The sequence below is a fragment of the Amycolatopsis sp. La24 genome (assembly GCF_029087445.1).
Taxonomy (GTDB): domain Bacteria; phylum Actinomycetota; class Actinomycetes; order Mycobacteriales; family Pseudonocardiaceae; genus Amycolatopsis; species Amycolatopsis nivea.
The window spans coordinates 230,687-288,357 of record NZ_JARACH010000003.1 but is presented as its reverse complement, the minus strand read 5'-3'; the positions used below and the strand labels follow the sequence as shown (position 1 = coordinate 288,357).

Below are 57,671 nucleotides of genomic sequence, written 5' to 3'. Positions count from 1 at the left end.
CGGCGGTCTGCCTCGGACTGCCGAGCCCCGTTCAGCGGGCCAGTTCGGCCAGCGACAGCAGCAAATGCGCCGACTCCGGGTACCAGATGTCCGAATGCGCCCCGGCTGGATTCCACCACCGCCCGCGCCGGAACCGCCACCCCGACTCGACGTTGACGATCCGCCGGTCCATTTCGGACCGTGAATACTCCGCCGATACCTTGTGCAGCACCGTGTTCGCGACCTCGTCGGCCGGAGCTTTCACCCCGACGTTCCCGATCCCACGCACGCCCTCCGCCAACCGGTGCCACAACCCGGTCGCCCGGTCAAACCGGGACCTGGTCAGCACGACCGGCCCGTTGATCGGCGCGGCACGCAGCACCGGAGCGAACCGGTTCGTGAAGATGTCCGGCCGCGCCGCCATCTGGAACACCAGCAGAGTGTCCACAGTGTACGGATAACGCGGGTCAGCCCGATCCCACCCGAGAACCGGCGGACCGTCGCCCGCCGCGGCCTGCACCGCTTCCACGACGAACCGGCCGCCGAAGGAATGGCCGACGCAATGCAGATACTGCCCGGTGACGGTCCGCAAACTCGGCGCGCTGCCCGGAAATTGACGTTCCGCGTTCAGATATCCGAGCAATTGGCCGAGCGCCTCCGCGGCCCGCCCGTCGGTGGTCATCGCATGCGCCCGGTCGCGGATCCGCCGGTACCCGGTCAGGAACGGGTTGCTCATCGACGGCCACCGCACCATGACGTAAAACCCTTGCCACGCACCGAGTCCTTCGTAAGACCCAGCCGCGTGCCGTTCCTCCAGCAGCCCGAAGAACTGCCGCGCCCGCCGGTCCGCCGTCTCCCGGTTGTTCTGCCAGCCGTGCACGAACACGACGATGTCGGTCGCCGTCGCCGGAACCTCCAGCCACCGGGCCAGAAAACGCGGCACCGCCTCGGCGGGCACCGGTTCGCCGGTTTCCGGATCCACGAAATCGCCGTGCTCGTCGAGGTCAAGGATCACCGGTTCGGTCACGGTCGCCCTTCCTGCCACAGATGCACGTCGATCCCGCGGTACAGCGAAAACATCAGCCCGAGCGGATTGTGGTGTTCGTCGGCGAACGCGCGCGCCAGCGAGCGCACGATGTCCCCCAGTTTCGCGCCCGTATCGATGAATTCGGTGAACAACCGCCGCGAATACTCGCACGCGAACGCGGGCGGCAGGTCGATCTGCGGGCCGATCAGGCAGCGTCCGCCGTTGCCCAGCAACGCTTTGCCGAAGGCCGAGTAGAACGCCGACGTCACCTGTCCGCCCTGGCACGCCCCGACGTACACGAACGGCTTCGTCGGCAGCGGCGCTTCCTCCAGCCACGCGGTCAGATCGGTGCCGTAGATCCGTTCGCCGTCGCCGAGTTTCAGATACGGTTGTTCGATCAGCCCGCCGGACCCGCTTACCTTGCCGTGGCAGCCGAAATACGTGACGTGGTCGGCGAAATCGCGGCTGCGGAAATGCGCGGCGAGCGTTTTCTTGTCCGGTCGCAGCACGACTTCGGCGCGGCCGTGGAAGAAGTCGACCACCGGCGCGATGTAGGGCGTCTCCGGGAATTGCCGGTCCACGCCGTGGTCGACGTTGAGCCCCACGACCGGTTTGCCGCCGTCCACGGTGATCCGCGCGTCGAAGTCGTCGACCCGGGAGAAGGTGTGCTCCACGACGTGCCGGTAGCCCCAGAACCCGGCGAGCGACCAGTTCTCGTCGTCCGGGTACTCGTCCGGCCGCCGCGGCGAGGTGTACAGCATGCCCCACGGCACGATCAGGCTGTCCGATTCGATGCTGATCACGTTCTCGCCCTCCGCGAGCGCCAGTTCGAGCAGCGCCCGGATCCGCTGCAGCCCGCGATCCGGACCGGCGAACAGCAGCCGGTACATCAGATAGCCGGCGTCCGCGAGGGCGAAACCGGCGCGGCGCAACAGTTCCGGTCGCTGCGACAGGTCCCAGTCGTCGGCGAACGGGTGGCGGCGCGGCCCGCGCTCGGTCCGTTCGGCGACGTCCACGACGTGCCGCTGCCAGGTTTCGCGGAGGATGTCGATCCGGGAGTTCAGCTCGCCGAGGCTGTGCGCGATCCGGCCCTGGTACCCGCCGCCGCCGTCCTCCGGGAACGCGCTGCCCCACGCTTGCACGAGAAGCCCCGGCACCCCGGGGAACTCGAGGAACCGCAGGTTGACCGTCCGCGCCCGGTTGTACGGCGGCACCGCGACGCGGCTCAGCCCGGCGGTGTTGTCGACGGTCACCTCGGCGCTCAGCTGGCGGGTCATGACGGCACCTCCACCGGCAGCGCGGCCGCGATTTCCAGGAGCAGCTGGGCGTCGTGCTCACGGTAGATCCGGAACACCAGCCGCAGCGGCCCCGGCGCGACCGGGACGACGTCGAACTCCGCCGGCTCGCGCAGCCGGTCGCCGGTGATCCAGCCGACCCGCGACATCGGCTGGGCCGCCCCGGGCGCGGCGTCGAGCAGCACCCGGACGCGCACGACGCCGGCCGGCGCGCTCGCGGGTTCCTTGCGCCGCACCGAAACCGCGACCCGCACCGCCCGCCCGACGACCACCGGATCGTCAGACCGGCATTCGACGGTCGCCTCCAGCAGGCCCGGTCCCGGCGGCGGGCCGTCGTCCGGCGGTGTCGCGTCCGGCGGCCGTCTGCCCGCCCAGAGCACCCGCCGGGAGGAGAACGGCGGCAGCCCCGAAACCTCGCCCGGCACCGGATACCCGGTCCGGCCGGTGCGCCAGGTAGCGGGCCGCGAATCCGCCCGGCGGGAATCCACGCGCCGGGAATCCACCCGACGCGAGTCGACGCGCCGGGAATCGACCCGGCGCGAATCAATCCGGCGCGAGTCGACCCGCGCGCTGAGCACCGTGCCGTAAACCTGTGCTTGCGGCCCTTCGAGCTGGATGTCCTCAACGGGCTTCGCGGCATCAGCAGTGACCGGCGGCGGCAACGTCACCGAAATCCGCTCCGAAAGAAACTCTTCCCCAGCCAGCGGTCCGTGCAGGATGACCAGCCCGCTCTCCGCGTCGACGACGTCCACCAGCAACCGCAACCGGCCCAGCACCGCCTCGTTGCCCTGCGCGGTCGCCAACGCCACCGCCGAACCCAGCGCGTCCAGCGTGGCACTCAGGTTTCCGTTGCGGTACGCGGAAAGCGCGGCATCCACGGCAGCCCCCAGGCCCAGGTGCGGACCGACCGGTGCCTGGGCCAGATGCGCCGGATCATCGGTCAGCCGCACGGAAACGGTCTCCGCCTCCGACTGCACCGAGCCCTGCTGCGCCCACATCGCGACCAGCTGATGGTCCCGCTCGATCGCCAACCCCGACGGCACGAGCAAGCTCAGCGCGTACTCCCTGGTTTCCCCTGGCGTCCACTGCCCGAGATCGAGGCCTTCCTCGCTGATTCGCCGCTGCGGCAGGGGTTTATGCAACTCTCGCGGAGCCAGCTGGCTGACCCGGTACACCACGCACCCCGGCGATTCCCGCACGAACAGCCGCATCGGACCGCCGCCGGAGCCAGCCGTGACCGTCACCTTCACGGTCGTGCTGGAGGTGCGCGACGGCAGGTAACGGGGGTAGTGCACCACGACTTTCGGCTGTGCGGCCGAGACCGGTCGCGGCACCTCGAGGCCGCGCACCCGCCCCGCATGGTCCCGCAGCGCTGGCCACGCCCGGTTCGCCTGCTCCCAATAGACCTGCGCGAGGTCGTGCTTCACCTGGCGCAAGTCAGGAAACCGGGTGGCAGCTGCGGGATTCTCGGCGGCCAGCCGCAGCAGCGTTTCCCCGACCACCGCGGTGAGCCGGCTCTGCGCGTCCTCGTCCAGGTTCAGCTCGCCGAGTCGAACCCACGCGGCAGCGGCTTCGTCGAGGCTCGGCAGTTCCGTCTCACCTGGCACGAGCGCGGCGAGCGCCCGCACCGCGCCGATCCGAGCCGTCAAGCCCGACGCCGCGGGTACTTCGTCCAGAACCGCGGCGGCACCGACCCGATCACCCTGCCCGAGCCGGATCCGGGCAAGCCCGAACGCCGCCGCGACCATGGACCGGTCGCACACCCACACCGCTTCGTAGTAGCGCGCCGCGGCCGCCGCCAACCCTCGCAGTTCGGCGCAGAAACCCAGCGCCAGCAACGGTGCCAGCTCGCCCGGCACCAGCCGCGCGCACTCCCGGTACTGGTTCTCGGCGTCGTCCAGCGAGCCCGCGTCCAGCAGGATCGCAGCGCTGCGCCAGGCCGCCGAGACTTCCTCGGATGCGGTGAAGAGAGCCATGGGCAAGGCAGCCCGGACGTCGTCGTCCCGAAGGCGATCGTCGGCGCGCAACGGCGGTTCCGGCCCCCAGGCTTCCCACTCCGGAACCCCGAGCCCCGCCGCGGCGAGCTCGCGAGGTTCGGCGAACACCCGCGACACGACCGGACGCGGCACGCGCGTGCGCTGGCTGAGCAGCTGCCGCAGCACCCCGCGCAGTTGTTCGGCCATGTCGTAGGCGGTGACGAACCGGTCCTCGTAACGTGCGGTGGCCCGGTCGATCAGCACCTGAAGCATTTCCCGGCCAAGACCGCCGTACGACCCGGAACACTCCCGCAGCAGTTCCTCGAGGGTGCGGCCGACCGAGTAGAGATCCGACCGGACGCTGATGCCTTCCCGGTCCAGCTCGGACCGCGGCGGCTGGTAGCCCGGCGTGCCGACGATCGCGCTGTCCCGGTCGTCCTGCCGCCGCACAGAGCCGAGGTCGACGAGCGTGATCCGATCGCCGTCCTGCAACACGTTGTCCGGCTTCACATCGACGTACAGCAATCCCCGAGCGTGCAGGTACCCGACCGCCTCGAGCAGCTGCAGCCCGTATGCGGCGACATGCTCCGGACGCAGCCGCTTCGCGCGCTGGAGGACCGACCGCAGCGAAATGCCGCGCACGTACTCCATCACCAGATACCCACTGGGCCTGCCGGTTTCCGGGTCCGGGTGTTCGACGTGCGCGAGGGTGCGGACGACGTTCGGATGGTCCAGTTCCAGCAACTGCGGGACGACGGCGGACTGCGCGGCGGCCAGCGCGCCGCCGCGGTCCCGTTCGCCGACCAGGGTTTTGAGCACCACGAACCGGCCGCCCTCGGCCTCGTCGCGGGCGAGGTAGATCCAGCTGAACCCGCCGTGCGCGATGCAGCCGAGCACCCGGTACCGGCCGGCGACGACCGTGCCCTGTTCCAGCGTCGGCAGGAAGGTGAACGGCGTACCGCAGCGCACGCAGTAGCCGCGCACCCGGCCAGGCCGCCCGGCCTCGCCGCGGCCCACCGGATTGCCGCATTCCCCGCAGAACCGGTGCCGTTCCGGCAGTGCCGCGTCGGGCAGCACGGCGTCGAACGGGTCCGGCGGCGTCGCTTTCGGCAGCGAGACCCGGAGGTCCCCGGGCGCGGGCCGGCTGCCGGTGCGGACGAGGAGTTCGTCGAGCCGGTCCTCGATCACCGAATCGTCGGTCACCCATTCGCGCAGCTGCGGGAAGTACGCCAGCACGGTGTCCGCCGGAACCAGCCGCACCGCGGTGTCGACCACCACGATGCCGAGCAGCCGCCCGGTGGTGCGGTCGAACGCCGGACAGCCGGACAGGTCCGGGTCGACGCCGCCCTCCAGCAGAGTGAGCGGCACCCGTTCGCCGTCCGCCGCACCGGTGGTGGCACGCACCCAAATGCCGTAGCCGAGGCGGAGCGGAAGGCTGTGGATCCGGACTTCCCGCCCGGATCCGACCTTCCGCCGGAGTGCCGCGCCGCCGATCACCGGAGTGTCCAGTTCGAGCAGCGCCAGGTCGCCGCGCGCGCCCGCGAGCGGCGGGACCAGCCCGGCCAGCGCCGCGGAACCCGCCGACTCGACCCGGAAAGCGGTTTCGTCACGGGCCGCCCGGGAGCAGGTCAGGACGTACCGGCCGCCGATCAGCACGCCGGCGCCGAGGAGGCGGCCGTCGGCAGCGTGGATGCGCGTCTGCCCCGTATTCCACCCCAGATCAGCGGCCACGAGGTAAAACCTTACCCGGGAACGGCCTCCGGATCGTTCAGTTCGGGCAAAGCCGTCCGGTCACCCGGCGCGACGGGTCGCCCTCCCCGAATGGACGTATCGCGCGCGGCCCGAACCGTCGTCTCCCAGGAAGACCAGCGGCAGGTAGATTCCGCCCTGCGCCTCGCGAAGGATCAGCGTGTCGCCCTCGAGAAAGACCAGTTCGGATTTGCTGGCGGCGCTCAGTTCCGCGGCTGTCCCTTTAGGACGTTGCTCCAGCCAGACCCGGCCGTCGTCGTCCTGGGAGACCACGAGATCGGCGACCGTGCTGGCGTACGTGCCTAGGTACCGGTCGGCGGCGAACGGCTCCGGTTCGGCGGGCGGACGGGGCGGCAGCGACACCTCGACGCCGCCGAATTCCTTGAGCAGCGCGGGAACGAGGTCGGCGTACAGGCTCATCGCGTCGCCGCCGTTGGTCAGCAACGCCACGACGAGGTCGCTTTCCGGCACCAGCCGCAGGAACGCCGCCTGGCCGACGGTGTTGCCGTCGTGGCCGTAAACCTGGCCGGTCGGGGTGTCGAACAGCTCCCAGCCGAGACCCCAGGCATCGCCCATGATGCCAAGCGGCGGAAGGCTGACCTGCCGCTGCAGCATGGCCGCGGTGCTCTCCGCGCTCAATACCCCAGCGCCGCCCGCAAGGTGCATGCGGCCGAACGCGAGCAAATCCGCCGCGGACATCGCGAGCGACGACCCGGCCGGTCCGTTGGACCGCAGCATCGACCAGAACGGCGCGGGTACGAGGTCCGCGCCCGGTTCGGGTTCGAGATGCCCGATCGCGGCGCGGAAGCGGATCGCGTCGAGGGCGTTCGGGCAGAACTGCTGGAGCTTCAGCGGGGCGGCGAGGTATTCGCGAAGGCAGTCCTCGTAATGCTTGCCGCGCAACACTTCCACCAGCCGCCCGAGGACGACGTACCCGGCGTTGTTGTAGGAGAACAACTCTCCGGGCGGGAACAGCTGGGCGACGCCGTCGAGGGTTTCGACGAACTTCTCCACCGCGTCGTCGCCGGGGCCGGTGTCGGTGAAGAGATCGCCCTCGAACCCGGCGGTGTGGCTGAGCAACTGGCGCACGGTGATGGCCGCGTCGCCCAGTTTGAGGCCGGGGAGATAGTTCCGGATGGGAGCGTCGAGATCGACCAGGCCCTCGTCCACGAGCTGCAGGACGAGAGTGGCGGTCCACACCTTGGTGATCGAACCGATTTGGAATACCGAATCAGCCGTAGCGGTGACGCCAATGCCGAGATTCAGCACCCCGGCGGCCGCGGCGGCGGTCTCCTCGCCGACCGCGACCGCGATCACCGCGGCGGGGACTCGGTGGTGGTCCAGCAGCGCGGGAAGGTCCTGCTCCAGCCGCCTGCGGAGAGCGTCGAGCTTGTCCATCCCGGGAAGGTATCGCCGCGGCGGGAGCAAAAGTTCGTCTCAGGATGCGGAAAAATCCGCGCTCGACTGGAGCATCGGACTAACTGCTCAGACGAGCACCTCGCCCTCCCTCGCCACCACCCGGCCACCCGCGATCACCCACGACCGCACCGGCACCCGCATCAACGCGTCCGGCACGTTCTCCGCCGCCACCAACACCACATCCGCCCGGCAACCCGGCACCAGATCATGCCGCTCCCGGCCCACGAACGACGCCGCACGCCGCGTCGCCAGCTCCACCGCCGCCGTCAAATCCGCATCCCTCCGGCAGCCATGCAAGCGAGGCGAAGCCGGAAGAACCACCGGCCAACCCCCTCAGACGAGCACCTCCCCCTCCCGCGCCACCACCCGGCCACCCGCGACCACCCACGACCGCACCGGCACCCGCATCAACGCGTCCGGCACGTTCTCCGCCGCCACCAACACCACATCCGCCCGGCAACCCGGCACCAGATCATGCCGCTCCCGGCCCACGAACGACGCCGCACGCCGCGTCGCCAGCTCCACCGCCGCCGTCAGATCCTCATCCCTCCGCAAGCCGTGCAAGCGAGCGAAACCGAGCGCGATCTGCAGGATGTCGCCGTCGCCGTACGGGGACCACAGGTCGCGGATCCCGTCCGTGCCGAGGCCGACCGGGATCTCGCGCGCCGCCAGCTCAGCCCATGGCAGCGGAGCCACCCGCACCGGCGCGACCGTCGCCAGCGAGATGCCTGCCTCGGCGATCCGGTCGAGCAGCGCCGCCTGTCGCGCCGGGGGAACCTCGCCGAGCGCGAAGCCGTGCGACACGGTGACCTTGCCCTGCAGCCCGGTGCGCACGGTCCGGTCCGCGATCAGCTCGTACTGGAACGCGCCCAGCTCACCGCCGTCGTGCAGGTGGATGTCGAGGCCCACGCCGCGGCGCTCGGCGATCTCGAACAGTCCGTCGAGCTGGCCGACCGGGTCGCGGTCGATGCCCGCCGGGTCCAGGCCGCCGATCCGGCCCGCGCCCGCCGCGGCGGCCTCGTCGAGCAGTTTGAGCACACCCGGCCGCCGCAGCACGCCGTCCTGCGGGAAGGCCACGATCTCGACCTCCACCGCGCCGCCCAGCCGTTCCGCGGCCTCCTGCACGATCTCGATCCCGCGCAGGCCGAGCCCCAGGTCGACGTCCACATGGCTGCGCGCCGCGGTGGTGCCGTGCCGCAGGAATTCGCGCAGCACCGTCTCGGCGATTTCGATGCTCGGGATGCCGAGCGCGTCCCGTTCGGCCCGCTCGTGCGCGATGCGGCCTTCGGTGCTCGCGACGCCGCCGTAGGAGACCCACGGCTTGCCCCACCAGCTCTTGTCGACGTGGGCGTGCGAGTTGACGAACCCGGGCAGCGCGAGCAGCCCCGCGCCGTCGATCCGCTCGCCCTCGACCGGGGCGGAACCCGCGGGCCGGACGTCGGAGATGCGGTCGCCGTCGAGGACGAGGTCGGCCGGCTCGCCGCCCCACGGGCGCACGCCGGTCACAGTGAGAGAAGCCATGCTAATGGTATACCAAATTACCGAACAGCTGTCCCGTGAGCCTGGCCCTGACACTCCCAGGACCGAGGGGTACTGGCCGCGCCGCGCGACCGGCCGCACCATGGACGGCAGCCGCGACGGCACCGGCGCGGCGAGGAAAGAAGGGCGGAACATTGACCGACAACCTCCCCGGCGGGACGTTCACGTTGGCCGGGCGCACCGTCGCCCGCCTGGGATACGGCGCGATGCAGCTCGCCGGACCCGGCGTGTTCGGGCCGCCGAGCGACCGCGACGAGGCGCTCGCGGTCCTGCGCACGGCCGTCGAGCTGGGCGTGAACCACATCGACACGGCGGACTTCTACGGGCCGCACGTCACGAACGAACTGCTCCGCGAAGCGCTCGCGCCCTACGACGGGCTGCAGATCGTCACCAAGGTCGGCGCGGTGCGCGACGACCAGGGCGGCTGGATCCACGAGCGTTCGCCCGCGCAGCTGCGCGACCAGGTCGAGTCGAACCTGCGCAACCTCGGCGTCGAGGCGCTCGACGTGGTGAACCTGCGCGTCGGCGGCGGACCGGACGGCCACTCGCCGGTGCCGGGTTCGCTGGCCGAACCGTTCGGCGCGCTCGCCGAAATGCGCCAGGAAGGCAAGATCAAGGAACTCGGCGTGAGCGTGGTCGACGCCGAGCAGGTGGCCGAGGCGCAGTCGATCGCGCCGGTGGTCACCGTGCAGAACTGGTACAACGTGGCGCACCGCGGGGACGAGAAGCTGATCGAATCCCTTGCCGCCCAAGGGATTTCCTACGTTCCGTTCTGGCCACTCGGCGGGTTCAGCCCGCTGCAGTCCTCGACGCTGGACGACGTCGCCGCCCGGCTCGGCGCCAGCCCGAAGGCGGTCGCGCTGGCCTGGCTGCTGCACCAGTCGCCGAACATCCTGCTGATCCCCGGCACGTCGTCGGTCGCGCACCTGCGCGAGAACGTGGCGGCGGGCGAACTGGAACTGCCCGCGGACGCCTTGGCCGAATTGGACACCATCGCCGGATAACGGCGGATTCGGGGTGATGATTGTCAACCCGCGTCGACAATCATCGCCCCGAATCGCGGCGGAAAACTCCCCCGCAGCTCCCGGTGAACGGACCGCGAATTCTCCTCCGCGAACGAAATATTCACCGACGAACGACGGTACACCGGAATCCCCCGCGCGATTAGCGTGCTCGACGGCACTTTCCGCCACGCTAAGGAGAAAACGCGCCGATGAACGTCAAAACCGCCTGCGCCGCCATTCTCGCCGTCGCCGGGCTGATCGCCGCGCCTGCCACCGCCTCGGCCGCGCCAGCCGACTTGCCCAGCTACGACCAATGGCAGGCCGACGTGCGCGAAGCCGTCGATCCGGCCATTCCGTGGCTGACCGACCGGGTCGCGCAAGGCGGGTCCGGGCTGGCGATCGTGCTGGACATCGACAACACGTCGCTGGAAACCGAATACCACCCCGGCGAACCGAACCGGCCGGTGCTCGCGGTCGCGCAATGGGCAGGCGAGCACCACGTGTCCGTCCTCTTCGTGACGGCGCGGACCAGTTCTTCCTCGGCGCGCACGCAGCTGGGCAATGCGGGCTATCCGATCGACGCGATCTGCACCCGCAAATCCGGCGAGCACACCGCGGAAGGCAAGCAACGCTGCCGCGCGGACCTGACCGACCAGGGCTACACAATCACGGCGAACATCGGCAACCGGTCCACCGACCTCGAAGGCGGGGACTACGAAAAAGGCTTCAAACTCCCGGATTACGACGGCCAGCTTTCGTAACTCGCGAGCGGCGATCCCGGCGAGAACCGGGATCGCCGTTCACCGGCCCAGCCACTCCGCCAGCCCGACCTTCCCCCGCCACGCGCCTTCCGCGGGCACCAGGCTGTCCTTGCCCAGCACCGTCCCGAAGTACTTCGCGGCCGGGTCGGTCACCACCTCGCGCGGGTCCTTCCGCGCGGTCAGCACCCGCCGGATCCACTCGTCCATCGGCAGCACGTCCGGTCCGCCGATCTCGACGATCCCGCCGGCCGGCGGCTCGCCCGCGGCCCGCGCGACCGCCACCGCGACGTCCTCCGCCGCGATCGGCTGCGTGCCGCCGTCGGAGAGCCGCACCACGCCGTCGACCGTCGAGGTGTCCGCGATCGCGACCGCGAACTCCAGGAACTGCGTCGCGCGCACGATCGTGTAGTCCAGCCCGCTGTCCTGGATCAGCTTCTCCTGCGCGACCTTCGCCCGCAGATACCCGGAATCCGGCAGTTCGTCGGCACCCACGACGGACAGCGCGACGAAATGCCCCACCCCGGCTTCACGCGCCGCCTTGACCAGATTCCCGGTCGAACGCCGGAAGAACTCCATCACGTCGTCGTCCGCGAACGACGGCGAGTTCGACACGTCCACCAGCACGTCGGCACCCCGCAGCGCGCCGGACAGCCCCTCGCCGGTCAAGGCGTTCACGCCGGTGCTCGGCGCGGCGGCGACGACCTCGTGCCCCTCGAGCAGCCCCACGACCTGCGAGCCGATCCGCCCGGTTCCGCCGATGACGACGATCTTCATGCTCGTTCCCTCCGTTCCCGCCGCGGCGGCCGCCGCGAGCGTCGCCAGTCAGGACCGGACAGCGCGCCGAGTTGTGACACCCCGGCCCGCTAAGCTCGCGAATGCCCGCCGGAACAGGAAGGAACGCGCCGCCGATGGAGGAAATCGCCGAGGCCGCCTCGGTGTTCGCGCAGGTCCGGCCGCGGCTGTTCGGGATCGCCTACCGGATGCTCGGCAGCGTCGCCGACGCCGAGGACCTCTTGCAGGACGTCTGGCTGCGCTGGCAGACCTGCGACCGTTCGGCCGTCCGCAACCCGGGCGCGTTCCTCGCCACCACCACGACCCGGCTGGCCATCACCGCGAGCCAGACCGCGCGCGCCCGGCACGAAACCTACGTCGGCCCGTGGCTGCCCGAACCCGTCGATACCTCGGCAGACCCGCAGCTCGGCGCCGAGCGGGCCGCCGCGCTCGAGGTCGCCGTGCTGTTCCTGCTGGAAAAGCTCCCTGCGACGGAACGGGCGGCGTACGTGCTGCGCGAGGCGTTCGATTACCCGTACCAGCAGATCGCCGACATCGTGCAGACCACCGAGGTGAGCGCGCGCCAGCTGGTCAGCCGGGCGCGCAAACACCTCGCCGCGGAACGCCGGGCGCCCGTCGAACCGGCGGAACAGCGGCGGCTGCTCACCGCGTTCGTGGACGCCGCGCGCTCCGGCGACCTGGCGACGCTGGAGAAACTGCTCGCCGAGGACGTCGTCAGCTACTCCGACGGCGGCGGCGCGGTCCGCGCGACGCGGATTCCGGTGGTCGGCGCGGTCACGGTGGCGAAGTACGTCCGCGCGTTCGCCGACCGGTTCTGGGCCGGCGCCGAGGTGCGCTGGAGCGACGCCAACGGCCAGCCCGCGGCGGTGGTGAGCCACGGCGGAACCGTCACCGCGGTGCTCACCGCGACGGCGTCGGAGGAGGGCATCCACCGCGTGTTCTGGCTGATGAACCCGGCCAAGCTCGGGGCGTATCCCGCCTGAGCCCGGGGTACCCGGCGGGGATGAAGCGACCCGGCCCGGTGCGCTGGCTGCACTACGTCTACGGCGGGGTACTCCCCGAGGAGTACCGCGAGTGGGTGCTGTACGACGCGACCGCGAAGACCTGGGTGCTGCGCTTCGCGTTCCGGATCTTCGCCGAGGCGCTGCCCTGGCTGATCGCCGGCTACGTCGTCCTCACCCTGGTCACGCCGATGCCCGCCGGGATGATCGTCGCCGCGCTGCTGATCAGCCTGCTGCTGAGCCTGTTCCTCACCGTCACCAGCGCCGACGAACTCGCCGAGGTCCGGCTCACCAAGCACGGTTTTCCGCCCGGCACCGGGAAAGCGGTCCGCAAACGCCGCGGCGGTGCGTCGACCTGGCCGTGAGCCGGTCGCGTAACTGCAGGGTTACGCTTCCGCTGCGGACCTGGCCGCCAGCGCGATCGCCGACCCGGTGCGACGGGACATCCTGGCGCTCCTGCGACACCAGCGCCTGCCCGCCGGGGAAATCGCCGCGCGCTTCGCCATCAGCCGCCCCGCGGTGTCGCGGCATCTGCGTGTACTGCGGGAAAGCGGGCTGGTGCGCGACGAACTCGTGGGCAGGCAACGGTTTTACGCCCTCGACCTGCGAGGCTTCGCCGAACTCACCGCCTGGCTCACCCAGCTTCTCGCCCCGCCCGCCTGACAGCAGCGGCTCGACCGTCGCGACGACTGACTGTTTCGGCCACCGACGAATCCGGCGCCCGGAGGCTGGCGCTGCTGTTGGAGACCCCAGGCGCGGCAATGGAACGCCGAAGCCGGACTTCGCCGACTACCACCCGGCCAAGACGCCCTATTTCACCGAATTGGCCGGAAAACTTTCCTGACCATCCGTCAATATTCCACTTCGGACAGTCGGCGGCCGAACGAAATGTCCTTGAACGGCCAGGACTTCCTCGTTCGGCTGACAGCGGCGATCGGTGCGGAATCGCGCGACCGACTGCCGGATCCTCGGCGGCATATGGAGTACACTGCTGTACCAGTTACTTTCAGTAGTCCCGCGTGACGAGGTGTGGGCCGGTCCGGTGGGAGGTGCACGGTGGACGCGACACTGGGCAGCACGCTGGTCACCGAGGAGGACGAGGACGCGCGCACCGACGCCGAACTCCTCGCCGCCGTGCGCGCCGGAGATTGCCAGGCCGGCGGGGAATTGTTCCGGCGGCACGTCACGCTGATGCGCCGCGTCGCCGCCGGTTTGGTGCGCCAGCAAGCCGAACGCGACGATCTCGTCGCCGAAGCCTTCGCCCGCGTGCTCAGCACGGTCGCGGCGGGCGGCGGCCCGGAATCGAACGCGCCCGCGTATCTCGTGGCCACCATGCGAAATCTCTTCGCCCGGTGGAGCCGCCACGAAAACCGCATCGATCTCTACGCCACGGTTCCGGAACCCGTAACTCTGGACGGCGGCGCTGACGAACTCGCAGTCATGCGCTCCGAAGACCGGCTGGTGTGGTCGGCGTACCGAACCCTGCCCGGCCGCTGGCGCACGGTGTTGTGGCGGATGTCCGCCGAGGGCAACACCCCGGCGGAACTCGCGCCGGTGCTCGGCGTTTCCCCGAACGGCGTCGCGGTGCTCGCCCGCCGCGCCCGAGAGGGACTGCGGCAGGCGTACCTGCAAGTCCAGGTGCCGGACGCGGAATTGCCGCAGTGCCAAGAAGTCCGCCGCCGGATGGGCGCGTGGCTGCGCGGCACCCTGCCCGCCCGCCGGGCCGGAGTCCTCGCCGGACACCTCGCGGTGTGCGGGCAGTGCCACGCGGTCGCCGCCGAACTGGCCGAGGTCAACCGCGAACTGCCCCGGATGACCGGCTGCTGCGACCCGGCGATCCCGGAACCCCGCTAACCCCAGCCGCGCCAAGCAGCCCGCGAGGTTCGTGAGGGGAACCCTGACGGAATCTGATTCCCCCAGGGTTCCCCTCACGCACCTTCCGGCGCCCCGCTTGCCAGATTCTGCGTGATCAGGTTGACCATGAAGGCAAACCGGTCATGCCCGGCACCGGCCGTCAACTCCGCCGCGTACCGCCGGGTGTGCGGGAACTTCTCCTCCGAGAGCCCGCTGAACCGCTCCATCAACTCCTCCTGGCTGAGCACCCACTCGCCGCCGTGCTGCTGCCGTTGCTGGACGAGCGACCGCTCCCAGGCGTACGCGGTGACGTAGAGCGTGAGCGAGTCCAGCGCCCACGCGGCGGTCTGCGGTTCGATGCCGCCGGCCAGCAGGATCGCGAAAATCCCTTCGCTGACCCGCAGCGTTTCCAGATGCGTCGGCACCATCGCCAGCGCGGCGCGGGAGACGCCGGGGTACTTCAGGTACAGGTCGCGGATCTGCCCGTAGACGTCCAGGACCTGCTGCCGCCACTTCGCCGGGTCCGGTTCGGGCAGGTCGATCTGCGCGCAGAGCCTGCCGATGAGCAGATCGTCGAGGTCCTCTTTGTTGACGATGTGCGCGTACAGCGAGGACGGTCCGGTGCCGAGCACGGCGGTGACCCGGCGGACGGTCAGCGCGTCGTAGCCCTCGGTGGCGACGACCTGCAGCGCGGCGTCGGTGATCCGGTCGACCGTGATGGGTTCTTTCCGCGGTTTCGGCGGGGCCTCGGCGGACGCGTGCCGGGCGGCGCGGCGCTCTCGGGGGGCAGCGGGCATGGCGTCACTATAGCTTGACACGAACTTAGTTCGTCATTTAGAACTTAGTTCGTGACTACTGAACTTAGTTCGTCAACGCGCGCCGAGCCGCTTCCGCTGGTCCAGGCGTGGCTCGTGCTGGCGGTCGTCGTGATCGCCGATCTGATGGACCTCATCGACACCAGCGTCGCCGCCCTCGCCGGCCCCTCGATCCGCGCTGACCTGGGCGGCGGGCCGATGACCCTGCAGTGGGTGCTGTCGGCCTACACCGCGGCGTTCGCGCTCGGCCTCGTGACGTCCGGCCGCCTCGGCGACCTGCTCGGCAGGCGCAGGCTGTTCCTGCTCGGCATGACCGGCTTCACCCTCGCGTCGCTGGCCTGCGGCCTCGCCCCCGGCCCCGGGTTCCTGATCGGGGCCCGCGTGTTCCAGGGCCTGTTCGGCGCGGCGATGATCCCGCAGGGCATCGCGCTGGTGAAGGTCGTCTTCCCGCCCGATCAGCTGCGCAAAGCCCTGATGCCGTTCGGCCCGATCATGGGCCTGGCCACCGTCGCCGGGCCGATCCTCGCCGGCTGGCTGCTGCACCTGAACCTGTTCGGCAGCGAATGGCGCTCGATCTTCCTGATCAACGTCCCGTTCGGCATCCTCGCCGGACTGCTCGCCCTGCGCGTGCTGCCGCGACACAGCGGCGAGGACCGCGGCGCCCGCCTCGACCTGTGCGGCGTCGGCCTGCTCACCGCCGCGTCAGCGCTGCTCATCGTCCCGCTCATCCAAGGCCGCGAACTCGGCTGGCCTGCTTGGACGTACGTGCTGATGGCCGCCGGTGTCGTCGCCTTCGTCCTCTTCGCCAGGTCGGAACGCCGCAGCAGCCACCCGGTCATCGCACCGTCCCTGTTCGCCAAGCGCGGTTTCGTGTTCGGACTGCTGATCACCGGCGGGTTTTACGCCTCGCTCAGCGGCTTCGTGCTCGTCGTGAACCTCTTGCTGCAGTCCGGTCTCGGCTGGACGCCGCTGCAATCCGGGTTCGCGCTGCTCCCCTGGGCCGCCGGCACCGCGATCGCGACCCTGTTGTCCGGCGCGGTGCTCGCCGCGAAACTCGGGCGCGCGTCCCTCCACTTAGGACTGGCCATCGCGGTTGTCGGCTTGCTCGCCCTGTGGTGGTCGATCGCGCACTGGGGCGCCGCCATCACCATCTGGCAGCTCGCCCCCGCCCTCTTCGTCACCGGCGCCGGTTCCGGGCTGTTGTTCATCCCGCTCTTCGATTTCATCCTCGGCGACGCGACGTCGGAAGAAGTCGGCAGCGGTTCCGGAATGCTCAACGCCGCCCAGCAATTCGCCGGAGCCATCGGTGTCGCCGCGCTCGGCACGGTCTTCTTCGCCCGCGTCGGACCTGCCGCCGCACCGTCCTGGATCCCTGCCGCTGAACTGGTTTTCGGCCTCTGCGCCGGTCTCTACCTCGTGGCGCTGGCCCTCGTCGGATTCCTCCCGAAACACACCGCCCACTGAAACGAGCGACGCAGTGTCGAAAACCGCCCTGATCACCGGAACCAGCCGCGCCGCCGGCCTCGGTTTCGCCATCGCCCGGCTTCTGGCCGGGCAGGACTACCACGTCGTCCTCACCGCCCGGGACCTCGCCCGCGCCGAATCCCTTGCCGCACAACTCCCGAACGCCACCGCATTACGGCTCGACCTCGCCGATCTCGCCACCATGACCGCCGCCGCCGACCAGGTGGCCGAAACCTTCGGCCACCTCGACGTATTGATCAACAATGCCAGCGACGTCGTCGATTTCGCGACGCTGTCCGCGCTCGACGTCGATCTGCCCGCCGTCCGATCCGCATTGAACATCGACGTGCTCGGCCCGTGGCAGCTGACGCAGCTGCTGCTTCCTTCGCTGAAAGCGGCTCCGGCCGCCCGGATCGTCAATGTTTCCAGCATTTCCGCGCTGCAGATCTCCACCGGGCTCGACCTCGGCGCGAGCCTCCGCGCGCCAGCGCATTCCTTCGCCAAGCACGCGCTGAACACCCTGACCGGCGTACTCGCCTCGGCGCTGCGGGACACCCCGATCCTCGTCAACGCCGTCGATCCGGGAGAAACCGCCACCCATCCCGAACGCGGCGACGAGGACACGGCCCGCCCGGCGAGCGAAAGCGCCCGCGGCGTGGTGTGGGCCGCGACGTTGCCGGCCGGTGCTCCCACCGGCGGCCTCTTCCGGGATCGCGAACTGGTGCTGTCGCTGCTGCCCGGCACAGAAAACACCGCGGGCCCGGACCGTGACCGGCCCGAGCCCGCGGCGGGAAAACCCTTAACGCGCCAGGATCAGTGACCCAGGTGCAGGCTGTCCAGGTGCACGTTGCTCGCGTGCGACTCGAGGCCGCCCGCCACGTCGTGCAGGTGGTTCTGGACCTCGTTGAGCACCGGCGCGGCGTGCGAGGCGTCCGGCAGCTCGCCGGTCGTCGCGTGCTGGGCACCGGTCTCGACGGCGTCCTGAACGGTGTTCGTGACGTGGTGCGCAGCCGCGTTGACGGCCGGCGCGTGCGCGGTCGCGCCCTCGATGGCGTGGGTCAGCGAACCCGCGTTCGGGGCGGCCGGCAGCGCCGGAGCGTGCGGCAGCTCGCCGACGCCCGGGACCGACGGGGCGGCCGGCAGCGCGCCGACACCCGGAACCTGCGGCAGCTCGCCCGCGCCCGGCACGGCCGGAAGCGAACCGACACCCGGGACCTGCGGCAGCGAACCGACACCGGGCACCTGCGGCAGCTCGCCCGCACCCGGCACCGCCGGGACGGCCGGGAGACCCGGAACCGCGCCGGTCGCGTGGTCCAGCGTGCCGGACAGGTCGCCGGCCTGGGTCAGGTCGCCGGTCGCCTGGGTCAGGTCCGCGCGGAGGCTGTCCTCGTGGACGCCGACCGGGGTCGAGCCGATCGCCTCGTTGACGGTGCCCAGCAGGTGCGAGCCGCCCTGGCGGACGTCCTCGACGATGCCGCTGACCGGGCCGCCGACGACCGGGAGCTTGCCGGACTCGGCCACGACGGCCTTCCAGGTCAGCGCGTCGCCGAGGTGGTTGGTGGTCGCGTCCACCGCGGAGCCGACGAGCTTGCCGTCGAAGACGTGCTCGCCCACCGCGTTGACGGTGTTCTGCGTGTCGATCGCGGCGGCGTCGACGATCGGGCCGACGACCGGCACCGAGTGGGTCGCCTCGGCGACGTGGTCCAGCACGCCGGAGACCGCGCCCAGCGCGCCGTGGGTGACGGTGTTCAGGCCGGTCGCGTCCGCGACGTTGCTGACGCCCTCGAAGACCGGGCTGAGGTTCGGCAGGGCGCCGGCGAGACCGCCGAGGCCGTCGCCGACCTGGTGCGCCACCGGCTCGGCGGCGGAGTTCGCCTGGTCGAAGGCACCGCCCAGGTCAGCGGACGGAACGCTCGGCGCGGCGGGCACGCCCGGCACGGCCGGGATGCTCGGCGCGGCCGGGACGCCCGGCGCCGCGGGGACGGCCGGGACGGCGGGAGCGGCGGGCAGCGGGGCGCTGTCCATGACCAGCGGCATGATGTCCTGCACGTCCGAGGGGTTCAGCTCGCCCAGACCGGCGCCGTTCAGCACCCCCTGCGGGTCGGCCTTGTACTCCGCCAGCGACTGCGGGTCGTTCAGCAGGTTCAGCGCGAATTCGTGCAGCGTCTGCACCGGGCCCATAGTTTGTATTCTCCTGTGGTGACAACGGATCGGGGTGGGGTGTCCGAGAAACGGACGAGCCGGCCCCAGAGCCGGCTCCTTTTCCGAACATAGGACGCCGCCGAATGCCCGCCATCGGGGGGTCACCCGGGTTAGCCGGGGCACCCACTAGGGACTTCGCCGCTCCCCCGATTAGGGGCATTAGGGGATTCGGCGCGTCCGCGCTGGTCACAGGGCTGCCGTCGTGCCACCCCGCCGGGCGCCGCCCACCGCACCGATCGGGGGACGGACGCGGGTCGCCCGAAGAGGTTCGCCAGGACCACCCATTGGTGTGACACCTACAGGGCTTTTCGCGCCGGGACGGGCGTGGCGGGAAAGCCGAAACGGCGGGAGACCGGGTTTGCCCGGCCCTCCCGCCGTTTCGGAGGTTTCGCGGAAGTTCGGCACGGAATCCGCGTTAGATGCCGTTTGCGGAGGTTGATCACGCTCCGATTAAGGGGATTAGGTGCGGAATCTGCCGCAACAGTGCGGCTGACTCCGGCTCAGGCAGTGGCGACCCGTACCGAGTCCGGCGTCTCCAGCTCCCGCAGCAGTTCCTCCTGCCGCTTCCGGTAGGACGCCACGTTCGCCAGCTTGATCTCCTCGTACCCGCGCACCGCGTCCGGCAGCGCGGCCAGCTCGACCAGCCGGGAGTCGCCCCGGTCGGCCACCTCGAGCGCGCGCGTCAGGGCCTGCCGGTACTCCCCGATCAGCGCCCGCTCGACCCGCCGGACCTCGGCGCGGCCGAACGGGTCCAGCTTCGTCCCGCGAAGCTTGCGCATGGCCCGCAGCGCCGCGAACGCCGGCCGGAAGCTGCGGCCGCCGAGGCTGATCTTGCGGTTCATGCCCAGCGCGCGCAGCACCGGCGGGTGCAGCCGGTGCGCGAACCGGGTGCCGACGCCGAACTGGGCTTCGATTTCCGCGGTCAGCTGCGGGTCCAGCGACAGCCGCGCCACCTCGTACTCGTCCTTGTAGGCCATGAGCTTGTAGAGATTGCGCGCGACTGCCTCGGTGACCGAAGCACTGGCGCGGGTGCGGACCCGCTCGACGAACTCCGCGTACTCCCGCGCGTAGCGCTCGTCCTGGTAGGCGATGAGGTCCGGGATCCGCAGGTCGAGCACCCGGGCGAGTTCGCCGTCGGCCCGCACCAGCGCGCGCACCCGGCGGACCGCTTCCGCGTCGACCGCGGCCGGGGCCGGGTCCTCCGCCGACGGCGAGAGTTCCGCGTTGAGCGCGTCCGGGTCGGCGACCAGCTGCCTGCCGCGCCGGAACGCCTGCAGGTTCGTCTCCACCGCGGTTCCGTTGATCTTGATGGCCTGTTCCAGGCTCTCCGCGGTGACCGCGAGCGAGCCGGTCTGGTACGCCGCGCCGAGCTGGAGGATGTTGGCGAACTGGTCGTCGCCGAAGATCTGCTCGGCGAGGCCGCGCGCGTCGAGGTAGTGCCCGGCGGCGGTCGCGTCGCCGAGCGCGCCGCGGATGCTCGACTGGTCCGGGTAGGAAACTTCCTTGTCCACCACCATTCGCCCGGTCGGCACCTCCGAAGTGGACACCACGGCGACCGTCCGCTCGGCGTCGGCCACGCCGAGGTACGCCGGGTCGGCGGCGACCAGCGCGTCGCACGCGAGGTAGAGGTCGCACTCCCCGTTGGCGAGCTTCGGGGCCTGCTCGACCGCGCCGGCGGAGATCTTCACGTCCGAGACGACCGCGCCGCCCTTCTGCGCGAGGCCGGTCTGGTCGAGGGTGCGCACCTGCTTGCCGTCGAGAACCCCGGCGACGCCGAGGATCTGCGCGACGGTGACCACGCCGGTGCCGCCGATGCCGGTGATCCGCACGGCGACGTCGGACCGGGTTTTCTCCGGTTCCGCCACGGCGTCCGCGCCGATCGGGGCGAGATGCCGCCGCTTGACCTCGCCGGTCGGGACGACGGTCAGGAACGACGGGCAGTCGCCGTCGAGGCACGAGTAGTCGACGTTGCACGAAGCCTGGTGGATCTGGGTTTTACGGCCGAACTCCGTCTCGACCGGCTGCACCGAAAGGCAATTCGACTTCACCCCGCAGTCGCCGCAGCCTTCGCAGACGCGTTCGTTGATGAACACCTTGCGCGCGGGCGTTTCCTGCTTCCCGCGACGGCGCTTGCGCCGCTTCTCCGCCGCGCACTCCTGCTCGTGAATCAACACCGTGACCCCGCGGTGCGCCGCGAGTTCTTCTTGCGTGCGAAGAAGTTCCGACCGATCGCGCACCTCGACCCCGCGCGGCAGTTTGCGCTTCCGCAGCCGCCGCGGCGCGTCCGAGGTGATGACGACCTTCGCCGCGCCCTCGGTCAGCAGCAGCGCCGCCACCTTCTCCACGGACAGCCCGCCGACCGCGTCCTGACCGCCGGTCATCGCGACCGCGGAGTTGTACAGCAGCTTGTAGGTGATGTCGACGCCCGCCGCCACCGCCGCGCGCACGGCGAGGCTGCCGGAGTGCATGAACGTGCCGTCGCCGATGTTCTGCATCAGGTGCGGCGTCTCGACGAAGGGGGCCATGCCGATCCACTGCGCGCCCTCGCCGCCCATCTGAGTCAGGCCGACGACCTCGCCGACCTGCTCCGGCTCCATGAACAAAGCCATGGTGTGGCACCCGATTCCGGCGCCGACGAGCGTGCCGTCCAGGACCTTGGTGGACGAGTTGTGCGGGCAGCCGGAGCAGAAGTACGGCGTGCGGGCCAGCAGCGGCACCGAAATCCGCTCGCGGCGACGCCGTTGTTTCCACGCCGCAACGGGTTCCGCGTCCGGCAGGCGCTTGGCCAGGCCGCTCGCGATGCGGTCCGGGTCCAGTTCGCCGAGTTCGGTGAACAGCACCTGACCGTGCTGGTCAGACTTGCCGTACACGCGCGGCGCGCCGGTGCGGCCGTAGAGGATCTCCTTGATCGCCGGTTCGACCAGCGCGCGCTTCTCCTCGATCACCAGGATTTCGTCGAGGCCCTCGGCGAATTCCTTGATGATGCCCGGTTCGACCGGGTACACGACGCCGAGTTTCAGCAGCCGGATGCCGTAACGGGACAGCTCGGACTCGTCGAGGCCGAGCATCCGCAGCGCCTGCCGAAGGTCCAAATAGGACTTCCCGGCGGTGACGATGCCGACCCGATCGTTCCGTCCGGATCGGACGATCCGGTTGATTCCGCTGGCCCGCACGTATTCCATCGCAAGCGGCAGGCGCACGCGGTGCAGGCTGTGCTCGAGCGTGATCAGCTCCGGCCCGAGGAGACGGCTGTTCGGCTGGTGCTTGTACGCGCCCTCCGGCATCTCCGGCGCGGTCCATTCCGAATCGACCAGCGCGGTGCCGCCGGAGTCGGCGACGTTCGCGACGATCTTCATCGAGGACCACAGCCCGCTCGCGCGGGAAAGTTCGACGGCGTGCCTGCCGTGCTCCAGCACGTCCTGCGAATCGGCCGGGAAGAACACCGGCATCGCGAGGTCGGCGAGCGCGTGCTCGGACGCACACGGGATGGTCGAGGATTTCGCGTTGGGGTCGTCGCCGACCAGCGCGACCGCGCCCCCGCGCGGATCGGTGCCGGCGAGGTTCGCGTGCCGCAGCGCGTCCGTGGCGCGGTCGAGGCCCGGGGCCTTGCCGTACCACATGCCGACCACGCCGTCGGGGCGCATCGTGCCTGCTCGGGCGGCCAGCTGGCTGCCCATGACCGCGGTCGCGCCGAGTTCCTCGTTCACGCCCGGCTTGTGCACGATGTTGTGCTCGGCCAGCAGACCCGCCCGCCGTGCCAGCTCGAGGTCGAACCCGCCGAGCGGCGAACCCTGGTACCCAGACACGAAGGCCGCCGAGTCCGCGCCGTTCAGCCGGTCCAGCCGGATCCGGTCGAGCAGGACGCGCACCAGCGCCTGCACCCCGGTCAAGTAGACAGTGCCCGCTTCGCGCACGTACCGGTCTTCCAACGTGAAGGCGTTCATCCGCACTTCCCTTCCGCACGCCATCAAGCCCACGGGCACCCGCCGTTGGGACGTGAGCCACCTCACCTCACGCTCGGACCCCGGCGCAACGTGCCCGGCCACTGTAGTGGCAAGGACGCAAAGGATGACGCGCGAGAGGGCGGATCGGGCAGATCTGTTGCGTACGATGCCGCTCATGGCCGAAGAACTGCTGGACGCGACCGACCACGAGATCATCGCGTTGCTCCGCGAGGACGCCCGGCGCACGTTCTCGGACATCGCCGGGCGGGTGTCGCTCTCCACCGCGGCGGTGAAGCGGCGCGTCGACCGGCTCCGCGAGAAGGGCGTGATCACCGGCTTCACCGTGCAGGTCGACCACGCGAAGCTCGGCTGGGGCATCGAGGCGTTCGCGCAGCTGCGGTTCTTCGGCAGCACGAACGTCGCGGAGATCGTCGAGACCACCACCCGGATCCCGGAGGCGCAGGCGGTGTTCACCATCGCCGGCGACCCAGACGCGGTCGTGTGGCTGCGCAGCCGCGACATGGCGCATCTGCAGGCCACGATCGACGAGCTGCGGCGCAGCCACCGGATCACCAGTACGCGTACTTTGATCGTGCTCGACTCTTGGGTGCGCGGTGAGGAGCGGCCGGAGTGACGTTGGCTCCCGCCTGGCTAGTGTCCTGCGCCTGAAGTCCGCTATCTAATTGTAGGATGCGGTGATGGCGGGTCGTGGACGGTCCAAGGTCGAGCTGATCCTCAGCGATGACGAGCGTGCGACGTTGCAGCGGTGGGAGCGGCGGGCGAAGTCGGCACAAGCGCTGGCGTTGCGGTGCCGGATTGTGCTGGCGTGCGCGGAGGGCTTGTCCAATATGGAGGTGGCGGAGCGGCTCGGGATCAATCGGATGACGGTGGGCAAGTGGCGGTCCCGGTTCGTCGCGCAACGATTGGACGGGCTGGTCGACGAGGACCGGCCGGGCCGGCCGCCGTCGATCACGCTCGAGAAGGTCGAGGACGTGATTGTGACGACCCTGGAGCAGACGCCCCGCAACGCCACGCATTGGTCACGCGCGTCGATGGCCGAACGGTCCGGGCTGTCGAAGTCGACTATCGGGCGGATCTGGCGGGACTTCGGGCTCAAGCCCCACCAGGCCGACACCTTCAAGCTGTCCGCCGACCCGTTGTTCGTGGACAAGGTCGTCGATGTCGTCGGGCTCTATCATCACCCTCCGGAACGGGCGGTGGTACTGTGCGCCGACGAAAAAAGCCAGGTTCAAGCTTTGGACCGCTCCCAGCCGGTACTGCCGATGATGCCGGGCATGCCCGAGCGCCGCAGCCACGACTACGTCCGCCACGGCATCACCAGCCTGTTCGCCGCGTTCAACATCGCCGACGGCACCGTGATCGGCGAACTGCACCGCAAGCATCGAGCCGCCGAGTTCAAGAAGTTCCTGACCACGATCGACAAAACCGTCCCCGCCGACCTCGACATCCACCTGATCTGCGACAACTACGGCACTCACAAGACTCCGGCGATCAAGGCATGGCTGGCCAAGCACCCCCGGTTCCACATGCATTTCACCCCCACCGGATCGAGCTGGATCAACCAGGTCGAGCGCTGGTTCGGGTTCCTCACCGATCAGCTGATCCGGCGCGGCGTCCACAAGAGCGTTGCGGCACTGGAGAAAGACATCCGCGAGTGGATCAAGGACTGGAACCAGAACCCCCAGCCGTTCGTATGGACCAAGACCGCCGGAGAGATCATCGACTCACTCGCACGATATTGCCAACGAATTTCAGGCGCAGGACACTAGCGCTTGCCGATCGTCCCGGTCGGCAGCACCGTGCGGCCGAAGGTGGTGTTGGTGACGACCGCGAACGAGCCGTACCAGGCGACCACCGCGGTGGCGAGCCCGAGCCAGCCGCCGATCTTGCCCGCGCCTTCCGCGCCGCCCAATTCGCCGATGGTGAGGAAAAGGAAGGTCAGGAACAACAGGACGAACACGCCGATCAGGACGGCGTTCGTGCGCAGCGAGGCGATCATCATGTAGCCGGTGAAAATGGTGAACACCAACAGGAACATCCCGGTCGCGGTCGCCGCGTCGGCGGGCGGGATCTTCGCCGCGAACTGCCAGACGTAGAAGGCGAAAGCCAGCCAGAACGCGCCGAAGGTGCCGAACGCGGTCGCGCCGAAGGTGTTGTTCTTGCGGAATTCCCACATCCCGGCGAGCAACTGGGCCAGCCCGCCGTAGAAGAGGGCCAGCGGCAGGACGACCGGTTCGACGGTCTTGGGGATGAGACCGGCGTTCACCGCGCTCAGGACGAAGGTGGTGGCGGCGAAACCGGCCAGGCCCAGCGGTCCCGGATCGGCGATCCCGGCGGTGGCGGGTGAGGTCGGGCGAGCAGCGGTCTCACTCATCGGATCCTCGATTCTGCTTTGCGGCAGGATCTTCACATCTGACACCGGGCGCAACAGACTTGTCCACTGTCCACAAGGTCCCTCTTTCGAGTGGCAATTCGGCAATATCGCTGCGGGAATCGGTGAATGGGGTTTGTTTCGGACTTACCGTCTTTTATCGCGCATTCTTCGTTAACTCGACCATCCATTGTGGATCTCGCCGGGGCGGCCTCGCGGTGGCCGGGGGTGCGCGGCCGAGTAGTGTCACCCGGTGACAGAAGCGCCCGCGGGAGGGGGAGGCATGCCTGCAGATCCGGTCGGCGAGTCTGGCGAGGCGCGGCCCCGGCGGGGGCGGCCTCGGGGGACCAGCGCGCGGCAGCTCGAGGAGATCGCGCTGCGGCTGTTCACTGAGCAGGGGTTTCACGAGACCACGGTGGATCAGATCGCGGCTGCGGCCGGGGTGAGCCGGCGGACGTTCTTCCGGTATTACGACGCCAAGTCGGACGTGTTGTGGAACGAGTTCGACTCCGAGGTGGACACGATCCGGGAGTTGCTGGCTGAGGCTCCGGAGGATGTGCCCGTGCTGGAGGCCGTGCGGCGGGCGGTGTTGGCGGCTAATCATTACCGGGCTGAGGATGTGCCCGAGCTGCGGATGCGGATGAATTTGCTCAGCACTGTGGCTGAGTTGGCGGCTAGTGCTACTCGGCATTATGACGCTTGGGAGCGGGCCGTTATCGGGTTTGTGGCTCGGCGGACTGGGCAGGCTGAGGATTCCTTGTATCCGCTGGCGGTGGGGCGGGCGGTGCTGGCTACGTGCCGGGCGGCTTATGAGCGGTGGTCGGCTCGGGCGGATGCTGATTTGACGTTGTATTTGGATGCTGGGTTGCGGGCGTTGGCGGCTGGGTTTGCTGATGAGGTGTTGGTTGGGGAGCCTGGGTCTGGTTGAGGGGCGGCTCGTCGCCTGGCGGCGACATTGCGCCCTGGCGTGCGGTGGGCACCCCGAAGCTTGATTGTGCTGACGGTCTGAGGGTGCACTTCGAGTTGAGTGCATCGGTGGCGGTTTGGGTAGGGGTTGGGGCTAGCGCCCCAATGCCACTTTGGGTGCATGTGGCGCACCCAAAGTGGCGTTCGGTGCGTGGGCCGCAACCAATGTGGCGTTCGGTGCGTGAGACGCACCCAAAGTGGCGTTCGGTGCGTGAGACGCACCCAAAGTGGCGTTCGGTGCGTGAGACGCACCCAATGCCGCATTGGGGGCATCCCGAGCGGGAGCGGGGCGGGCGCGGGGCGAGCGGGCGGGCCGTGAAGGGCTCCTTGAGGGAAGCCAAGTCCGTGAAGGAGCCCTTCACGGACCGTCGGCTGGGCGTGAGGGGAACCCTGAGGGAATCAGAGTCAATGAGGGTGGCCCTCACGTACGGTCCAGCAACGCGGCCAGTGCGGCGGGGGCGGCTGCGGCACCGCTTAGCGGACGCCAGCGGGCACCGGCTTCACGGGCGAAGCGTTCGGCTTCCTCGCAGTCCTCTGCGGGGGCCAGGATCAGCAGCTCTTCGCACGCGCGAGCGGCAGGCAGCGGGTCCTGGTCGTCCGTGGCCCGGCAATCCGACAGCAAGAGAACCGTTTTCCTTGCTGCGCGCGAGGTGGCCAGTTGCTCATTCGCCTTCCCTAAAGCTGCGGCCAATGCGGTGACTCCGTGTCCCCGCAACGACAACACCGACTCAACCACCGCGGACTTCGATCGGGAGGATCGCAGCGGGCGGATTACCTCCGCGTTCCGGGCGAAGGACACCACCGCGTGTTCAACTGGGGCCCGCCACGAGCAGGCTGCTGCGGTGAGGGCTGCTGCGGCCAGTCGGGCGCCGGTCATTGAGCCGCTGGTGTCGATTACCAGGCATAGCGCCAATTCTGGGCGGGCCCAGCGGCGCGACACTAGGTCGTCCAATGCTGGGACCCGGCCGACTGCGGCTGCGTCTACTAGTGCGGGCAAGGAGCGGTCCAGGTCTAGTTCGCCGCCTCGGTCGGCTCGGTCGCGGCGTAGTTTTCCTACGCCTCGGCCTCGCGCGACGCCGCGGCGGGCGACGTCGATCATTAGTCTGCGGGCTAGATCTCGTGCTGCTGCGCGCAGGGACTCGTCAGTAGCTTTGCTCATTTCGACTAGCAAGGCCATAGCTTCGTCTGCGTCCTCACGGAAAACGGTACTGAACGCTTCCTCGTCCAGCATGCCTACTTCGGGCGAGATTTCCGCGAAACGGCCGTTCCGGGAGAGTTCAGAGCGCGGGGTGGTGCTGCTCCGCGCTGAGCCTGGCCGGGGTGGGCGTTGGTGTTGCTGTGGGCCCGCCGGTGGCGGGCTTAGGCTTCCCCCGGCGGGTCGCCGCCTTCGGAATCCTGCGGCGGGGATTCCTCGCCGAAAACCGCTACATACAGTTCGTCGATCACCGATTCCGCGGTGCGTCCGCTGGATTCGTGCAGGCCGATTCGGCCGGACAACGCAGCCAGTGCGGCATCGTGGCCGATTCGCCAATCTGTGGTCGACGCGTTGCGGATGCGGGCTAGGGAAACTGCCAGTCGCACTACGTCGATGGCGCCGCGTACTGAGGAACCGACCCTGACATCGGCGTGGTTGCGCGTGCGGCGTACCAGGTCTACGACTCGGTCGCGCCATTCAGCAGGGACCGCGGGGCTGCGGCGGGCTACGATGTCGCTTTCTTCGTCTTGGGTTTGATAGCCCATCACGATCCGGCAGACCCGGTCGTAAATAGCCGACGAAATACGCGCGGTGCCGACGGCGTCGAACGGGTTCATCGCGGCTACCAAACGGAATCCGTCCGCCGCGCGTACTCGGCCCAGGCGTGGCACGTGCAGTTCGGCTTCGGACATGACCGTGATCAGGACGTTGAGGGTTTCCTCAGGGATCCGGTTGACTTCCTCGACGTACAGCAGGCCGCCGGTGCGCAGGGCCTCGATGAGCGGACCGTCCACAAAGGTCTCGGGCACGTAGCCTTCGGCCAGCACTCGCGAAGGGTCAAACTGACCGACTAGGCGCGCGGGCGTTAGTTCGGCATTGCCTTCGACGAATACAAACGGTGAACCGCCTGCTTCCGCGACAGCGCGCAGCAGGGTGGTTTTGCCGGTGCCGGGCGGGCCTTCGAGCACGACGTGCGCGCCGCAATCCAAACCGGCCAGCAGGAGTTCGATTTCTCGGCGGCGGCCGACCACGTCCGCGGTCAGGAGGGGGACCGCGGACTGCGGACCGGAAACCGGCCCGCAGTCCGCCGACAAAGCCGTCACGGTGCGTCGTGGACCAGGACGCCGCGCACGTTCCGGCCCTCCAGCAGATCGTCGTACCCCTGGTTGACCTCTTCCAGGGTGTACGTGCGGGTGATGATCTCGTCCAGCTTCAGATCCCCGCTCTGGTACAGCCCGAGGATCTTCGGGATGTCCACGGTCGGGTTGCAGTCGCCGAACAGGCTGCCCTTCACCGTCTTCTTGAACAGCGTCAGGATCGAACCGGGCAGGTTGACGTTGTTCACCGACAGCTTGTTCAGCCCGGTCAGCACGATCGTGCCGCCCTTGCCGGTGGCGTTGAACGCGCCGGTCACGATCTCCTCGGTGACGATGCCCGCGGTGACGATCGTCTTGTCCGCACCGTTGCCGTTGGTGAACGACTGCGCCAGCTCAGCCGCCTCCTCCGGCGTCGCGACCGCGTGCGTCGCGCCGAGTTCCATCGCCTTTTCGCGCTTGTTCTCCAGCGGGTCCAGCGCGATCACGTTCTTCGCGCCGGCGTAGCGCGCACCCTGCACCGCGTTGATGCCGATGCCGCCGACGCCCGACACGATCACCGTCTCGCCGGGACGCACGTTGGCCGCGTTGACCGCCGAGCCCCATCCGGTCGGGACGCCGCAGCCGACGAGCACCGCCTTGTCCAGCGGGAGGTCGTCGTCGACCTTCACGACCGAGTTCTGGTGGATGGTCGAGTACTGGCTGAACGTGCCGAGCATGCACATCGCGCCGTACTGCTTGACCGGGCCGGGGCCGCTGAACGGGAACCGCTCGCCGGGCAGGTAGCCCTCGAGGATCGTGGCGCCCATGTCGCAGATCGCCTGCTGCCCGGTGGAACACCAGCGGCACACGCCGCAGTTGGGGATGAACGAGCACACCACGTGGTCGCCCGGCTTGACGCGGGTGACGCCGGGGCCGACGTCCTCGATGATGCCCGCGCCCTCGTGGCCGAGCACCATCGGCAGCCGGGCCTCCAGGTCGCCGTGCGCGATGTGCACGTCCGAGTGGCACAGCCCGGCGTGGGTGTACCGGATCAGCACCTCGCCCTCGCCGGGGCCTTCGAGGTCGAGCTCGACCACCTCGATCGGCTTGCCCACCTCGTAGACGACCGCAGCTTTCGTCTTCATCGGGAACTCCTTTGTTCGAGCGGGCGGATCACAGCGCGATGTTCACGGACTTGGTTTGCGTGTAGAGGTCGAGCGCGGCCGCGCCCAGTTCCCGGCCCCAGCCGGACTGTTTGTAGCCGCCGAACGGCATCGCCGTGTCGAAGCCGTTGTACTGGTTGACCCACACCGAGCCTGCCTTCAGTTCCTTCGCAGTACGGTGCGCCTTCGCGACGTCGCGTGTCCAGACCCCGGCGGCGAGTCCGTACTCGCTGTTGTTGGCCGCGGCGGCCACGCCCTGTTCGGCGTTGAACGGCATGGCCGCCACGACCGGGCCGAAGATCTCTTCCCGGACGATGCTGAATTCCGGTTTCACGTCAACGAAAACGGTCGGCTCGATGAAGTATCCGGTGTCGCCCCAGCGTTTTCCGCCGGTGAGCGCGCGGGCGCCGTCGGCGAGCCCTTCGCCGAGGTAGCGCGAGACGCGGTCGAACTGCTCCTGGGAAACCATCGGGCCCAGCTGGGTTTCCGGGTCGAGGCCCGGCCCGATCTTCACCTGGCTCGCCGCCTGCGCGACCGCCTGGGTGAACTCCTCGAAGATCGTGTCCTCCACGTACAGCCGCGTCCCGGCGACGCAGCACTGGCCGTGGTTGAACATCCACGCGTTGACCGAACCGGGGACCGCGAGGTCGAGGTCGGCGTCGGCGAACACCACGTTCGGGCTCTTCCCGCCCAACTCCAGCGAAACCTTTTTCAGGTTTCCGCTCGCCGCCTGGACGATCTTCTTGCCCACCTCGGTAGAACCGGTGAAAGCGACCTTGTCGACGCCGTCGTGCGCGGCCAGCGCGGCCCCGGCGTCGCCGAACCCGGTGACGATGTTGACCACGCCGGGCGGGAATCCGGCTTCCTCGAACAGGGTGCCCAGCAGCAGCGCGGTCAGCGGCGTCTGCTCGGCGGGCTTGAGCACCACGGTGTTGCCCGCGGCGAGCGCCGGCGCGATCTTCCACGCGGCCATCAGCAGCGGGAAGTTCCACGGGATGATCTGCCCGCACACGCCGACCGGCTCGCGCAGCGTGTAGGCGTGGAACTGCGCGTCCGGCGCGAACGGCATCGACACGTTCACCGTGCTGCCTTCGATCTTGGTCGCCCAGCCCGCGTAGTAGCGGAAGACGTCGGCTGCCCAGCCGGTGTCCACGGCGGTCGCGATCGCCGCGGACTTCCCGTTGTCGAGCGCTTCCAGCTGGCCGAAGATCTCCGCCCGCTCGGACAGCAGATCGCCGATCCGCCAGATCAGCCGTTCGCGCTCGTTCGGCTTCATCGCGGCCCACGGGCCCTCGTCGAACGCCTTGCGCGCGGCGGCGACGGCGCGGTTGACGTCCTCGGCCTCGCCGTGGGCGACCTCGGCGATCTTCTCCCCGGTGGCCGGGTCGTAGGTCGGGAACGTGCGGCCCGACGCGGCCGGGACCCAGCGCCCGCCGATCAAGAGCTCCAGCGGGCCGGACACGAACTCCCGGACCTGGGTGTGCAGGGGGAATTCCACCGTTGCGGTCACCTGGCGCCTCCTCACTTCGTTGTGACGGAGGTCATCGTCACCCGGCGGACCGGGGGCGAAGTGTTACAAAAGTGGACAGTCGTCGGTCACGCCCAGCGCCTGCATGCGGCGGTAGAGCGTCGTGCGGCTGATGCCGAGTTCGCGGGCCGCGCGCAGCTTGTTGCCCTCGCTGGCGCGCAACGCCGTGACGATCGCGTTCCGTTCGGCGAGTTCGCGCCCGCCGAGCTGCCGCGTGCGGGAACTGCCTCGGCACGCGGGTGGCAGCTGGGCGAGGTCGATCACCCCCGTGTACGGAAGGCGGGACACCTCGCGCAGCACCGCGCGCAGCTCGTGCAGGTTGCCCGGCCACGGATGCGTCCGCAGCGCGGCCAGCGCGGTACCGGTGAAGTGCGGTTTCCGGTCGGGATATTCGTCGCGCAGCATCGCCGTGGCGATCGCGGGCAGGTCGTCGAGGCGTTCGCGCAGCGGGGCGAGGGTGACGGTTTCCGCGCATCTCGCCGCGATCGCCGCTACGGCTGGGGACATTGCCTCCGACGGGACGGAAGTGAGCAGCAACCGGGCCGATCCCGGGTTGTCGAGCGCCTCGCCGACCAACGGAAGCAAGCTTTCCGGCAGCAGGTGCACGTCGTCCAGGACGACGGCGGTGCGCGGCTGCGCGACGAGGTCGGTGAATCTTGTTGCCCAGTCTCGTGGTTCCTCGCGCAGCGCGGCCGCGGCGTGCAGGACGACCGGATCGTCCACGCCGGCTCGCGCGCGGGCTTCGGTCGTCCGGCCGGTGCCGGGTTCGCCCGTGATGAGGACCGAGCGCGCGGTTTTTGCCGGTGCGGGGACGGGTTTTCGGGTGCTGCTGCTGGTGCTCCGCGCGATGCGGAAAACGGCACCGTCTGTCGAACCCTCCACGCGTTCGGCTACGACCGAAAGACTGATTCCGTCACCCACATCGAGGCGAGTGTCGAATACTCCGCGTTCCGGCACTTGCGGCAGCAACGTGCGCAAGAGGGTCGGATCGGCGGGGCGAAGGTGTTCGATGCAGGTTTCGTTGGCGAACACGAGATCGCCGCCGAGCACCGCGACCGGGACGCTGCGATGGTGCGTGGCCTGCTGGAACGCCAGGAACAGCCGCCGTTCGCAGGCGCGGGCGCTCTCCAGGACGAGCTGTTCGATGTCGCCGACGACGCGTTTCACCAGCGGCCCGAACAGCGGGTTGCCGCTGTCGCTTTCGCCGGTGATGTCGAGGACGCCTTCGATCCGTCCGGTGAGCGGATGCCGGATCGGATGGCCGTAGCAGCTGAACCGCTTCAATGCGTCGGCGTAGTGCTCCTGGCCGTGGATTTCCACCGCCTGGCGCGATTCGTGCGGCGTGCCGAGCGCGTTCGTGCCGACGCGGCCCTCGCTGAGCTGCGAACCGTGCAGCACGCCGAGCTCTTCCAGCTGGTGCTGCAGACCGCGGTCGCCGAACCAGCGGAAGACGAGGCGGCAGTCGCGGTCGGCGAGCAGAATGGAGAACCGGGTGCCGGTGAGCTGCTCGACGAGCTGGTCCAGCACCGGACGGGCGGCGGTCATCAGCCTGCTGCGCTGGTCGACCTCGCCGATCGAAATCGCGCCCCGGTCCAGCTCCGGCTCGACGCCGAACAGCCGGGACCGACGCCACGAATCGGCGATCGGCGGCCGCAGGACAGCGGAGCCCTGCGACGGTATCCCTCCGAGCGACACTGCTCCTCCCGACTACCGGACGGCGACGTAGCGGTTCGTGTGACAGTACCTTCGCGGATCGACAAGTTCCAGACGTGCGTTCTTCCGTTCCCCGGTTTGTCCTTTGTGGACGCTGGTAGGATCGGGTGAGTGGCGCGCCGTTTTCTGATGCTTTTCGTCATGGTGTTCAGCTGGGCCGAATGGGAACACTGGCGCTCCTCGCGCCGCGGAATGGGCGACCGCCCCGGAACGTCGGGCACCGGCGAGGCAGTGGTCGTGCTCGGCTACCGCAATCGCGGGTCGCGGGCCAATTTCGTGAATCGCTGGCGAGTGAGAGCGGCAGTACGTTCGCAGGCGCCGGGCCCGTCGAGGTTGGTGCTGTGCGGCGGAGCCGTCGGCGGCACGGAGACCGAAGCCGCGCTGATGGCCCGGTACGCCCGGGAGTACGGCTACCATGGCGAGCTAGTGCTCGAAACCGAGAGCCGGTCGACGTGGGAGAACGTGCTGCACGCGGTGCCGTTGATCGAGGACGCGGACCGGATCAAGATCGTCTCGAATTCCTTGCATGCGGAGAAGGCGCGGCATTACCTGCGGCGGCACCGGCCGGACCTGGCGGAGCGACTGGTTCCCGGGCGGGATTACCGGTTCGGGGAGTGGCTGGCCATGAAGCCGGTGCTGGCGGTGATGGGGAAACGAAATTTGCGGCGGCTTCGGGGGTGAACTGGGGTTCGCTCGGGATTGCGCTGGTAAACACCGGCCGGAGACGTCTTGCGGTGCGTTGGCGGCCGGGGCGTGCTTGCCACGCACTGGTGCCGCGAGCGAGCGAACCCCTGCCCTTCCCCACCGCAGCCGACCGCACCTCCCCGAAGGGCGCGCGCTCAGGTCTCGTCCGCGGCAATCGCGGCAAGAACCGCGAGTAAACCCTGCCCTTCCCCACCGCAGCCGACCGCACCTCCTCGAAGGGCGCGCGTTCAGCCCTCGTCCGCGGCAATCCCGGCAAGAACCGGCATCGCCACTCACGAACCCCCGGCCAGGTGCGCGTTGATCTTGTCCACCAACCTTTCCAGCCCGGCCCGCTCGTCCCGGTCGAGCGGGGCGAAGACCAGTTCCTCCGCCTCGGCCAGCACCGCGTCGAGGCCGGTGACCAGGTCGATTCCGGCCGGGGTCGCGTAGACGCGCTTGCGTCCGCCCTCGGTGCGGCGTTCGACCAGCCCGCGGCGTTCGAGGCCCTTCAGCAGCAGCGAGACGTTCGCGGGCGTCGTGTAACTCATCTCCGCGACATCTCGCTGAATGACCCCGGGCTGCCGCTCCAGGTAGCCGAGCACCAGGGCTTGCTCGAAGGTCAGGTCGCGCGTGCGGCTCCATTCCTCGATCCGCTTGCGCTGCGCCCAGCGAATCGACCGGAAAAGGTCTCCCGACGTCGGTCTCGGCTGGTTTTCCGGAGCAGTAGTTAAGTGCTTAACTCCAGAAGCTGGCTGGACGAGCGGCAGGAAGAGCTCGTCGACGATCGACCGGATCCGGGCAGGGCGGAGCGGGGCTAGGTTCAGCAGCAGGTCGTGCCGCATCAGCTGGAACGGCATTTCCAGCACCGCGCCGGGGAGGCGCGTCAGGTCGATCTCGCCGCGGGCGTGGGCGCGCGTGTACATGTCTCGCGAGAGCAGCCGGTCGCCGATGATCCGGTCCCGGACCTGGCCGGGGCTGGCGCCGGTGCTGGCCGACAGTCCGGAGATGGCCGCGGCGGCTGCGATGGCGAAGAATCCGGCCAGCGCTTCGCTCGCCGAGGTCAGGTACCCGAGCAGATCGCCGCGCAAGCTTCCGGTGTCGGGAACGGTGATGGGGTGGTCGTCGCGGTGCCGGCGCATCGCGGCCAGCACCAGTTCGTCTTTGTTGGCCCACCGCCGATAGAGCACGGCCTCGCTCGTGCGGGCGCGGACGGCCACCGACTCCATGGTCAGCCGCGAGTAACCGGTCTCGACCAGTTCGTCCCATCCGGCCGCGAGCAACGCGGATTCCAGCTGCTCGCCATGCCGGCGGCGCACGGTTTCAGGGGCCACTCAGCCCACGATAGAAAGGTTTGTCTTTCTTAGCAAGTTTCCCTACGCTTGCGAACAGAAGTTCTTCGGAGCCAGGGGGTTGAAAATGCCGCAAGCACACCTGTCCACGCCGGAAGTGCCGGTCCTGATCGTCGGCGCGGGCCCGACGGGGCTGACGCTGGCCTGCGAACTCGCCCGGCGCGGCGTCGCGTTCCGGCTGGTCGAAGCGTCCCCCGGCCTCCGCCCGGGCTCGCGCGCCAAGGGACTGCAGCCGCGCAGCCTCGAGGTGTTCGACGACCTCGGCGTCATCGACCGCATCCTCGCCAACGGCCGGTCGGCGATGCCGATCCTGCTCACCGACCCCGACGGCCGGACGAGCGGCGGCCCGGCCTTCGAGGAGCGGCCCGACGTTCCGTACCCCGCCTCGGTCATCACCCCGCAGTGGCGGGTCGAGGAAACCCTCGGCCTGCGGCTGGCCGAATTCGGCGGCACGGTCGAATTCGGCACCGCGCTCGAGAGGTTCGAGCAATCCGCCGACGCCGTGACGGCAGTGCTGCGCTCCGGCGACCAGACCGAAACCGTCCGCGCACAGTGGCTGGTCGGCTGCGACGGCGGCCGCGGCGTCGTGCGCAAACAAGCCGGAATCGCCTTCGAAGGCGAGACGGACGAGCGGATCCGGATGATCGTCGCAGACCTGGCCGTCGACGGCCTCGACCGCGACGCCTGGCACATGTGGCGCTGCGACGAAGGTTTCGTCAGCCTCTGCCCGCTGCCGTCCACCCACCTGTTCCAGTACCAAGCGCCCATCCTCGGCGACACCGGCCTCAACCTCGCCACCCTGCAAACGATCTTCGACCGGCGAAGCGGCCGCACCGACATCCGGCTGCAAGAACCGGAGTGGACGTCGGTCTGGCGCTCCAACACCCGGCTGGCCGACCGCTACCGCGAGGGCCGCGTCTTCCTCGCCGGCGACGCCGCGCACGTGCACTCCCCCGCGGGCGGCCAGGGCATGAACACCGGCATCCAAGACGCCCGCAACCTGGGCTGGAAGCTCGCCTCCGGAGTGCCGGAGCTGCTGGACACCTACGAGGCCGAACGCCGCCCGATCGCCGCCGGAGTGCTGCGGCTGTCGACCGCACGCCTGGCCGAAGCGGCCGAGCAGAAGCGCATCCCCATCCGCAGCGACCGGGACACGACCCAGCTCAGCGTCAACTACCGCGGCTCCACCCTGGCGCGCGACGACCGCGACGAGTCCGCCCAGCTCCGGGCAGGCGACCGCGCCCCCGACGCCCCCGGCCTCACCACCACGACCGGCAAATGCCGCCTGTTCGACCTCATCCGCGGCGGCCAGTTCACCCTGCTGAACTTCGGCCCCCGATTCGACTCCCCCGTCCGCACCTTCCACGTAGTCTCCGAGCCCGCCGCCGACGACGAGATCGCCGATTCCGCCGGCCACCTCGCCCGCGCGTACTTCCCGGCCGACCGCACCCTGGTCCTGCTACGCCCCGACGGCTATATCGGCCTGATCTCCGACGCGGGCGACCTCACCGCGGTCCCGGAGCACCTGCTCTAGCCTCTTCCCATGTCCGACCCCGACGAACTGGCCGCGACGCTGTACGGCGCGGTCAGCCTGATCGCCCGCAGGCTGCGCCAGAGCCAGGTCACGGCCGAACTGTCCCTGCCGGAACGCTCCGCCCTGTCCCGCCTGGACCGCGACGGCCCGGCCACCACCGCCGCACTGGCCCGCGCCGAGCAGATCACCCCGCAGGCGATGAGCTCGACCATCAGCGGCCTGTCCGTCCGCGGCTTCGTCACCCGCAGCGCCGACCCGGCGGACGGACGGCAGGTGATCGTCTCGCTGACTCCCGAGGGCAGCGAGGTGCTGCGGGCTCGGCGGGACGCCCGGATGCGCCAGTTCGCGGCTTCGCTCGGCTCGGAGTTTTCGCCGGAGGAGCTGGCGGTGCTGAAGGAGGCGGCCCCGTTGCTGGAGCGGCTGGGGCAGACATTCTGAACCGCTGTCCGTCCACTGTGGAACTCGGATGCGCATCCTCCGCTTCCTGGTATCCTGGCCGACGGACAGCAGACTCGATCAAGAGGATTTCTATCGTGGCAGGTGAAGACGACATCTCCGGGTGAGCCCGGGGCACGGGCCAGTACGGCACCGGCCCCTCGCTGATCCCTGCGCGGCCGCGAGCCGCGCGTGGAGGTTCCCGTGCCGGTCGGGCGACGTACGCCACTGGACCCACGGGCTGCGAGGCAACCCGAAGGCGCGAGCCGATCGGGGAAGCCCAGGCGCAAGCCGGGCAGCAGGTCGAGAACGGCCCCACCCATGTCGTCCACTACCACCACCAGCAGGGGCCCCTCCCTGCCGATCCACCGCGAGGCCGCACCATGTCCGATCTTCGTATCGTCCTGTCCGGGATCTCCTTCTCCTGGCCCGACGACACTCTCGTCTTCGACCAGCTCTCCGCCACGTTCCCGGCGGGCCGCACGGGGCTCGTCGCGCCCAACGGGGCCGGGAAGTCCACTCTCCTGAAGCTCATCGCCGGACAGCTCAAGCCGGCCGCAGGCAGTGTCACCGTCGACGGGGTGCTCGGGTATCTCCCGCAGGACCTGCCGCTCACTGCGGACCGCACGGTCGCCGAGGTGCTGGGCATTGACGCGATCCTCAAGGCCATCACGGCCGTCGAGGGCGGCGACGCGGCCGAGGAACACTTCACCGCCATCGGCGCGGACTGGGACATCGAGGACCGCACCCGGGCGCAGCTCGACCGGCTCGGGCTGGGCGATCTCGCGCTCGACCGGCTGCTCGGCACGCTCAGCGGCGGACAGGTCGTCTCGCTCGGCCTCGCCGCCCAACTGCTGCGCAGCCCGGACGTCCTGCTGCTCGACGAGCCCACCAACAACCTCGACCACACCGCCCGCCAGCAGCTCTACGACGTGCTTTCCGACTGGTCCGGCTGTCTGCTCGTGGTCAGCCACGACCGTGCGCTGCTCGACCGGATGGACCGGATCGCCGAGCTCGGCGCGGACGAAATCCGGTTCTACGGCGGTAATTTCACCGAATACGAACAAGCCGTGCAGGCCGAACGCGAGGTCGCGGAAAAGAATATCCGCAACGCCGAGCAAGAGGTCAAACGCGAGAAACGCGAAATGCAGCAAGCCAGGGAACGCGCGGACAAACGGGCCAGCAACGCGAAGCGCAATCTGTCCAGCGCCGGTCTGCCGAAGATCTTCGCGGGCACGATGAAGCGCAACGCGCAGGAATCCGCGGCGAAGGCGGACGGTACGCACGCGGCGCGGGTCAGCGCGGCGAAAGCCAAGCTCGACCAGGCTGAACGGTCGTTGCGAGAAGAGCAGAAGATCAGCCTGGAGCTGCCCAAAACGGCGGTTCCGGCTGGACGGACGTTGTTCGACGGCAAACATCTTCGCGTGCGCGGGCTGTTCGCGGGCGACGGTGCGGATCTGTCCGTCCGCGGTCCGGAAAGGATCGCGCTGACCGGACCGAACGGCGTGGGCAAGTCGACGTTGCTGCGCCTGATGCAGGGCGAGCTCACCCCGGACGCGGGCGAGATCAGCCGGGTGGACGGGCGCATCGCGTATTTGTCGCAGCGGCTCGACTTGCTGGATTCCGAACGCACGGTCGCGGAGAATCTCGCTGCCGCGGCACCGGAAATGCTGCCCGCGGACCGGATGAATCTGTTGGCGCGCTTCCTGTTCCGCGGTGCGCGGGCGCATCTGCCGGTCGGGGTGCTGTCCGGCGGGGAACGGCTGCGCGCGACGCTCGCGTGCGTCCTCTTCGCCGAGCCCGCCCCGCAGTTGCTGCTGCTCGACGAGCCGACGAACAACCTCGACCTGGTCAGCGCCGGCCAGCTGGAGAGCGCGCTCAACGCCTACCAGGGCGCGTTCGTGGTGGTCAGCCACGACGAACGGTTCCTGGCCGAGATCGGCGTCGGCCGCTGGCTGCGGCTGGACGACGGGCAGCTCCGGGAAACGGCCGGGATCACGGGATGACCGCCCTGCGCGCGCACGAGATCGTGCGGGTGCTCGGGGAACGGCGCGTGCTCGACGGAGTGTCGGTCACCGCCGCCCCCGGCCGCCGGATCGGGGTGATCGGCGAGAACGGCACCGGGAAATCGACGCTGCTGAGGGTGCTCGCGGGCGTGGACGCGCCGGATCGCGGCGAGGTCGAGCGGCCGCCGGATCTGGGCTTCCTGCACCAGGAAATGCCGTTCGATCCGGACGAGACGGTCGCGGACGTCCTCGGGCAAGCCCTCGCCGCGGCCCGCGAAGCGCTGGCCGGACTCGACCGGGTCGCGGCGCGGCTCGCCGAGGAACCCGAAGACGCCGCGCTCCTAGCCGAGTACGCCGAATTGCTCGACCTGGCACAGCAACACGAGGCATGGGACGCGGACCGGCGCGCCGAGGTCGTGCTCACCGGGCTCGGGCTCGCCGACATCGACCGACAGCGCACGCTCGGCTCGCTGTCCGGCGGTCAGCGCGGCCGGCTCGCGCTGGCGGACCTGCTGGTGCGCCGTCCGTCGGCGGTGCTGCTCGACGAACCGACCAACCACCTCGACGCCGAAGCCGCCGCGTTTCTCGAGGCCCAGCTGCGGGAACTGCCCGGCACGGTGGTGTTCGCCAGTCACGACCGGGCGTTCCTCGACGCGGTGTGCACCGACATCCTCGACCTCGACCCGGCTCCGGACGGCCCGGTGCGCCACGGCGGCACCTACACCGAGTACCTCGGCTGGAAACGCGCCGAACGCGAGCGCTGGGAACGGCAGTACCTCGAGGAGCAGGAAGAACTGGAGGAACTGCGCGACGCGCTCGGGGTCACCGCGCATCGGGTCGCGCCGGGCCGGCTCGCGCCGGACAACGAGAAAATGGGCCTCGGCCGCCGGTCCGGCCGGGTGCAGAACCAGATCTCGCGCCGGGTCCGGGCCACCACGCGAAGACTGGACGAGCGGGAACGCGCCCAGCTTCCCGCCCCACCGCCGCCGCTCCGGTTCCGCCCGCGCGCGCTGGCGGTCGAGAATCCGCAAGAAACCCTTGCCACACTGGACAATGTGCACCTGCCGGAGAGGCTTTCCGTATCCCGCCTGGAGATCCGGCCGGACACCCGGCTGCTGGTCACCGGCCCGAACGGCGCGGGAAAGTCAACGCTGCTTCTGCTCCTCGCCGGAGAACTCGACGCACAAGGCGTCACCCGCGAACCTGGCACGACCACCGGAATCCTCAGCCAGGACACCACTTTCGTCCGACCACAACGGACCGCCCGCGCCACGTACCTCGCGAAGCTAGGTCCCGAACGCGTCGCGGAAGTCCCGCTGAACTCGTTGGGACTGCTGACCCATCGCGAAGCTTCCCGCCCGGTCGGCGAACTGTCCGTCGGGCAGCGCCGCCGCCTCGCGCTCGCGCTGCTCATCGCCGACCCGCCGCACCTGCTGCTGCTCGACGAGCCGACCAACCACCTGTCCCCCACCCTGTGCGACGAACTGGAGGACGCCCTCGGCACCAGCCCGGGCGCGATCGTCGCCGCCACGCACGACCGGCGGCTGCGCGAAAACTGGACCAGGCACATCCTCCGCATCGGACCCGACCACCGCGCCGCGCCGTTAGAGTGATCCGCGCCGGAAGGCCCGGGCACCGACCACCCCGCGGAACATCCGCCCGCGAAGGGAACGACCGATGATGCACGAAGCCCTGCGCCGCCACGTCGAGTCCGGGTTCATCCCCGGCGCGGTAGCCCTCGTCGCGCGCGGCGACGACGTGCAGGTCACCGCACTGGGACATCTCGACGTCGAGCGCACCGCGCCGATGGCCCGCGACTCCATCTTCCGGTTCGCCTCCATCACCAAGCCGATCACCGCGGCAGCCGTGCTGATGCTGGTCGAGGACGGCCGGTTCGGCCTGGACACCCCGATCGCCGAATGGCTGCCCGAACTGGCCGCCCCGATGGTCGTCCGGACGCCGCGAAGCCCGGTCGACGACGTCGTGCCCGCCAGACGGCAGATCACCGTCCGCGACCTGCTGACCTTCCGCGCCGGTTACGGCTTCCCGTCGGACTTCTCGCTCCCGCAGGTCCAGGAGCTGCGCACGGTGCAGACCGACGGCCGCGAGGTCCGGCTGCGCCCGGAACCCGACGAGTGGCTCGCCCGGCTGGCCCGCATCCCGCTGCTGCACCAGCCCGGCGAGGCCTGGCTGTACGACACCTGCGCCGACCTGCAAGGCATCCTGATCGCCCGCGCGTCCGGCCAGTCGCTGCCGGACTTCCTCGCCGAGCGGGTGTTCGAGCCGCTCGGCATGGCCGACACCGCGTTCGAGGTCCCTGCCGCCAAACGGCACCGGTTCGCCAGCTATTACCGCTCGGGAGAGAACGGCCTCGAACTGGCCGACGCGCCGGACGGCCAGTGGCGCGAGGTGCCGCCGTTCCCGGCCGGCTCCGGCGGACTCGCCGGGACCGCGGACGATTGGCACCGCTTTGCCCGGATGCTCCTTTCCGGGGGAAACGGCCTGCTGTCGAAGGAATCCGTCCGGCAGATGACGGCCAACCAGCTGACCGCGGAACAGATCGCGGCCAACCCGCTCTTCCTCGAAGGACAGGGCTGGGGCTTCGGCGGCGCGGTCGACGTCGCGCCGACGCGGCCGTGGCAGGTCCCGGGCCGCTACGGCTGGGTCGGCGGCACCGGAACCAGCGCTTACCTGACGCCGTCGACGAGTTCGGTGGCGATCCTGCTCACCCAGCGCGGGGTGGACGGACCCGGTGGCATACCGCACATGCAGGACTTTTGGCTGGCAAATAGCCTCTGACCTGCATAACAGCCCCTAAATTGACGGCTCTGTGCAGCGCAGGCCGTCAGGCTGCCAGCGGAGGTTCTTCCGCGTCAGGACGACGGTCGAACAGGTCGTTCACGGCTGCTCGTGCCCGGTCGTGGCTCGACGCCATCAAGTGCGTGTAGGTCTTGAGCGTGCCCCTTCGTCGTGGTGGCCGAGGCAGGCCGCTAACTCCTTGATGCTCGCTCCCCGGGCCAACATCGCCGAAGCGATCAGATGCCAGAGCGCGTGCATACCGTCCTGGCGTTCCTCGTAGGTCAAGCCAACTCCAGCTATCCGCCTGCTTCAACAGGCCGAGAGCTACGTACCGGGCACTATCGCACCTGCCACACGGGCGTGGTCGCGGGCCGAGAGGCCGAAGAGTTAAGCCGCCTGGGAAATGAAACGGAGGCCATGCGCACACTCGAACGTGCATTTACGGCTTTTGATTTCGCACACCCATGCACAGAGCGGCTTTGAACAACGGTCTCGACTTACCTATGACTCTAGCATCGCGACGCTCCAGCTATCTAGCCTCGACGGACCCGACTGCGCTGCGCATTCGCGCGAATGATTACGACAGGGCGCAAGCGCCGGTGGATGGCACGATTGATTCCACCATCCGCACTGAAAGCAGTTTGTCGCTGCAGAGGCCGCTCGCCCTCTCGTCGAAGCCGACGGCAGCGAAGGTGATCAGCTCGGGAAATTCGATCCGCGATAAGGTCCGATCCGGCTTACATTGATAGCCAACTACTCCGGCCGAGTTTCGAAAGTCAGCCCTGCAAGGTATTCCGCACTGCCCGCCTCAATCGGTTTCGCTACAATGTCGGGAACATCGTAGTGATGGCTCTCTTTAATAGCTACGCGACACTGTGCCCTTCTTCGGTTCAACGGTTCCTTTCGAACTTAGCCGCAGAATTCGGCGTGACCGGCTTGGAGCAACCGGGTTCGCGCCAGGAGACGTGCCGGTGCGGTCAGCCGAGGGCGTTGAGGGTGAGGTTGAGCGCGTCCACCAGGTTCCGGTGACTGCCGGGGCACATGGTCGCTTCTTCGCTGCCGTTGTTGCCGGTGCTGGTGAAGGCGAGGATGCGGCCGTTTCGAGTGAGGTCGTAAACGGTGAGCGGGGTACTGCGGATACGGTTGGCGCCCCGCTGAATGGCGGCGTAAAGCTTGTGCACGCCTGCGCGTTCGGCCCGGGTCAGGTGGCGGATCTGGTCGGCTTGACCAGAGTCTTCCGAAAGCGGGTCAGCGTTGCTGCCGTCGAGGTAGGACATCGGCACCCGCAGTCGACTGATCCTGGCCGGCGCGTAGTCGGGCAGGGTGCCGACCAGGCTCGTCGCCAGTTCGCGCACCGGGATCGGGTCGAGCTGGATGGAGCGATGGTCAGTAATCAGCCGGACGGCGCTATCGCCTGAGGAAGCGACGAAAACCGCGCCGTTGTCGTCGGGACGGTGGACGAACGCGGTCCAGGCGTACAACTCCTTCTCTGGTGCGGCGAGCAGTTCCAGCGTGGCCCGGAACGACGGAGTCAGCCGTCCGTCCGGTGTGGCCAGCCGTAATGCCTCGAACCGGGATAGCGTGCGCTGCTCCAGCTCGCGGGCGAAGTCCGCGGGCGTGTAGGTGGTGTCCGGATCGATCACGGCGGGGAGCGTGCCCCCGCTGAGGTGGCTCCAGGCAACGAAGAACGCCGACCGCGGGATGCGCACCGGCTTGTCGAGGATCGTCATCGGCGTGTTTCAGCCGCCGATGGTCGGAGGAGTCGGCGGGAGTCCGGTGCGGAAGTCACGCAACCGGCCGCCCTCGTCGTCGGTGATGTCGAACGCGGAATCGTCCTCCAGCCCGTACTTGCGCTGGTGCTCCTTGTCCTCTTCGCCCTTGCCCTTGCCGCCCCCGGCACCCATGCCGCCCATTCCGGCCGATCCTTTGGCCCCGGCCGCGCCCCGCATCCCGGCACCAGCCGCGGACGACGTTCGCCCCGCCGCGCCCTCGGCCGCACCACCGGCGCCTGATCCGGAGCCCAGCCGACCCGCGGCGCTGCCCCCGCGACCACCGGCGCCGCCGGTCTCGGACGCGCCGCCGCTCCCGGAGAATCCGCCGGTCGGACCGAATCCGCCAGCCAGCCCCGGCGTCCACGAGTTCCCGCCGCCGGTGCCGCCGCCCGGGATCGAGGGCGAGGGAACCCAGCCCGATCCCGGACCGGCGGTCCGGGCGGGGTCCGGAGGCGTCCACCCCGCGGCCGTCGTGCCGTCGCCCGGCCCAGCCCCCACCGAGTGGCTCGGCGGCTGGTAGGTCGGCAGGTGGCTGCCCGAACCTGACGGAGGAGGGGTGCTGCCGGGGTAGCTCGGGGTGAAGGTGCTCGACGGCCCGCCGGTCTCCGAAGGCCCGCCCGTGTCCGACGGCCCGCCCGTGCGCGACGGCCCGAAACCTGAGCGGGAGCGGCCGCCGGGTCCGTGCCCGTCGTCCGGACCGCCCGTCTTGTGTTTGTCGGGCTCGGATACGGTCACGTCGCCGTCGAACCCGCTCAGCTGGCCGTAGTCGCTCTTGAGCCCTTGCCCGCTGGTCTGGGCGTGCTGGGTGTAGCCGTGGTACTTGTCGAGGTTGTCCTGAGCCGTCTTGTTGTACTGGTTGATCTGGTCTTCGGTGTCGGTGTTCCACCAGGTCGCCTCGTCCCAGAGGTTCTTGTGCGGCGGAGCACCCGGCATCGGCTGCAAACTCTGCTTCATGGAGTCGAACCCGTGCGCGAGATCGGTCAGGTTCTGCCCATTGCCGGTGTAGGTCTGCGCGGCGGCCGTGGTGGCGTCGGCGAACGGGTTGATCCGCGCCTGCGCGGCGTCCGCACCGCCCCCGGTCCACGCAGACTCCAGGCCCGCGCTCAACTGCTGCACCCAGGCACCGGCCTGGTCATGCTTGCCCGCCAGGCCCGTGGCCTGCTGCGCGCCCTGATGCCAGCTCTGGGCGCCCTGGCTGGCCAGGATCTTCGCCACCAGCTCCGGCGCCGGAACGGCTTGGTCACCAAGGTTCCCGTGGTAGAGATCGCCGAACCAATGGCCCACGTCGCTGGCCCGATCCCCGACCCAGTCCGCGGCGTCTTCGATCGCCCCGCCCACGGCTTTCGCCGCGTCACCAAGCATCTCGAAAAACCCCATCACGCACCCGCCTTGCGCTTCAGGTTCGAGACCACCATGTCCGCCACGCGCGCCGACAACTCACACGGATCAGCCCCGCTGGCCCTCTTGGCATCGCTGGGAGTCAGTGAAGCATCGACCGTCAACTCGTCCGAGATGCCCACACTCACCTGGCAGAAGCCAGTTTGAGTGCCCGAGCTGAACGTCGAATTCGCGACAGCCGGAAACCCTTGAATGGGCGACAGCTCCCGCCAGACCTTGGCCTGTGGTTTCGTGTTCTGGTACAGGCCGCTGAGCCCGTCGTGCGGCTGCGTCACGTAGAAAACCGACAGCCCTGCACCCGAGTCGAGGTTGTTCCATTTGCACTCGGGACCAATTCCGCCAAGGGTGTCCGGTTTGCCTTGCGGCACCGTGCCGAAGATCTGGCTGAGCTGGTCAGAGGTCAGCGCCTCCTGGCAGGGCTGCCCGGACAGCACCGACGCGGGCAGCGGATGCTCGACCTTCGGCGCACCGCTGTGCGGCAACGCCACATCAGCCGCGGACGAGGACGTCGACGCGGTAGTCGCCGGAGCAGCCGCCGGACCACCAGAGCATCCGGCAGCAACCGACACAACCGCAGCCGCGCCCAGTACAGACATGAGCGTTCGGCCAGTCCTCACGCGAACCCCCCTTCCTGCTTACCTGCGTTCTTGACGTCGGTCGCTGCCTGCTCATCCGACGACTCGGTGATCCCGAGCGCCTTCTCCAGCCGCTTCACCAGCTCGTCGGCATAGGCGAACTCCTGGTCGACCTGGTCCCTGCCCGTGACGAACGCGCCCTTCGGTTCGCCCTCGTTGACCAGGAGTTTGGTGTAGCCGTTGCTGGTCGGCTCGTCCGCCGGAGACGTCAGCCGGATCAGCTCATTCGCCTCAGGGCGCATGTCGCGGAAGTGTTCTCGGACGGTCTTGGCCAGCGTGAGCATCGCCGCTGCGTCGTCGCGGCTCATCGTGAATCCCTGGCCGCTGGGCGCACCGCCCATCGCGGCACCGGCCGCGTCCCCAGCGCTGAACGCATCGCCGATGTTGAAGTACAGCCCGTCGAGCCACCCCGGTTGCTGTCCAGGTTGCGACACTGCGCCCACCCCTCGTATGACCTGCGCCCGCCCAAGGACAGTTCTCCGATCCATGGGCAACTTGCCTAGAATCACCGTAGTGGACCCGTCACGCAGGGGTGACCGGTTCACCGAAAAAGGGCGTGCGTCACTCTGGAGACGGGTCCCTAAGCAGCAACTCGGCGTGACGGCGCGTCATGGCCTCGTACTCGACCCACGCACGGGAATTGGCCGGACCACCAGCCGCCAGCATCTCGTCATGCGCGAGTCCCTGCGCGGCCAGCACGTCAGCCGCCTGGCCCATCGTCTGCCGGAGCCACACCGCCTTCTCTCGCATATCGGCCGGATACGGCGCGCCGCACTCGATTTCCGCGCCGTCGCCGGTATCGCTCGGGCGGCCCATTTCTCCACGCTAACGCCTGCCGAAACGGCGGGGCGCGCAGAACGTCGACCATCACCGGACAGAACAGCCAGCGCCGCAGCCCGCAGACGACGGCGCGATCAAACTCAGCACGCCCGACCAGGAAACCGTCACCGTCCGAACCCACGACGAAGAACGGACCCCGCTGCGTTGTCCTCGGCGCTGGACGAAGCCCTCGCGCGTGCGTCCGCGACCGTCGTTGTCGATCTCACCAAGGTCAGCTACTTCAGCATGGAATCCGCCTGGGCCCTGCTCAGCAAAGCCGCCGCAGCCACCAAGTCCGGACTGGTGCTGCCCCCGCGGTCGCCACCAAACTGACCACGCTGGGTCTGAGCGACGCGCTCAAGGACGGCCTGCATCCGCGTTACCGGCACGGCTGACAGGCCACGATCCGCGACGCTTCGCCCTGTTGTTGCAGGGTCAAGCGCCCGAACTGGGAACCGGCCTCGGCGTGTGGGGTGTCGTCGGTCAGCGCGTCGAACGTCAGACGGCACGCGTCCACCAAACGAAGCACGCCGAGGAAACCGCGTCCGGCGTCGGATAGGCGATTTTCTCAACCAAGAAGTTCACCATGCTGCCCGGCGCGCGGGGCAGAATCCGCGCCACCAAGGTCTGATGCTGCTGGTCCAAGACGGCTTGTTCCTGCCGTTTCTCCTCAGCCACCGAGACCCCCAACATGACCGCCCCGCCCGCGACCGTCGCCGCGCGAGCCCCAGCGCGACCAGGGTTTGCTCGCGCCGTTCCCGCAGCCTCAACACCGCCGCAGCCGCCAAGGCCAGCGCCGATACTGCCCACAGCACCGGCCACCGCAACCCCCGCGAAACCCGCGCTCACCGCTTCTCACGAGCCGCTGAGCGCTCCCCGTGCGCCGCAGATCGAAAACCGTTCCTCCGCCCATACCGACCACACGGCGCCGAATGGCCCATTGGATCAACCGGACAACCCACCTACGGAAGCGGCGGAATGACGAACGGCGACCAGCCGCGAGTAGGCCGCACTGTCGCTCCGCAAAGGGAAGAAGTCCTCATCTTGAGCCCTCGCAGTGACCGGGCGACCCGCAACTCCCACGCCGTCACAGGTACGGATCAGCCCGGACCCGACCAGACCTAACCGGACTAAAACCGCAGGTCAGACAGCCAATTCTGCAGCAACGCCCTGGCCAGCGCCTTGAAGTGCCAAAAGCAGGACTTTTGGCAGGAGGCCGCCGCGCCGGAGTGATCCGCGGCGGGGCGGGCACGGTACTGTGGCCCGCGGGCACGAGGCAACGCGACGAGGGGTCAGACGTGGGCATCTTCGACAAGATCCGCGGCGAGTTCATCGACATCATCGAGTGGACCGACGACAGCCGGGACACCATCGTGTGGCGCTTCCCGCGCTACGACAACGAGATCAAGATGGGCGCCAAGCTCACCGTGCGCGAATCGCAGGCCGCGGTGTTCGTCAACGAGGGCCAGGTCGCCGACGCCTATCCGCCGGGCATGTACACGCTGCAGACGCAGAACATGCCGATCATGTCCACCCTCAAGGGCTGGAAGTACGGCTTCAACTCGCCGTTCAAGGCCGAGGTGTACTTCGTCAACACCCGGCAGTTCACCGACCTCAAATGGGGCACGCAGAACCCGGTCATCCTGCGCGACGCGGAGTTCGGCATGGTCCGGCTGCGCGCGTTCGGCGGCTACGCGGTCCGCGTGGTCGAGCCGGTCGCGCTGCTGAAGGAACTGGCGGGCACCGACCCGCAGTTCCGCACCGAAGAGGTGTCGGACTACCTGCGCAGCATGGTCATCAGCAAGCTCGGGCCCGCGATCGCCGCGGCACAGGTGCCGATGCTCGACCTGGTCACCCAGCAGGACCAGATCGCGGGCAAGATCGCGAACGCGCTGAACCTCGAACTGCGCGAGGTCGGCATCGAGATCTCGAAGTTCATGATCGAGAACATCTCGGTCCCGCCCGAGGTCGAGGCCGCGATGGACAAGCGGACCCAGATGGGCGTGGTCGGCGACCTCGACCAGTACACGAAGTTCCAGTCCGCGAACGCGATCGAGGCGGCGGCGAACAACCAGGGCGGCGCGGGCGAGGGGCTGGGCATCGGCCTCGGCATGGCGCTCGGCCAGCGCGCGGCCGGACCGCAGCAGCAGCCCGCCCCGCAGCAGTACCAGCAACAGGCTCCCCAGCAGTACCAGCAGGCCCCGCAGCAGCCGCAGTACCAGCAGCAGGCCCCGCCGCAGATGCCGCCGCCGCTGCCGCAGAGCGAGCAGTGGTTCGTCGGCGCGAACGGCCAGCAGCTCGGCCCGTTCGACCGCGCGGGCCTCGGCGAGCAGATCTCCTCGGGCACGCTCGCCCGGGACACCCTGGTGTGGAAGGCAGGCATGGCGCAGTGGACCCCGGCCGCGCAGGTGCCGGAGGTGTCGGCGCTGTTCGGCGCGGCCCCGCCGCCGCTGCCGCCGTCCTGAGCCGCGCCGACCATCTGGGGGACCCATGACTGACCCGCGCTTCCAGCAGGAAGGCGTGGCCAACACGACCTATCCGTGCGGCGGTTGCGGCGCGCGGCTGGAGTTCGCTCCGGGCACGACCGCGATGCAGTGCCCGTACTGCGGGTTCCGGCAGGAGATCGCCGCCGGGGAGCGGCAGATCCGCGAGATCCCGTTCGCCGAGCTGGCGAACCTCGCGCGCAAGCCGGTGGGGTCGATCGGCAAGTACGTCTTCGTGTGTCAGCGGTGCGCGGCGCGGACGGAAACCAACGAGACCGCCAGCATGTGCCAGTTCTGCGGCGCGCCGCTGGTGATCGACCCGGGCGCGTCCGGCCAGCTGGTGCCCGAAGGCGTGCTGCCGTTCGCGTTCGACCGGCCCGCGGTGAGCACGCATCTGAAGAAGTGGACGTCTTCGCGCTGGTTCGCGCCGACCGCGCTGAAGAAGGTCACCACGGCGGAGTCCACGAAGAGCACGTACATCCCGCATTGGACGTATGACTCGCAGACCGTGTCGGTCTACACCGGCGCGCGCGGCGAGTACTACTACGTCACCGAGACCTACTACGACAACGGCGAGCGCAAGACGCGCCAGGTGCGGCATACCCGCTGGTACCCGGCGCGCGGGCAGGTCGCGCGGAACTTCGACGACGTCCTGGTGCCGGCGAGCACCCAGCTGCCGCTGCCGGAGCTGGACAAGCTCGCGCCGTGGCCGCTGCTCGATTCCGCGCCGTACCAGCCGCAGTTCCTCTCCGGGCACTTCGCGCTGCGGTACGACGTCGAACCGGAGAACGGCTTCGAAGAGGCGAAGAACCGAATGGCCCCGGTCATCGCCGACGACTGCAAGTACGACATCGGCGGCGACACGCAGCGGCTGAACTCGGTCGACACGCAGCACAACAACGTCACCTTCAAGCTGATGCTGCTGCCGGTATGGGTCGCGACCTATGTGTACGCCGGGAAGAACTGGCAGATCCTCGTCAACGGCCGCACCGGCGAGATCCACGGCCAGCGTCCGTGGAGCAAGGTCAAGATCGCCATCGCGGCGGTGCTCGCGCTGATCGTGATCGCGGTGATCGTCTACTTGATCGCGACGAAGGGCCACAGCACCGGCACCACGCACCATTCCGTTACGCACCACTGAGTTCTCGAAGGAAGTGATGTGCCGTGCTGATGGGCATGGTTCTCGGCGACCGCCGCTCCCGCGTTTCGCGGGAGCACGCGGGTTCGCCGCTGTCTTGACCGGCGGGAATCCTCGCCTGCTCTCTGCGAAGCGTCGACGGCTGACTGGCCCTTCGACCCTTCCCGGGAGCATTCATGTCCACCGTCACGTGGACCGAAAACGAAACCACCCGCACCGCCCGCTGGCATTCCGGAAACGGAACTCCGCCGCCGGGCCGCATTGTCGTCGTCGATGACCGGCTGACCGCTGCCGCCGCACTGCGTTTCGCGCGCGCTGGCACGGGAATGCTGTGGCGCGGCGATTTCGCCAACGCACGACAGCTCGTGCGCGCCATGGACCGGCGGCTCCCGCAGCGCGCGGGATCTTTCGCCGAGGTGCGCTCCGCTCGGGCAGAACGCGCAGCGCTGCTCGGAAAAGTCCTGGTCTCCGTGGAAGCCGACCATTCGCTTCGGCTTCGCCGGGCCCCCGACATCCGAGCCGCCTGCGAGCACGCGTTCGGCGGTTTACCCGGCACGCTGCTTTCGTTGCGTGAGCTGCTCGGCGCCCTGAGCGCTTATCAATGGCACCAGAAAGGCATCTATATCAACGCATTAGGCGCGCGGTTGTATCCGTCGTACAGCGTGTTCGCGCCGACACGGAGCGAATACCTCGACCTCGTCGCACAGGAACCGTTGCCGGGCAAGGAGTCTCCGGTCGTCTTCGATCTCGGCACCGGTACCGGCGTGCTCGCCGCCATCCTGGCCCGGCGGGGCGCCGCCGAAGTGGTCGCGACCGACCTCAACCCGCGCGCCGTGCGCTGTGCGCGGGACTACCTGAGCCGGCTCGGCCTGTCCGATCGGGTCCAGGTCCTCGAAACCGACCTGTGGCCCTCCGACCGGCGCGCTGACCTGGTCGTCTGCAATCCGCCCTGGCTGCCCGGAAACCCGGCCTCGGCGCTGGAACTCGGGATCTACGACGCCTCGTCCGCCATGCTGCACCGGTTTCTCGACGGCCTGCCCGAGCATCTGACGCCGCGCGGCGAAGGCTGGCTGATCCTGTCGGACCTCGCCGAACACCTCGGTCTGCGGACCCGTGCCGAACTGCTCGACCGGATCTCCGCCGCTGGCCTCAAGGTCGTGGGACGCCGCGAAACCACGCCACGGCACCGACGCGCCACGGACAGTGCCGATCCGCTGCACGCGGCACGTTCCCGGGAAGGCACGATCCTGTGGCGGCTGACCATGTCCAGAGCGTGACCCGGCGTTTCCACGCTGGACTACACCAATCGAATATCCTCGCCGAAGACACGGGGAGGGACGATGCCCGTACCGGGTTTTGCCGTACCGAGGCGGGAATTCGTGCGGACGCTGCTGCACCGCGGCAGCCCGCCGGAGCGGCCGGACGCAGGCGGGGACCTCGCCGAGGTCGGCGACGCGACGCTGGCGCGCGCCGCGCGGTACTGGGTCGTCGTCCCGGTCGCCTACCGGATCGCCGCGTTCGTGAAGGTGTTCATCGGTTTCGCCGCGGCCAACGGCAGCACCGGGTTGTTCCCGGTGCTGCCCGCGGCCGCGCTGGGCGTCGCCGCGAACGCCGGGTTCCTGTGGTGGCTGCTGCGCTCCGGCGGCCTGCCCGCGCGGCGCACGCGGCGGGTGCTCACCGTCGACCTCGCTGCGGGGCTGGCGCTGAACCTGCTGATCGCGGTGCTGGCCCCGGACGCGGTGCAGCCGTTCGCGATCGACGTCACTTGGACGTGGCTGGTCGGCTCGGTCGCGATGTGGGCCGGGACGTCCGGGCTGCCCGCGGCCGTGCTGCTGCTCGCCGCGGCGGTGCCGGTGCGCGTCCTGCTGACCGTGGCGGGCGGGCTGCGGCTGGACGATCCGCTCGCGCTCAGCCGGTCGATCGGCTGCCTGGTCGCGCTGGCGGTGTCGATCGTGGTGGCGTGCGGGATCCTGGTGCTGCTGGGCGTCGGCACCCGGTTCGCCCTGGACATCGGCTTGCGCCGCGGTCAGGAGGCCGAACGCAGGCGCACCCAGCGGCTGCTGCACGACAGCGTGCTGCAGACCCTGGAAGCGCTCGCCATCGCCCCGTCCGACGACGCCGACCACGCCGCCGAACGGCTGGCCCAGCTGCGCTCGGTCGCGCACGCCGAGGCGGCCGAACTGCGCCGGAGCATCACCGAGCCCATTGAACCGCGCAAGGGGCGCAGCTTCGTGGTCGAACTGGCCGACGTCGCCGCCGAAATGGCCCGCGAAGGCCTGCGGACCCAGCTCGTAGCCGCCGACTTCGCCGACGACGACCGCCTTTCCGCTGACCGGCGCACCGCGATGTGCGAAGCGGTGCGGGAGGCCCTGCGCAACACCGTAAAACACGCCGGGACGAGCCGCGTCGTACTCCGGGTGGAGGAACGCGACGGCGGGACCGCGGTGGTCGCGCGGGACCAAGGCCGCGGCTTCGACGTGCGCGAACGGGGTCCGGGGTTCGGCATCCAGCAGTCGATCGAAGCCCGGCTGGCGGAGGTCGGAGGCACCGGACGAGTGGAATCGACGCCCGGCAACGGCACCCGGGTCACGCTGTGGGTGCCGCACTGACGCGGCGGATTCCACCCCGCTTCCGGGGAAGCGTTGCGCTTTCCGGAGCTTCCTGCTCCATTTGCTGAATATTCAATTCAGCTCGCCCGCTTGGTGTCACCAATTGCGGACAAACACCCTCCCGCGCATGCACCCCGTTCGTAGGTTCACATTCCCGCTCCGCGACGCCGATAATGGAGGGTCGAGCACCTTCGGGCCAAGCAGCGGGAGCGCCTGCATGGACACGCCGGACGAGGCACGCACGAATCGGATCGAGCGGAATCGCCGGATGCTGGAATCCTGGCGGGCCGGCGCGTCGATCACCGAGATCGCCAGGGAACACGGCCTGTCCCTGAGCTGGACCGGACGGCTGCTGCGGCAGGAAGGCGCGGTGCTGCCGGAAATCCGCCAGGGCGTGCGCCGCGAACTCGACGTGCCGAGGATAGTCCGGGAATACGAAGCCGGCTCGACCATCCAGAGCATCGCGGACGCGCATCAGGCGTCCTATGGCACGATCCGTCGCTTGCTGCTGCGGGAAAAGGTGACGATCCGCCCGCATGGCGGCCAGAACGCTCTCGATCGGCGCAAGCCCGATACCCCCCGTCACTGATCCTTCCCCCGGGGGTGGGTGATTCCTGACGCTTTTCATTTCATTCGCCATCCGGAGCGGGTAAGGAGGAATAATGGGGGGTGTGGAATGACTGAAGCGCGGCCAGGGGCGGTGACGTCCGACAGACCGGTGCGGGCGCCGGTCCAGCTCCCGCCCGCGCCGTCCGTACTGCTCGGCCGCAACGCGGAACTGGACCGGCTGGACGAAATCCGGCTCCGCTCCGACCCCGCCCCGTCCGTCGTCGTGCTCACCGGGGTCGGCGGGATCGGCAAAACGGCCCTCGCCCTGCACTGGCTGCACACCCACCGCACCCAGTTCCCCGACGGCATCCTCTGCGCGCGGTTTTCCGCCGAGGGCTCCGAAACCGCGGAATCCGCGAGCGGCGTACTGCACGGTTTCCTTGCCGCACTGGGCATTCCCGCCGACGACATCCCGGCCTCGCTCGCTCAGCGGGCCGCCGAATTCCGTGCGGTGACCGCGGATCGCCGGTTCGCCGTGCTGCTCGACGACGTCGTGCACAGCGCCGACGCCCGCGCCGTGCTGCCGTCCAGCGCGCACGCGTTCGTGCTCGTCACCAGCCGGTCGCAGCTGACCAGCCTCGCGTTGGACGGCGCGGAAATCCTTCCGCTGAGCCCGCTTCCGGACAGACCGGCCCGCGAGGTGCTCGTCCGCCGGGCCGGGCAACGGCAGATCAGCCAGGAGGACGCGGAAAACCTGCTGACCGCGTGCGCCGGTCTCCCGCTGGCCCTCACCATCACCGGAGCGAGGCTGCGCGTCCGGCCAAGACGCAACCCGCACCAGGAAGCCCGCCGCGGACGTGCTCGACGCCTAGGCGGTTCTACTGATCTGGCAACGGTTTTCGACGCCTCGTACGCCGCGCTCGACGACTCGGCGGCCCGGCTCTACCGAACCTGCGGCATCCTGCCCGGCCCGCATCACGCCGTCGACGCGCTCGCCGACACGCTGCAGAGCTCGCCCGCCCATCTGGACGACGCCGTCGACGAGCTGATCGAAGCCAACCTCCTCCACGAGTTGGAGGACGAAACCGTGGCACAGCACGACGTCGTCCGCCACGACGCCCGCGTACGCGCCGAACGCCAGGACGCCGAGGCCGACCGGCACTACCTCGTCCGCCGCTACATCCGCTGGTACCGCGACCAAACCGTCACCGCGAGCGCGCTCATCCACCCGTTCCGCCCGACCTTCGCGGCCGAAACCGTTGCGGCGACGGCATCTTTCGCCGACCGCGACCAGGCGGTGACCTGGTGGCGCCGCGACCGGCCGGTCATCAACGCCGTCGCGAAAGCCGCCACGGCACACGGGTGGGACGAGGAACTGTGGCAACTCGCCGAAGCGTCGTGGGGATTCTTCCTGCACTACCGGGATTACGAACCGTTTTTGGACCTGTGCACGGCGGGGATCGAGGCGGCTCGGCGATGCGGGCAGCCGCTGGTGGAAGCCCGGATGCACAGCCAGGCCGGTTTTGTCTGCGACCAGCTCGGCCACTACGACGAAGCCGCCGCGCACAATGCCGTGACTCTCGAGATCGGCGAACGAGAGCAGCACGGCCCGACCCAGGCCTCCGCGCTGGCGCGGCTCGCCAGGAACGCGCGAAGACAGCAAGATTGGGAAGGCGCGCTTGAACTGTACGAGCGCAGCGCCCGAAAGCACGCCGAGGTCGGTCTTCCCCGCGGCGTCGGCCAGGCCCGCTATCGGCGTGGCGAAGTCCTGATCAAGCTGGGGCGCGACGAGGAAGCACTGCGCGAGCTGACCGAAGCCACCGCCATCCTTGCCGAAGAAGGCGACGACATCCAGCACGCGCGCGCGGTCATCCCGCTCGCCGCGGTCCACGCCCGGCGGGGCGACTACCGCCGGGCGCGCACCGAACTCCTGAAGGCACTCGAAGGCGTCACACGCCTCCAGTCACCGCATTTCCAGGCCGAGGTCCTCACCGCGCTCGCCGACCTCGAACGCGGTCACGGCGACGAGGCAAGCGCCCAGCGCCATCTCGACGAGGCCCGCCGCCTCAGCGGAGATTCCGCCGAGCCGCCGCGCTGACCACGCCACGCCGCCCGGCCAGCACACCGCCGCCGCGATCGCTCCCGGCCACTCCGCCCGTAGTTCGTCAGCCTCGCTTCTCGTCGCGGCCCGAGTACTGCACTGGACCACGACGTCCGCCTCGGCCGAGCACCGCGGCCCGGCGCGATCGACGTCGGCGACCAGCACCGGCAGCGCGCGACGCCCCGGCAACGCGAGCCGCACGCGCGCGACGCCGGCGGTCACGCGTCCCACCCGGGCAGCGGCTGGGGCATCGCGGGCAACGGCGGATACGCCAGCGTGGCCGGTTCGGACAACTCCAGCAGGCGGTACATCGCCGACCGCAAGATCCCCGCCGAACAGTCGAGCCTCGTGCTCGCGACCGGAAGCACCTCTGCGGCCAGCCGCGGAGCCACCGCGATCGCGGCTTCTTCCTGGGCTTCGAGCGGCGCGTCCAGGTCCAGCGGTTTCGCGTGCGCCCGCACAACGTCCGCAACGCTCCCGGCCTGCGGCCGCCCGTCCGGCAGCGACGCGAGTGTCACGGGCTTGCCGATGGCCGCCGCGTAACCCGTGGTCGAGCCGTGGTCGCCGATCACCCAGTCAGCCGCAATCATCGTCGCCTGCCATCCCTGCTCGGGCGGGATCACCCGCAGTCCGCGGCATCCGGCGAGCCAGGCCGCGACCTGACGCCGCCCGTGCACCGCCCAGACGTTTGGATGCAAAACCGCCGCCACCGCGTAACGGTCGTCCGGCAGCGCGTTCGCGATCGCTTCGTACATCTTCGGGACGCGGCCGAACGCCGAGTCAGTGAACCAGGTCGAACTCAGCACCACCAGCCGCCGCGAGCCGACGCCCAGTGCACGCCGGTATCGCTCCCGGTGCCCGCTCGCCGCCCGCATCCCGTCCAGGCAGATATCCCCGGCCACGACGGCCGCGGGCACCGCCTCCGGACACCGCTCGCGCAGTACTTCCACCTCTGCTTCAGTACCGAGGCCGAGCACCGCCGGAAGCACTCGCCCGCGAAACGTGAGCAACTCCCGGTCCAGCTCGGTCGTTTCGAACGTCGCACCGCCTGCCTTCCGGCTGAACCGACGGCCGGGGACCTGCCCGACACCGTGTCCGATCAGCATCAGCGGTCCGCGCACCTGGTCGAGATTCCGGTGACTGGCCCCCAGCACCAGATCGAACCGGTGCGCCACCGCCTGCTCCCACGGCAGCAGGAGCCCGTGCTGCGCCCGCACGTACTCCTCGACCCCGGCCCATCGGTCGGTGCTGTGCGGCACGGTGAACATCACCTGCACCCGCAAGTCCCGTTCGAGCAGCGAGAGCAGTTCGACCAGCCGCGTCCCCGCCGTCACGGTCGGAACGACCGCCAGCACGGTCCGGCACCCCGGCCGAGTCACCCGCGACGCGGCGTCGAGACCGATCGGACCGCGTACCCACACGTCGTGCGCCATCTTCATCCCCTCCGTCCGGAAACCGACGAACCGAGGCTGCGGCGCGGTCCTGACCGGGGACTTCCCGCCGCTGGACACAAAGCGGACCGAAACCGGACAAGACAATTCCCTGGATGATCCTTATCCCGAAAGCGGTCGCCGATCCCTCGGATAAATGCGAAACTAGGCAATCGACGAGGGAGGGGCGTCGAATGGACTTCGCCTACGGAATTCTCGGGCAGACTGCGGTGCGGATGCACGGGAAGATGAGCGAGCAGTGGGGCCAGCGGCAAACCCGGAATATTCTCGGAATCCTGCTCACCCGGCCGGGCCAGCGTTTTTCCCAGGACACCCTCATCTCGTGGCTCTGGGACGACGACCTGCCCGGAAACCCGCAAGAAGCCCTGTACAAGGCGGTGCACCGGCTGCGTCCCGCCCTCGAAGAAGCGGACGTGCACGCCACGGTCGCGCGATCCGGCGACGGTTACCTGATCGACCTCGACGAGGGTCTCGTGGATGTCGCGGTCTTTCGGAAAACAATGTGGAAAGCACACGCCGCGGCGAGTTCCGGCGATCATGAAGCGGCTTGCGAATCAGCCGAAGCCGCTCTTTCCTTATGGCGTGATGAACCGCTGCCGGAGCTCCGCACCGAACGCGCGGACAATTGGCGCGAGGACCGAATAAAGTCCATGTTGCTTCCCGCGCGAGAATTCCTGACGAGCCAATTGCTGACGCTCGGCCGTCCCGACGAGGCCGCCGGGCGGATGCAGGATCTGGCCCCCGAACACGCCAGCCGCCTGGCTTTCGTCAAGCTCCAGCTCCAGATCTACTACGCGCTCGGGCAGTCCGAGCAGGCCCAGGCCCACTACCTCGACGCACACCGGCGATTCCGCGACGCCGCCGACGACACCGCCACGGCCATGCTGCGCGCCTTCCACGACGAACTCCGGGACCGCCACGAAAACCCGCCGGCCGCCCCGGTGCGCCGGGCCGCGCCGCCGACGCATCCGCTCCCCCGCGACCTCCGCGGGTTCATCAGCCGCACCCGCGCACTGGACACGCTGGACCAGTGGCTCCGCCCAGGCTCGCCGACC

Annotated in this window: 50 protein-coding genes (1 of these 50 cut by a window edge); 25 read left to right on the top strand and 25 right to left on the bottom strand. The window is 69.4% G+C overall.

Annotation, left to right across the window (positions count from 1 at the left end; genetic code table 11):
* Positions 1-31: 31 nt before the first annotated feature.
* The 6 genes from PUT80_RS06570 to PUT80_RS06545 all read right to left on the bottom strand — a co-directional run bounded on the left by PUT80_RS06570 (position 32) and on the right by PUT80_RS06545 (position 8,966).
* Complete coding sequence (locus tag PUT80_RS06570) at positions 32-1,006, bottom strand: alpha/beta hydrolase (RefSeq protein ID WP_275291386.1); 975 nt, start codon at positions 1,004-1,006, stop codon at positions 32-34.
* Positions 1,003-2,283: a hypothetical protein gene (locus tag PUT80_RS06565; RefSeq protein ID WP_275291385.1), complete on the bottom strand. Its 1,281-nt coding sequence runs from the start codon at positions 2,281-2,283 to the stop codon at positions 1,003-1,005. The genes PUT80_RS06570 and PUT80_RS06565 overlap by 4 nt, the downstream gene beginning before the upstream one ends.
* Positions 2,280-6,008: a serine/threonine-protein kinase gene (locus PUT80_RS06560; RefSeq protein WP_275291384.1), complete on the bottom strand. Its 3,729-nt coding sequence runs from the start codon at positions 6,006-6,008 to the stop codon at positions 2,280-2,282. Before PUT80_RS06560 ends, PUT80_RS06565 begins: the two co-directional genes overlap by 4 nt.
* A 60-nt stretch (positions 6,009-6,068) precedes the next feature.
* On the bottom strand, positions 6,069-7,424 hold the full coding sequence (locus PUT80_RS06555) for a serine hydrolase domain-containing protein (RefSeq protein WP_275291383.1): 1,356 nt from the start codon (positions 7,422-7,424) through the stop codon (positions 6,069-6,071).
* 87 nt (positions 7,425-7,511) lie between these two features.
* Positions 7,512-7,715 (bottom strand): hypothetical protein, encoded by a 204-nt coding sequence (locus PUT80_RS06550; protein WP_275291382.1) that lies wholly within the window; start codon positions 7,713-7,715, stop codon positions 7,512-7,514.
* 63 nt (positions 7,716-7,778) lie between these two features.
* Positions 7,779-8,966 (bottom strand): amidohydrolase, encoded by a 1,188-nt coding sequence (locus PUT80_RS06545; RefSeq protein WP_275291381.1) that lies wholly within the window; start codon positions 8,964-8,966, stop codon positions 7,779-7,781.
* A gap of 152 nt (positions 8,967-9,118) precedes the next feature.
* On the opposite strand from PUT80_RS06545, the gene PUT80_RS06540 reads away from it, so the two are divergent.
* Both PUT80_RS06540 and PUT80_RS06535 read left to right on the top strand, forming a co-directional pair.
* Entirely contained in the window at positions 9,119-9,988 is an 870-nt protein-coding gene (locus PUT80_RS06540; RefSeq protein WP_037817769.1) for an oxidoreductase, read from the top strand.
* Positions 9,989-10,197: 209 nt separating this feature from the next.
* A complete protein-coding gene (locus PUT80_RS06535) occupies positions 10,198-10,749 on the top strand; it encodes an HAD family acid phosphatase (protein ID WP_037817768.1) in 552 nt (183 codons plus the stop codon).
* A 39-nt stretch (positions 10,750-10,788) separates the two neighbouring features.
* Here the strand turns inward: PUT80_RS06535 and PUT80_RS06530 are convergent, their stop codons facing one another.
* Entirely contained in the window at positions 10,789-11,523 is a 735-nt protein-coding gene (locus PUT80_RS06530; protein WP_037817767.1) for an SDR family oxidoreductase, read from the bottom strand.
* Positions 11,524-11,657: 134 nt separating this feature from the next.
* On the opposite strand from PUT80_RS06530, the gene PUT80_RS06525 reads away from it, so the two are divergent.
* The 4 genes from PUT80_RS06525 (at position 11,658) to PUT80_RS06510 (ending at position 14,396) form a co-directional block, all read left to right on the top strand.
* On the top strand, positions 11,658-12,524 hold the full coding sequence (locus tag PUT80_RS06525; RefSeq protein WP_134664956.1) for an RNA polymerase sigma-70 factor: 867 nt from the start codon (positions 11,658-11,660) through the stop codon (positions 12,522-12,524).
* A gap of 20 nt (positions 12,525-12,544) precedes the next feature.
* Positions 12,545-12,907: a DUF5313 family protein gene (locus PUT80_RS06520; RefSeq protein ID WP_037817763.1), complete on the top strand. Its 363-nt coding sequence runs from the start codon at positions 12,545-12,547 to the stop codon at positions 12,905-12,907.
* Between the two features lie 13 nt (positions 12,908-12,920).
* Complete coding sequence (locus tag PUT80_RS06515; RefSeq protein ID WP_308196584.1) at positions 12,921-13,205, top strand: metalloregulator ArsR/SmtB family transcription factor; 285 nt, start codon at positions 12,921-12,923, stop codon at positions 13,203-13,205.
* Positions 13,206-13,598: 393 nt separating this feature from the next.
* Complete coding sequence (locus PUT80_RS06510) at positions 13,599-14,396, top strand: sigma-70 family RNA polymerase sigma factor (RefSeq protein ID WP_107051165.1); 798 nt, start codon at positions 13,599-13,601, stop codon at positions 14,394-14,396.
* Between the two features lie 74 nt (positions 14,397-14,470).
* Here the strand turns inward: PUT80_RS06510 and PUT80_RS06505 are convergent, their stop codons facing one another.
* Positions 14,471-15,193, bottom strand: a complete 723-nt coding sequence (locus PUT80_RS06505) for a TetR/AcrR family transcriptional regulator (protein WP_037820749.1) — start codon at positions 15,191-15,193, stop codon at positions 14,471-14,473.
* A 51-nt stretch (positions 15,194-15,244) separates the two neighbouring features.
* Between PUT80_RS06505 and PUT80_RS06500 the strand changes: the two genes are divergently transcribed.
* Both PUT80_RS06500 and PUT80_RS06495 read left to right on the top strand, forming a co-directional pair.
* Positions 15,245-16,675 (top strand): MFS transporter, encoded by a 1,431-nt coding sequence (locus PUT80_RS06500; protein WP_275291380.1) that lies wholly within the window; start codon positions 15,245-15,247, stop codon positions 16,673-16,675.
* Positions 16,676-16,688: 13 nt separating this feature from the next.
* Positions 16,689-17,495 (top strand): SDR family NAD(P)-dependent oxidoreductase, encoded by an 807-nt coding sequence (locus tag PUT80_RS06495; protein WP_238604645.1) that lies wholly within the window; start codon positions 16,689-16,691, stop codon positions 17,493-17,495.
* Here PUT80_RS06495 and PUT80_RS06490 read toward each other — a convergent pair.
* Complete coding sequence (locus PUT80_RS06490; protein WP_238604644.1) at positions 17,489-18,856, bottom strand: IniB N-terminal domain-containing protein; 1,368 nt, start codon at positions 18,854-18,856, stop codon at positions 17,489-17,491. The genes PUT80_RS06495 and PUT80_RS06490 overlap by 7 nt on opposite strands.
* Positions 18,857-19,377: 521 nt before the next feature.
* A complete protein-coding gene (locus PUT80_RS06485) occupies positions 19,378-22,821 on the bottom strand; it encodes an indolepyruvate ferredoxin oxidoreductase family protein (protein ID WP_275291378.1) in 3,444 nt (1,147 codons plus the stop codon).
* Positions 22,822-22,996: 175 nt separating this feature from the next.
* Between PUT80_RS06485 and PUT80_RS06480 the strand changes: the two genes are divergently transcribed.
* Together PUT80_RS06480 and PUT80_RS06475 are read left to right on the top strand one after the other, a co-directional pair.
* Positions 22,997-23,455 (top strand): Lrp/AsnC family transcriptional regulator, encoded by a 459-nt coding sequence (locus PUT80_RS06480; protein WP_037820760.1) that lies wholly within the window; start codon positions 22,997-22,999, stop codon positions 23,453-23,455.
* A 64-nt stretch (positions 23,456-23,519) separates the two neighbouring features.
* Positions 23,520-24,611: an IS630 family transposase gene (locus tag PUT80_RS06475; RefSeq protein WP_107051144.1), complete on the top strand. Its 1,092-nt coding sequence runs from the start codon at positions 23,520-23,522 to the stop codon at positions 24,609-24,611.
* Here the strand turns inward: PUT80_RS06475 and PUT80_RS06470 are convergent.
* Positions 24,608-25,216, bottom strand: coding sequence for a GPR1/FUN34/YaaH family transporter (locus PUT80_RS06470; RefSeq protein ID WP_037820762.1), 609 nt, complete (start codon positions 25,214-25,216; stop codon positions 24,608-24,610). The two genes, PUT80_RS06475 and PUT80_RS06470, sit on opposite strands and share 4 nt — an antisense overlap.
* Before the next feature lie 280 nt (positions 25,217-25,496).
* On the opposite strand from PUT80_RS06470, the gene mftR reads away from it, so the two are divergent.
* The gene (gene mftR, locus PUT80_RS06465; protein WP_238604642.1) at positions 25,497-26,141 is read left to right on the top strand and encodes a mycofactocin system transcriptional regulator; all 645 of its coding nucleotides are present in this window, start codon (positions 25,497-25,499) and stop codon (positions 26,139-26,141) included.
* Between the two features lie 459 nt (positions 26,142-26,600).
* On the opposite strand, the gene PUT80_RS06460 is transcribed toward mftR, so the two are convergent.
* The 5 genes from PUT80_RS06460 to PUT80_RS06440 all read right to left on the bottom strand — a co-directional run bounded on the left by PUT80_RS06460 (position 26,601) and on the right by PUT80_RS06440 (position 32,836).
* A complete protein-coding gene (locus PUT80_RS06460) occupies positions 26,601-27,278 on the bottom strand; it encodes a vWA domain-containing protein (RefSeq protein WP_275291400.1) in 678 nt (225 codons plus the stop codon).
* A 260-nt stretch (positions 27,279-27,538) separates the two neighbouring features.
* Entirely contained in the window at positions 27,539-28,477 is a 939-nt protein-coding gene (locus PUT80_RS06455) for a MoxR family ATPase (protein ID WP_134664975.1), read from the bottom strand.
* The gene (locus PUT80_RS06450) at positions 28,474-29,595 is read right to left on the bottom strand and encodes an NDMA-dependent alcohol dehydrogenase (protein WP_037810481.1); all 1,122 of its coding nucleotides are present in this window, start codon (positions 29,593-29,595) and stop codon (positions 28,474-28,476) included. Before PUT80_RS06450 ends, PUT80_RS06455 begins: the two co-directional genes overlap by 4 nt.
* Positions 29,596-29,623: 28 nt before the next feature.
* Entirely contained in the window at positions 29,624-31,123 is a 1,500-nt protein-coding gene (locus PUT80_RS06445) for an aldehyde dehydrogenase family protein (RefSeq protein ID WP_037810482.1), read from the bottom strand.
* A gap of 63 nt (positions 31,124-31,186) precedes the next feature.
* Complete coding sequence (locus PUT80_RS06440) at positions 31,187-32,836, bottom strand: helix-turn-helix domain-containing protein (protein WP_275291376.1); 1,650 nt, start codon at positions 32,834-32,836, stop codon at positions 31,187-31,189.
* Positions 32,837-32,965: 129 nt separating this feature from the next.
* Between PUT80_RS06440 and PUT80_RS06435 the strand changes: the two genes are divergently transcribed.
* Entirely contained in the window at positions 32,966-33,535 is a 570-nt protein-coding gene (locus PUT80_RS06435) for a YdcF family protein (protein WP_275291375.1), read from the top strand.
* A gap of 296 nt (positions 33,536-33,831) precedes the next feature.
* Here the strand turns inward: PUT80_RS06435 and PUT80_RS06430 are convergent, their stop codons facing one another.
* On the bottom strand, positions 33,832-34,869 hold the full coding sequence (locus tag PUT80_RS06430) for a TetR/AcrR family transcriptional regulator C-terminal ligand-binding domain-containing protein (protein ID WP_275291374.1): 1,038 nt from the start codon (positions 34,867-34,869) through the stop codon (positions 33,832-33,834).
* Positions 34,870-34,954: 85 nt separating this feature from the next.
* On the opposite strand from PUT80_RS06430, the gene PUT80_RS06425 reads away from it, so the two are divergent.
* The 5 genes from PUT80_RS06425 (at position 34,955) to PUT80_RS06405 (ending at position 41,661) form a co-directional block, all read left to right on the top strand.
* Positions 34,955-36,421, top strand: a complete 1,467-nt coding sequence (locus PUT80_RS06425; RefSeq protein ID WP_275291373.1) for an FAD-dependent oxidoreductase — start codon at positions 34,955-34,957, stop codon at positions 36,419-36,421.
* Between the two features lie 9 nt (positions 36,422-36,430).
* Positions 36,431-36,859: a MarR family transcriptional regulator gene (locus PUT80_RS06420; RefSeq protein ID WP_037810484.1), complete on the top strand. Its 429-nt coding sequence runs from the start codon at positions 36,431-36,433 to the stop codon at positions 36,857-36,859.
* A 380-nt stretch (positions 36,860-37,239) separates the two neighbouring features.
* Positions 37,240-38,862 (top strand): ribosomal protection-like ABC-F family protein, encoded by a 1,623-nt coding sequence (gene abc-f / locus PUT80_RS06415; RefSeq protein WP_037810485.1) that lies wholly within the window; start codon positions 37,240-37,242, stop codon positions 38,860-38,862.
* Positions 38,859-40,475 (top strand): ABC-F family ATP-binding cassette domain-containing protein, encoded by a 1,617-nt coding sequence (locus PUT80_RS06410; protein WP_275291372.1) that lies wholly within the window; start codon positions 38,859-38,861, stop codon positions 40,473-40,475. The genes abc-f and PUT80_RS06410 overlap by 4 nt, the downstream gene beginning before the upstream one ends.
* A gap of 64 nt (positions 40,476-40,539) precedes the next feature.
* Complete coding sequence (locus PUT80_RS06405; protein ID WP_275291371.1) at positions 40,540-41,661, top strand: serine hydrolase domain-containing protein; 1,122 nt, start codon at positions 40,540-40,542, stop codon at positions 41,659-41,661.
* A gap of 753 nt (positions 41,662-42,414) precedes the next feature.
* On the opposite strand, the gene cutA is transcribed toward PUT80_RS06405, so the two are convergent.
* The 6 genes from cutA to PUT80_RS06375 form a co-directional block, all read right to left on the bottom strand.
* On the bottom strand, positions 42,415-42,555 hold the full coding sequence (gene cutA / locus PUT80_RS06400) for a divalent cation tolerance protein CutA (RefSeq protein WP_134728919.1): 141 nt from the start codon (positions 42,553-42,555) through the stop codon (positions 42,415-42,417).
* A gap of 83 nt (positions 42,556-42,638) precedes the next feature.
* The gene (locus PUT80_RS06395) at positions 42,639-43,391 is read right to left on the bottom strand and encodes an ESX secretion-associated protein EspG (RefSeq protein WP_134664989.1); all 753 of its coding nucleotides are present in this window, start codon (positions 43,389-43,391) and stop codon (positions 42,639-42,641) included.
* A 9-nt stretch (positions 43,392-43,400) separates the two neighbouring features.
* Positions 43,401-44,810 carry a hypothetical protein gene (locus PUT80_RS06390; protein ID WP_275291370.1) on the bottom strand — a complete coding sequence of 470 codons (1,410 nt, stop codon included), beginning with the start codon at positions 44,808-44,810 and terminating at the stop codon, positions 43,401-43,403.
* The gene (locus PUT80_RS06385) at positions 44,810-45,427 is read right to left on the bottom strand and encodes a DUF3558 domain-containing protein (protein WP_078870352.1); all 618 of its coding nucleotides are present in this window, start codon (positions 45,425-45,427) and stop codon (positions 44,810-44,812) included. Before PUT80_RS06385 ends, PUT80_RS06390 begins: the two co-directional genes overlap by 1 nt.
* A 17-nt stretch (positions 45,428-45,444) precedes the next feature.
* Positions 45,445-45,900, bottom strand: coding sequence for a hypothetical protein (locus PUT80_RS06380; protein ID WP_275291369.1), 456 nt, complete (start codon positions 45,898-45,900; stop codon positions 45,445-45,447).
* Positions 45,901-46,027: 127 nt separating this feature from the next.
* Complete coding sequence (locus PUT80_RS06375; RefSeq protein WP_051728752.1) at positions 46,028-46,282, bottom strand: hypothetical protein; 255 nt, start codon at positions 46,280-46,282, stop codon at positions 46,028-46,030.
* A 168-nt stretch (positions 46,283-46,450) separates the two neighbouring features.
* Here PUT80_RS06375 and PUT80_RS06370 point away from each other — a divergent pair, with 168 nt between their 5' ends.
* On the top strand, positions 46,451-46,618 hold the full coding sequence (locus tag PUT80_RS06370; protein ID WP_158714436.1) for a hypothetical protein: 168 nt from the start codon (positions 46,451-46,453) through the stop codon (positions 46,616-46,618).
* A gap of 165 nt (positions 46,619-46,783) precedes the next feature.
* Here PUT80_RS06370 and PUT80_RS06365 read toward each other — a convergent pair whose 3' ends face one another.
* Complete coding sequence (locus tag PUT80_RS06365) at positions 46,784-46,963, bottom strand: hypothetical protein (protein WP_134664995.1); 180 nt, start codon at positions 46,961-46,963, stop codon at positions 46,784-46,786.
* 620 nt (positions 46,964-47,583) lie between these two features.
* Here PUT80_RS06365 and PUT80_RS06360 point away from each other — a divergent pair.
* The 6 genes from PUT80_RS06360 (at position 47,584) to PUT80_RS06335 (ending at position 55,162) form a co-directional block, all read left to right on the top strand.
* The gene (locus PUT80_RS06360; RefSeq protein WP_275291368.1) at positions 47,584-48,750 is read left to right on the top strand and encodes an SPFH domain-containing protein; all 1,167 of its coding nucleotides are present in this window, start codon (positions 47,584-47,586) and stop codon (positions 48,748-48,750) included.
* A gap of 25 nt (positions 48,751-48,775) precedes the next feature.
* Positions 48,776-49,909 carry a hypothetical protein gene (locus PUT80_RS06355; RefSeq protein ID WP_134728923.1) on the top strand — a complete coding sequence of 378 codons (1,134 nt, stop codon included), beginning with the start codon at positions 48,776-48,778 and terminating at the stop codon, positions 49,907-49,909.
* Between the two features lie 173 nt (positions 49,910-50,082).
* On the top strand, positions 50,083-51,183 hold the full coding sequence (locus PUT80_RS06350; protein ID WP_275291367.1) for a class I SAM-dependent methyltransferase: 1,101 nt from the start codon (positions 50,083-50,085) through the stop codon (positions 51,181-51,183).
* Positions 51,184-51,246: 63 nt separating this feature from the next.
* Positions 51,247-52,515: an ATP-binding protein gene (locus PUT80_RS06345; protein WP_134665002.1), complete on the top strand. Its 1,269-nt coding sequence runs from the start codon at positions 51,247-51,249 to the stop codon at positions 52,513-52,515.
* Between the two features lie 217 nt (positions 52,516-52,732).
* Entirely contained in the window at positions 52,733-53,104 is a 372-nt protein-coding gene (locus PUT80_RS06340; protein ID WP_275291365.1) for a hypothetical protein, read from the top strand.
* 111 nt (positions 53,105-53,215) lie between these two features.
* Positions 53,216-55,162 carry a tetratricopeptide repeat protein gene (locus PUT80_RS06335; RefSeq protein ID WP_275291364.1) on the top strand — a complete coding sequence of 649 codons (1,947 nt, stop codon included), beginning with the start codon at positions 53,216-53,218 and terminating at the stop codon, positions 55,160-55,162.
* Positions 55,163-55,383: 221 nt separating this feature from the next.
* Here PUT80_RS06335 and PUT80_RS06330 read toward each other — a convergent pair whose 3' ends face one another.
* Positions 55,384-56,598: a hypothetical protein gene (locus PUT80_RS06330; protein WP_275291363.1), complete on the bottom strand. Its 1,215-nt coding sequence runs from the start codon at positions 56,596-56,598 to the stop codon at positions 55,384-55,386.
* Positions 56,599-56,789: 191 nt separating this feature from the next.
* Between PUT80_RS06330 and PUT80_RS06325 the strand changes: the two genes are divergently transcribed.
* On the top strand, positions 56,790-57,671 hold the start of the coding sequence (locus PUT80_RS06325) for a tetratricopeptide repeat protein (protein WP_275291362.1). The gene runs 2,100 nt beyond the window's last position; 882 of the gene's 2,982 nt are visible here — the first part of the coding sequence; it begins with the start codon at positions 56,790-56,792; its stop codon lies beyond the right edge, outside the window.

Bases quoted from the DNA above. Each gene is read 5' to 3' on its own strand.
- PUT80_RS06475 (WP_107051144.1), top strand. From the start codon at position 23,520: ATGGCGGGTCGTGGACGGTCCAAGGTCGAGCTGATCCTCAGCGATGAC.
- PUT80_RS06450 (WP_037810481.1), bottom strand. From the start codon at position 29,595: ATGAAGACGAAAGCTGCGGTCGTCTACGAGGTGGGCAAGCCGATCGAG.
- PUT80_RS06330 (WP_275291363.1), bottom strand. From the start codon at position 56,598: ATGGCGCACGACGTGTGGGTACGCGGTCCGATCGGTCTCGACGCCGCG.
- PUT80_RS06425 (WP_275291373.1), top strand. From the start codon at position 34,955: ATGCCGCAAGCACACCTGTCCACGCCGGAAGTGCCGGTCCTGATCGTC.
- PUT80_RS06470 (WP_037820762.1), bottom strand. From the start codon at position 25,216: ATGAGTGAGACCGCTGCTCGCCCGACCTCACCCGCCACCGCCGGGATC.
- PUT80_RS06355 (WP_134728923.1), top strand. From the start codon at position 48,776: ATGACTGACCCGCGCTTCCAGCAGGAAGGCGTGGCCAACACGACCTAT.
- PUT80_RS06405 (WP_275291371.1), top strand. From the start codon at position 40,540: ATGATGCACGAAGCCCTGCGCCGCCACGTCGAGTCCGGGTTCATCCCC.
- PUT80_RS06350 (WP_275291367.1), top strand. From the start codon at position 50,083: ATGTCCACCGTCACGTGGACCGAAAACGAAACCACCCGCACCGCCCGC.
- PUT80_RS06480 (WP_037820760.1), top strand. From the start codon at position 22,997: ATGGCCGAAGAACTGCTGGACGCGACCGACCACGAGATCATCGCGTTG.
- PUT80_RS06485 (WP_275291378.1), bottom strand. From the start codon at position 22,821: ATGAACGCCTTCACGTTGGAAGACCGGTACGTGCGCGAAGCGGGCACT.
- PUT80_RS06385 (WP_078870352.1), bottom strand. From the start codon at position 45,427: ATGTCTGTACTGGGCGCGGCTGCGGTTGTGTCGGTTGCTGCCGGATGC.
- PUT80_RS06460 (WP_275291400.1), bottom strand. From the start codon at position 27,278: ATGATCGACGTCGCCCGCCGCGGCGTCGCGCGAGGCCGAGGCGTAGGA.
- PUT80_RS06420 (WP_037810484.1), top strand. From the start codon at position 36,431: ATGTCCGACCCCGACGAACTGGCCGCGACGCTGTACGGCGCGGTCAGC.
- abc-f (WP_037810485.1), top strand. From the start codon at position 37,240: ATGTCCGATCTTCGTATCGTCCTGTCCGGGATCTCCTTCTCCTGGCCC.
- PUT80_RS06520 (WP_037817763.1), top strand. From the start codon at position 12,545: ATGAAGCGACCCGGCCCGGTGCGCTGGCTGCACTACGTCTACGGCGGG.
- PUT80_RS06530 (WP_037817767.1), bottom strand. From the start codon at position 11,523: ATGAAGATCGTCGTCATCGGCGGAACCGGGCGGATCGGCTCGCAGGTC.
- PUT80_RS06535 (WP_037817768.1), top strand. From the start codon at position 10,198: ATGAACGTCAAAACCGCCTGCGCCGCCATTCTCGCCGTCGCCGGGCTG.
- mftR (WP_238604642.1), top strand. From the start codon at position 25,497: ATGCCTGCAGATCCGGTCGGCGAGTCTGGCGAGGCGCGGCCCCGGCGG.
- PUT80_RS06390 (WP_275291370.1), bottom strand. From the start codon at position 44,810: ATGGGGTTTTTCGAGATGCTTGGTGACGCGGCGAAAGCCGTGGGCGGG.
- PUT80_RS06395 (WP_134664989.1), bottom strand. From the start codon at position 43,391: ATGACGATCCTCGACAAGCCGGTGCGCATCCCGCGGTCGGCGTTCTTC.
- PUT80_RS06555 (WP_275291383.1), bottom strand. From the start codon at position 7,424: ATGGACAAGCTCGACGCTCTCCGCAGGCGGCTGGAGCAGGACCTTCCC.
- PUT80_RS06340 (WP_275291365.1), top strand. From the start codon at position 52,733: ATGGACACGCCGGACGAGGCACGCACGAATCGGATCGAGCGGAATCGC.
- PUT80_RS06345 (WP_134665002.1), top strand. From the start codon at position 51,247: ATGCCCGTACCGGGTTTTGCCGTACCGAGGCGGGAATTCGTGCGGACG.
- PUT80_RS06490 (WP_238604644.1), bottom strand. From the start codon at position 18,856: ATGGGCCCGGTGCAGACGCTGCACGAATTCGCGCTGAACCTGCTGAAC.
- PUT80_RS06525 (WP_134664956.1), top strand. From the start codon at position 11,658: ATGGAGGAAATCGCCGAGGCCGCCTCGGTGTTCGCGCAGGTCCGGCCG.
- PUT80_RS06505 (WP_037820749.1), bottom strand. From the start codon at position 15,193: ATGCCCGCTGCCCCCCGAGAGCGCCGCGCCGCCCGGCACGCGTCCGCC.
- PUT80_RS06545 (WP_275291381.1), bottom strand. From the start codon at position 8,966: ATGGCTTCTCTCACTGTGACCGGCGTGCGCCCGTGGGGCGGCGAGCCG.
- PUT80_RS06375 (WP_051728752.1), bottom strand. From the start codon at position 46,282: ATGGGCCGCCCGAGCGATACCGGCGACGGCGCGGAAATCGAGTGCGGC.
- PUT80_RS06565 (WP_275291385.1), bottom strand. From the start codon at position 2,283: ATGACCCGCCAGCTGAGCGCCGAGGTGACCGTCGACAACACCGCCGGG.
- PUT80_RS06410 (WP_275291372.1), top strand. From the start codon at position 38,859: ATGACCGCCCTGCGCGCGCACGAGATCGTGCGGGTGCTCGGGGAACGG.